This window comes from Ramlibacter rhizophilus (genome assembly GCF_004681965.1).
GTDB classification, from domain to species: Bacteria; Pseudomonadota; Gammaproteobacteria; order Burkholderiales; family Burkholderiaceae_C; genus Ramlibacter; species Ramlibacter rhizophilus.
The window spans coordinates 113,095-166,578 of record NZ_SMLL01000001.1 but is presented as its reverse complement, the minus strand read 5'-3'; the positions used below and the strand labels follow the sequence as shown (position 1 = coordinate 166,578).

At 71.0% G+C, this 53,484-nt stretch carries 60 protein-coding genes (2 of these 60 cut by a window edge); 25 read left to right on the top strand and 35 right to left on the bottom strand.

What is annotated here, in order from left to right:
* The 5 genes from EZ242_RS00805 to EZ242_RS00785 all read left to right on the top strand — a co-directional run.
* Positions 1-613, top strand: partial view of a TIGR04290 family methyltransferase gene (locus EZ242_RS00805; RefSeq protein ID WP_135283215.1) — the 3' portion only. Its footprint begins 173 nt before the window's first position; 613 of the gene's 786 nt are visible here — the last part of the coding sequence; the start codon falls outside the window, past its left edge; the stop codon is at positions 611-613.
* Complete coding sequence (locus tag EZ242_RS00800) at positions 610-1,599, top strand: NUDIX domain-containing protein (RefSeq protein ID WP_135283214.1); 990 nt, start codon at positions 610-612, stop codon at positions 1,597-1,599. The genes EZ242_RS00805 and EZ242_RS00800 overlap by 4 nt, the downstream gene beginning before the upstream one ends.
* 418 nt (positions 1,600-2,017) lie before the next feature.
* Entirely contained in the window at positions 2,018-3,493 is a 1,476-nt protein-coding gene (locus tag EZ242_RS22190) for a WD40/YVTN/BNR-like repeat-containing protein (protein ID WP_135283213.1), read from the top strand.
* Between the two features lie 69 nt (positions 3,494-3,562).
* Positions 3,563-4,804, top strand: coding sequence for an MFS transporter (locus tag EZ242_RS00790; protein ID WP_135283212.1), 1,242 nt, complete (start codon positions 3,563-3,565; stop codon positions 4,802-4,804).
* Positions 4,805-4,847: 43 nt separating this feature from the next.
* Positions 4,848-5,846 (top strand): glycerophosphodiester phosphodiesterase, encoded by a 999-nt coding sequence (locus EZ242_RS00785; protein ID WP_135283211.1) that lies wholly within the window; start codon positions 4,848-4,850, stop codon positions 5,844-5,846.
* 8 nt (positions 5,847-5,854) lie between these two features.
* Here the strand turns inward: EZ242_RS00785 and EZ242_RS00780 are convergent, their stop codons facing one another.
* Positions 5,855-6,418: a DedA family protein gene (locus EZ242_RS00780; RefSeq protein WP_167784594.1), complete on the bottom strand. Its 564-nt coding sequence runs from the start codon at positions 6,416-6,418 to the stop codon at positions 5,855-5,857.
* On the bottom strand, positions 6,415-6,918 hold the full coding sequence (locus EZ242_RS21865; protein ID WP_167784593.1) for a hypothetical protein: 504 nt from the start codon (positions 6,916-6,918) through the stop codon (positions 6,415-6,417). The genes EZ242_RS00780 and EZ242_RS21865 overlap by 4 nt, the downstream gene beginning before the upstream one ends.
* A 208-nt stretch (positions 6,919-7,126) precedes the next feature.
* Here EZ242_RS21865 and EZ242_RS00775 point away from each other — a divergent pair, with 208 nt between their 5' ends.
* From EZ242_RS00775 to EZ242_RS00760, 4 genes are read left to right on the top strand one after another with little or no spacing between them, the layout of a single operon-like run.
* Entirely contained in the window at positions 7,127-7,675 is a 549-nt protein-coding gene (locus EZ242_RS00775) for a BON domain-containing protein (RefSeq protein ID WP_135283209.1), read from the top strand.
* Positions 7,676-7,700: 25 nt separating this feature from the next.
* Complete coding sequence (locus EZ242_RS00770) at positions 7,701-8,963, top strand: phospholipase D-like domain-containing protein (RefSeq protein WP_167784592.1); 1,263 nt, start codon at positions 7,701-7,703, stop codon at positions 8,961-8,963.
* 26 nt (positions 8,964-8,989) lie between these two features.
* Entirely contained in the window at positions 8,990-9,670 is a 681-nt protein-coding gene (locus EZ242_RS00765) for a dienelactone hydrolase family protein (RefSeq protein ID WP_135283207.1), read from the top strand.
* Between the two features lie 22 nt (positions 9,671-9,692).
* On the top strand, positions 9,693-10,067 hold the full coding sequence (locus EZ242_RS00760) for a hypothetical protein (protein ID WP_135283206.1): 375 nt from the start codon (positions 9,693-9,695) through the stop codon (positions 10,065-10,067).
* Here the strand turns inward: EZ242_RS00760 and EZ242_RS00755 are convergent, their stop codons facing one another.
* Positions 10,068-10,829 carry an HPP family protein gene (locus EZ242_RS00755; RefSeq protein ID WP_135283205.1) on the bottom strand — a complete coding sequence of 254 codons (762 nt, stop codon included), beginning with the start codon at positions 10,827-10,829 and terminating at the stop codon, positions 10,068-10,070.
* 284 nt (positions 10,830-11,113) lie between these two features.
* Here EZ242_RS00755 and EZ242_RS00750 point away from each other — a divergent pair, with 284 nt between their 5' ends.
* Positions 11,114-12,304, top strand: coding sequence for a hypothetical protein (locus tag EZ242_RS00750; protein WP_135283204.1), 1,191 nt, complete (start codon positions 11,114-11,116; stop codon positions 12,302-12,304).
* Positions 12,305-12,348: 44 nt separating this feature from the next.
* On the opposite strand, the gene EZ242_RS00745 is transcribed toward EZ242_RS00750, so the two are convergent.
* Genes EZ242_RS00745 through EZ242_RS00725 form a run of 5 tightly spaced genes read right to left on the bottom strand, consistent with a single transcriptional unit; the run spans position 12,349 to position 17,017 of the window.
* Positions 12,349-13,350 carry a 2Fe-2S iron-sulfur cluster-binding protein gene (locus EZ242_RS00745; RefSeq protein WP_135283203.1) on the bottom strand — a complete coding sequence of 334 codons (1,002 nt, stop codon included), beginning with the start codon at positions 13,348-13,350 and terminating at the stop codon, positions 12,349-12,351.
* A gap of 22 nt (positions 13,351-13,372) precedes the next feature.
* On the bottom strand, positions 13,373-14,326 hold the full coding sequence (locus EZ242_RS00740) for a PdxA family dehydrogenase (protein ID WP_135283202.1): 954 nt from the start codon (positions 14,324-14,326) through the stop codon (positions 13,373-13,375).
* Positions 14,326-14,790 (bottom strand): aromatic-ring-hydroxylating dioxygenase subunit beta, encoded by a 465-nt coding sequence (locus tag EZ242_RS00735; RefSeq protein WP_135283201.1) that lies wholly within the window; start codon positions 14,788-14,790, stop codon positions 14,326-14,328. The genes EZ242_RS00740 and EZ242_RS00735 overlap by 1 nt, the downstream gene beginning before the upstream one ends.
* Positions 14,787-16,019, bottom strand: a complete 1,233-nt coding sequence (locus tag EZ242_RS00730; RefSeq protein WP_135283942.1) for an aromatic ring-hydroxylating dioxygenase subunit alpha — start codon at positions 16,017-16,019, stop codon at positions 14,787-14,789. The genes EZ242_RS00735 and EZ242_RS00730 overlap by 4 nt, the downstream gene beginning before the upstream one ends.
* An 8-nt stretch (positions 16,020-16,027) precedes the next feature.
* Positions 16,028-17,017 carry a Bug family tripartite tricarboxylate transporter substrate binding protein gene (locus tag EZ242_RS00725; RefSeq protein WP_135283200.1) on the bottom strand — a complete coding sequence of 330 codons (990 nt, stop codon included), beginning with the start codon at positions 17,015-17,017 and terminating at the stop codon, positions 16,028-16,030.
* A gap of 172 nt (positions 17,018-17,189) precedes the next feature.
* On the opposite strand from EZ242_RS00725, the gene EZ242_RS00720 reads away from it, so the two are divergent.
* The 3 genes from EZ242_RS00720 (at position 17,190) to EZ242_RS00710 (ending at position 19,242) form a co-directional block, all read left to right on the top strand.
* Entirely contained in the window at positions 17,190-18,452 is a 1,263-nt protein-coding gene (locus tag EZ242_RS00720) for a multidrug effflux MFS transporter (RefSeq protein ID WP_135283198.1), read from the top strand.
* 83 nt (positions 18,453-18,535) lie between these two features.
* On the top strand, positions 18,536-18,850 hold the full coding sequence (locus tag EZ242_RS00715; RefSeq protein ID WP_135283197.1) for a type II toxin-antitoxin system HigB family toxin: 315 nt from the start codon (positions 18,536-18,538) through the stop codon (positions 18,848-18,850).
* A gap of 5 nt (positions 18,851-18,855) precedes the next feature.
* A complete protein-coding gene (locus EZ242_RS00710; RefSeq protein ID WP_135283196.1) occupies positions 18,856-19,242 on the top strand; it encodes a helix-turn-helix domain-containing protein in 387 nt (128 codons plus the stop codon).
* A gap of 175 nt (positions 19,243-19,417) precedes the next feature.
* On the opposite strand, the gene EZ242_RS00705 is transcribed toward EZ242_RS00710, so the two are convergent.
* The 9 genes from EZ242_RS00705 to orn form a co-directional block, all read right to left on the bottom strand.
* Positions 19,418-20,392, bottom strand: a complete 975-nt coding sequence (locus tag EZ242_RS00705; protein ID WP_135283195.1) for a hydroxymethylglutaryl-CoA lyase — start codon at positions 20,390-20,392, stop codon at positions 19,418-19,420.
* Positions 20,389-21,597, bottom strand: a complete 1,209-nt coding sequence (locus EZ242_RS00700) for a CaiB/BaiF CoA transferase family protein (RefSeq protein ID WP_135283194.1) — start codon at positions 21,595-21,597, stop codon at positions 20,389-20,391. Before EZ242_RS00700 ends, EZ242_RS00705 begins: the two co-directional genes overlap by 4 nt.
* Positions 21,598-21,608: 11 nt before the next feature.
* A complete protein-coding gene (locus tag EZ242_RS00695; protein ID WP_135283193.1) occupies positions 21,609-22,580 on the bottom strand; it encodes a Bug family tripartite tricarboxylate transporter substrate binding protein in 972 nt (323 codons plus the stop codon).
* A 36-nt stretch (positions 22,581-22,616) separates the two neighbouring features.
* On the bottom strand, positions 22,617-23,255 hold the full coding sequence (gene leuD, locus EZ242_RS00690; RefSeq protein ID WP_135283192.1) for a 3-isopropylmalate dehydratase small subunit: 639 nt from the start codon (positions 23,253-23,255) through the stop codon (positions 22,617-22,619).
* A complete protein-coding gene (leuC, locus tag EZ242_RS00685; RefSeq protein ID WP_135283191.1) occupies positions 23,255-24,685 on the bottom strand; it encodes a 3-isopropylmalate dehydratase large subunit in 1,431 nt (476 codons plus the stop codon). The genes leuD and leuC overlap by 1 nt, the downstream gene beginning before the upstream one ends.
* Positions 24,686-24,825: 140 nt before the next feature.
* Entirely contained in the window at positions 24,826-25,752 is a 927-nt protein-coding gene (locus tag EZ242_RS00680; protein WP_135283190.1) for a LysR family transcriptional regulator, read from the bottom strand.
* 7 nt (positions 25,753-25,759) lie between these two features.
* Positions 25,760-27,436, bottom strand: coding sequence for a sensor histidine kinase (locus tag EZ242_RS00675; protein ID WP_135283189.1), 1,677 nt, complete (start codon positions 27,434-27,436; stop codon positions 25,760-25,762).
* A gap of 113 nt (positions 27,437-27,549) precedes the next feature.
* Positions 27,550-29,235 carry a DEAD/DEAH box helicase gene (locus EZ242_RS00670; RefSeq protein ID WP_135283188.1) on the bottom strand — a complete coding sequence of 562 codons (1,686 nt, stop codon included), beginning with the start codon at positions 29,233-29,235 and terminating at the stop codon, positions 27,550-27,552.
* 198 nt (positions 29,236-29,433) lie between these two features.
* Positions 29,434-30,054, bottom strand: a complete 621-nt coding sequence (orn, locus tag EZ242_RS00665; protein ID WP_135283187.1) for an oligoribonuclease — start codon at positions 30,052-30,054, stop codon at positions 29,434-29,436.
* Between the two features lie 34 nt (positions 30,055-30,088).
* Here orn and EZ242_RS00660 point away from each other — a divergent pair, with 34 nt between their 5' ends.
* Genes EZ242_RS00660 through rsgA form a run of 3 tightly spaced genes read left to right on the top strand, consistent with a single transcriptional unit; the run spans position 30,089 to position 32,622 of the window.
* Positions 30,089-31,357, top strand: a complete 1,269-nt coding sequence (locus EZ242_RS00660; protein ID WP_135283186.1) for a M48 family metallopeptidase — start codon at positions 30,089-30,091, stop codon at positions 31,355-31,357.
* Positions 31,354-31,695, top strand: a complete 342-nt coding sequence (locus EZ242_RS00655) for a 4a-hydroxytetrahydrobiopterin dehydratase (protein ID WP_135283185.1) — start codon at positions 31,354-31,356, stop codon at positions 31,693-31,695. Before EZ242_RS00660 ends, EZ242_RS00655 begins: the two co-directional genes overlap by 4 nt.
* 9 nt (positions 31,696-31,704) lie before the next feature.
* Positions 31,705-32,622, top strand: a complete 918-nt coding sequence (gene rsgA / locus EZ242_RS00650; protein WP_135283184.1) for a ribosome small subunit-dependent GTPase A — start codon at positions 31,705-31,707, stop codon at positions 32,620-32,622.
* Between the two features lie 150 nt (positions 32,623-32,772).
* Here rsgA and EZ242_RS00645 read toward each other — a convergent pair whose 3' ends face one another.
* The 6 genes from EZ242_RS00645 to rpsP form a co-directional block, all read right to left on the bottom strand.
* A complete protein-coding gene (locus EZ242_RS00645) occupies positions 32,773-33,771 on the bottom strand; it encodes a CobD/CbiB family protein (protein ID WP_135283183.1) in 999 nt (332 codons plus the stop codon).
* Between the two features lie 301 nt (positions 33,772-34,072).
* A complete protein-coding gene (locus EZ242_RS00640; RefSeq protein ID WP_135283182.1) occupies positions 34,073-34,795 on the bottom strand; it encodes a CoA pyrophosphatase in 723 nt (240 codons plus the stop codon).
* Positions 34,796-34,889: 94 nt separating this feature from the next.
* On the bottom strand, positions 34,890-35,267 hold the full coding sequence (gene rplS / locus EZ242_RS00635) for a 50S ribosomal protein L19 (RefSeq protein WP_135283181.1): 378 nt from the start codon (positions 35,265-35,267) through the stop codon (positions 34,890-34,892).
* 112 nt (positions 35,268-35,379) lie between these two features.
* Complete coding sequence (gene trmD, locus EZ242_RS00630; protein ID WP_135283180.1) at positions 35,380-36,123, bottom strand: tRNA (guanosine(37)-N1)-methyltransferase TrmD; 744 nt, start codon at positions 36,121-36,123, stop codon at positions 35,380-35,382.
* Positions 36,124-36,138: 15 nt separating this feature from the next.
* Positions 36,139-36,702, bottom strand: coding sequence for a ribosome maturation factor RimM (gene rimM, locus EZ242_RS00625; RefSeq protein ID WP_135283179.1), 564 nt, complete (start codon positions 36,700-36,702; stop codon positions 36,139-36,141).
* A gap of 25 nt (positions 36,703-36,727) precedes the next feature.
* Positions 36,728-36,997 (bottom strand): 30S ribosomal protein S16, encoded by a 270-nt coding sequence (rpsP, locus tag EZ242_RS00620; RefSeq protein WP_135283178.1) that lies wholly within the window; start codon positions 36,995-36,997, stop codon positions 36,728-36,730.
* Positions 36,998-37,132: 135 nt separating this feature from the next.
* On the opposite strand from rpsP, the gene EZ242_RS00615 reads away from it, so the two are divergent.
* Positions 37,133-37,663: a GNAT family N-acetyltransferase gene (locus EZ242_RS00615; protein ID WP_135283177.1), complete on the top strand. Its 531-nt coding sequence runs from the start codon at positions 37,133-37,135 to the stop codon at positions 37,661-37,663.
* Complete coding sequence (locus EZ242_RS00610; RefSeq protein WP_135283176.1) at positions 37,660-38,115, top strand: TM2 domain-containing protein; 456 nt, start codon at positions 37,660-37,662, stop codon at positions 38,113-38,115. The genes EZ242_RS00615 and EZ242_RS00610 overlap by 4 nt, the downstream gene beginning before the upstream one ends.
* Before the next feature lie 40 nt (positions 38,116-38,155).
* Here the strand turns inward: EZ242_RS00610 and EZ242_RS00605 are convergent, their stop codons facing one another.
* Positions 38,156-38,803: a DUF47 domain-containing protein gene (locus EZ242_RS00605; RefSeq protein ID WP_135283175.1), complete on the bottom strand. Its 648-nt coding sequence runs from the start codon at positions 38,801-38,803 to the stop codon at positions 38,156-38,158.
* Positions 38,804-38,897: 94 nt separating this feature from the next.
* Here EZ242_RS00605 and EZ242_RS00600 point away from each other — a divergent pair, with 94 nt between their 5' ends.
* From EZ242_RS00600 to EZ242_RS00590, 3 genes are read left to right on the top strand one after another with little or no spacing between them, the layout of a single operon-like run.
* Positions 38,898-39,578, top strand: a complete 681-nt coding sequence (locus EZ242_RS00600; protein ID WP_420821217.1) for an RluA family pseudouridine synthase — start codon at positions 38,898-38,900, stop codon at positions 39,576-39,578.
* Positions 39,575-40,189: a dioxygenase family protein gene (locus tag EZ242_RS00595; RefSeq protein ID WP_135283173.1), complete on the top strand. Its 615-nt coding sequence runs from the start codon at positions 39,575-39,577 to the stop codon at positions 40,187-40,189. Before EZ242_RS00600 ends, EZ242_RS00595 begins: the two co-directional genes overlap by 4 nt.
* 12 nt (positions 40,190-40,201) lie before the next feature.
* The gene (locus EZ242_RS00590) at positions 40,202-40,960 is read left to right on the top strand and encodes an SDR family NAD(P)-dependent oxidoreductase (protein ID WP_135283172.1); all 759 of its coding nucleotides are present in this window, start codon (positions 40,202-40,204) and stop codon (positions 40,958-40,960) included.
* Between the two features lie 117 nt (positions 40,961-41,077).
* Here the strand turns inward: EZ242_RS00590 and EZ242_RS00585 are convergent, their stop codons facing one another.
* The 9 genes from EZ242_RS00585 to EZ242_RS00545 form a co-directional block, all read right to left on the bottom strand.
* Positions 41,078-41,809 (bottom strand): 2OG-Fe dioxygenase family protein, encoded by a 732-nt coding sequence (locus EZ242_RS00585; RefSeq protein ID WP_135283171.1) that lies wholly within the window; start codon positions 41,807-41,809, stop codon positions 41,078-41,080.
* A gap of 23 nt (positions 41,810-41,832) precedes the next feature.
* Positions 41,833-42,111 carry a DUF427 domain-containing protein gene (locus EZ242_RS00580; protein WP_135283170.1) on the bottom strand — a complete coding sequence of 93 codons (279 nt, stop codon included), beginning with the start codon at positions 42,109-42,111 and terminating at the stop codon, positions 41,833-41,835.
* Positions 42,112-42,144: 33 nt separating this feature from the next.
* Entirely contained in the window at positions 42,145-43,098 is a 954-nt protein-coding gene (gene egtD, locus EZ242_RS00575) for an L-histidine N(alpha)-methyltransferase (RefSeq protein WP_205960587.1), read from the bottom strand.
* A gap of 56 nt (positions 43,099-43,154) precedes the next feature.
* On the bottom strand, positions 43,155-44,411 hold the full coding sequence (egtB, locus tag EZ242_RS00570) for an ergothioneine biosynthesis protein EgtB (protein ID WP_135283168.1): 1,257 nt from the start codon (positions 44,409-44,411) through the stop codon (positions 43,155-43,157).
* 257 nt (positions 44,412-44,668) lie between these two features.
* Entirely contained in the window at positions 44,669-45,394 is a 726-nt protein-coding gene (locus tag EZ242_RS00565) for a ferritin-like domain-containing protein (RefSeq protein ID WP_135283167.1), read from the bottom strand.
* Positions 45,395-45,425: 31 nt separating this feature from the next.
* Positions 45,426-46,613, bottom strand: coding sequence for a hypothetical protein (locus EZ242_RS00560; RefSeq protein WP_135283166.1), 1,188 nt, complete (start codon positions 46,611-46,613; stop codon positions 45,426-45,428).
* Positions 46,614-46,690: 77 nt separating this feature from the next.
* On the bottom strand, positions 46,691-47,608 hold the full coding sequence (locus tag EZ242_RS00555; protein WP_135283165.1) for an NAD(P)/FAD-dependent oxidoreductase: 918 nt from the start codon (positions 47,606-47,608) through the stop codon (positions 46,691-46,693).
* Complete coding sequence (locus EZ242_RS00550; RefSeq protein ID WP_135283164.1) at positions 47,608-48,090, bottom strand: DUF2269 family protein; 483 nt, start codon at positions 48,088-48,090, stop codon at positions 47,608-47,610. Before EZ242_RS00550 ends, EZ242_RS00555 begins: the two co-directional genes overlap by 1 nt.
* On the bottom strand, positions 48,087-49,391 hold the full coding sequence (locus tag EZ242_RS00545; RefSeq protein ID WP_135283163.1) for an SDR family oxidoreductase: 1,305 nt from the start codon (positions 49,389-49,391) through the stop codon (positions 48,087-48,089). Before EZ242_RS00545 ends, EZ242_RS00550 begins: the two co-directional genes overlap by 4 nt.
* Positions 49,392-49,504: 113 nt before the next feature.
* On the opposite strand from EZ242_RS00545, the gene EZ242_RS00540 reads away from it, so the two are divergent.
* Together EZ242_RS00540 and EZ242_RS00535 are read left to right on the top strand one after the other, a co-directional pair.
* Complete coding sequence (locus tag EZ242_RS00540; protein WP_135283162.1) at positions 49,505-49,993, top strand: hypothetical protein; 489 nt, start codon at positions 49,505-49,507, stop codon at positions 49,991-49,993.
* Complete coding sequence (locus tag EZ242_RS00535) at positions 49,990-50,373, top strand: hypothetical protein (protein ID WP_135283161.1); 384 nt, start codon at positions 49,990-49,992, stop codon at positions 50,371-50,373. The genes EZ242_RS00540 and EZ242_RS00535 overlap by 4 nt, the downstream gene beginning before the upstream one ends.
* A 170-nt stretch (positions 50,374-50,543) precedes the next feature.
* On the opposite strand, the gene msrA is transcribed toward EZ242_RS00535, so the two are convergent.
* Together msrA and msrB are read right to left on the bottom strand one after the other, a co-directional pair.
* The gene (msrA, locus tag EZ242_RS00530) at positions 50,544-51,167 is read right to left on the bottom strand and encodes a peptide-methionine (S)-S-oxide reductase MsrA (protein ID WP_167784591.1); all 624 of its coding nucleotides are present in this window, start codon (positions 51,165-51,167) and stop codon (positions 50,544-50,546) included.
* Positions 51,164-51,661 carry a peptide-methionine (R)-S-oxide reductase MsrB gene (msrB, locus tag EZ242_RS00525; RefSeq protein ID WP_205960570.1) on the bottom strand — a complete coding sequence of 166 codons (498 nt, stop codon included), beginning with the start codon at positions 51,659-51,661 and terminating at the stop codon, positions 51,164-51,166. The genes msrA and msrB overlap by 4 nt, the downstream gene beginning before the upstream one ends.
* A gap of 183 nt (positions 51,662-51,844) precedes the next feature.
* Here msrB and EZ242_RS00520 point away from each other — a divergent pair, with 183 nt between their 5' ends.
* The gene (locus tag EZ242_RS00520; RefSeq protein ID WP_135283160.1) at positions 51,845-53,221 is read left to right on the top strand and encodes an alkaline phosphatase PhoX; all 1,377 of its coding nucleotides are present in this window, start codon (positions 51,845-51,847) and stop codon (positions 53,219-53,221) included.
* A gap of 239 nt (positions 53,222-53,460) precedes the next feature.
* Positions 53,461-53,484, top strand: the 5' portion of a protein-coding gene (locus EZ242_RS00515; protein WP_167784590.1) for a TlpA family protein disulfide reductase. The gene runs 432 nt beyond the window's last position; the window shows 24 of its 456 coding nt (coding positions 1-24); it begins with the start codon at positions 53,461-53,463; its stop codon lies beyond the right edge, outside the window.

The following is a 53,484-nucleotide window of genomic DNA, read 5'->3' as shown; positions in this document are numbered from 1 at the left end:
ACCGCGCGACCTCAGCGGCTGGCGCGTGCTGGACGTGGGCTGCAACGCCGGCTTCTACAGCTTCGAGCTGGCGCGGCGCGGTGCGCAGGTGCTCGCCATCGACCATGACGAGCACTACCTCGCGCAGGCGCGCTGGGCGGCCGGGCAGTTCGGGCTGGCCGACCGCATCGAGTTCCGCCAGCAGGGGGTGTACGACCTCGCCCGGTCCACCGAGTCCTACGACCTGGTCTGGTTCATGGGCGTCTTCTACCACCTGCGCTACCCGCTGCTGGCGCTGGACCTGCTCGCGCGGCGCACGCGCCGCCTGCTCATGTTCCAGACCCTCACCCTGCCCGGCGAGGAGGTTCATGCGGACACGCAGGACCACCCCATCACCGAGCGCGAGCCGCTGCTGGCGCCGGGCTGGCCCAAGATGGCATTCGTCGAGCACAGGTTCGCCGGCGACCCGACCAACTGGTGGGTGGCCAACCACGCCGCCTGCGAAGCCATGCTGCGCTCGGCGGGCCTGAGGGTGCTGGCACGGCCGGCCGGCGAGATCTACCTGTGCGAGCCGCAGGCGCCCGACCCGGTGGCGCGCGAGCAGCTCGATGCCGTGCTGAGAGCCCTGGGGTGAGCTTGCTGGCTGCCTGCATCGGCGCCTTCCAGCCGCCACGCGAGCCGGAACTGGCGCGCATCCGCGAGGGCCTGCGGCTCGCCCCCCGCTGCCTGGTGTTCCTGGACGGCGCGCACCGGCCACGCTCACCACGCTACCCCTTCACCTGGGAGGAGCGGGCCGGAATGATCCGCGCCGCGCTCCCACCCGGGGAGGGCGAGCGCATCGACTGCCATCCCCTGCGCGAGGGCTGGGGGCCGCAGCAACGGATCGCCGAGCTGCAGGCCGCGGCCCCGAAAGAGAACGTGCTGCTGCTATCACCCGCGGATGCGGACGCGGGCCCGCTGCCGCGCGGCTGGCGGATCGAACCGACCGCCGCCGATCCGGACCCCCACGGCGAGCGCCTGCGCGAGCGCCTCTACACGGCGGGCGATCTTCCCCGGGCCCTCGACGAATCCCCCGAGCTGCCCGCCGCCGTGGCCGAAGCGCTGCGCGGCTGGGCCACGCGCCCCGAATGGCAGGTGCTGCGCGAGGAACACGCGCAGATCGCGCGCGAGCAGGCTGCCTGGTCGGTCGTGCCCTACCCCGTCGTGCTGGTGACGGTGGATGCCGTGGTGCGCGCGGGCGGCCACGTCCTCCTCATCCGCCGTGGCCGCTCGCCCGGCAAGGGCCTGCGCGCCCTGCCCGGCGGCTTCGTCGATCCCCGCGAGCCGCTGCTGGAGGCCGCCCTGCGCGAGCTGCTGGAGGAAACACGCATCGAGCTGTCCCCGGCAGCGCTGCGCGCGTCCCTGCGGGCGGTGCAGGTCTTCGACGACCCGCGCCGCAGCCAGCGCGGCCGCGTCATCACGCACGCCCACTTCTTCGACCTGGGCGAGTCCAGCCCCCCGGCCGTGCAGGGCGGCGACGATGCGGCCTCTGCAGCATGGGTGCCGCTGGCCGAGCTGCCGGCCCTGGAGGCGCAGTTCCTGGACGACCATTTCATGGTGCTCCGGCGGTTTCTTGGCTAGCCCGCGGACGGGCTGACCTTCGCTTGCGTGCCCTTCGACAAGGCTCCAATCATTCGGGCGAGCCTTTACTTACCGCGGCCGAGGCCGCGTTGAAAGACATCCCTGGTCAAACACATCCGTTCGCCCTGAGCTTGTCGAAGGGCTCGCGTGGTGGGTCTCGCGCCATGGGCTTCGACAGGCTCAGCCCGAACGGTCGGGACCCGAACGGTTGGGGCCCGACGGGATCCGTGGATTCGCTATTTGTTGAGACCCTGTCGAACCCACAGCGACCCGATCCATGCCCACGAGCACCGGCTCAGCGGTGACAAATTGTCGAGGCGGTGTTCTCCTACGCGCGGGCGCTCCTCTTTCCACGTTCCAAGGCTCAGGCACACCGGCAACATCCCGCCACGTCTGTCACGCAAAGAGGAAAGCATCGATGTCCCAGGGAGAAAATAAGTCGCGGCTGCACACGGTCGCCGCATTGGCCGCACTGGTCCTCAGTGCCTGCGGTGGCGGTGGCAGCGGCGAGGACATCGCCGTCGGTCCGCCGGCACCGGCACCGGCCCCCGCGCCGGCGCCCGGTCCGGCTCCGGCTCCGACGCCCGCACCGCCGCCCGCGCCCAGTGTCGTCGCCGTCACGGCCGACACCCAGGCCCAGCCCAACCAGCGCTACGAGGTCCGTGCCGCCAGCAGCACGACGCCCATCGCCATCACCCTGCCGACGCAGCTCACGGCCGGCGACACCGTCGCCGTCACCGGGGTGAGCGACACGCCCTGGGAGCTGCGCCTGAACCCCGGGCAGGTCGTGCAGACCGCCGGCCTTCCCGGCAACGTGGCGCCCGGCGTCACCTGGTCCTCGCACCTGGGCGCGCAGCCCTGGTGGTGGGTGCGCTCCAGCGCGACGGGGCAGGTGCTCACGGCCGGCGAGATCATCGGCAGCCTGTTCGTCTCCACCGACGGCGGCGCCACCTGGAACGAGCGCCTGTCCGATGCCGACCGCATCTGGATCAGCGCCGACATGACCCCTGACGGCCGCAAGATCGTGGCCATCGCCTACGACGGCGGGCCCTTCATCTCCAACGACAGCGGCCAGACCTGGACCGCCGTGAGCTGGCCGGCATTCACGCCCGGCATCGAATGGGAATCGGTCGCCATCTCGGACGACGGCAACCGCATCCTGGTCAGCGCGCTGGGCATGCCCCTGCAGCTGTCGGTGGACGGCGGCGCCACCTGGTCGCCCGTGGCCCAGGCCGGCAGCTGGCGCGGCGTGGCCATGTCCGGCGACGGCCAGCGCCTGGTGGCCGTGGACCAGGGCGGCTCCATCCACACCTCCACCGACGGGGGCCTCACCTGGACCTCGCGCACCGGCACGGGCGACTGGTACCGCGTGAGCTCCTCGGACGACGGGCAGCTGCTCGCGGTGGCCGAACGCTGCCGCGGCACCCTGCAGGTCTCGCGCGACGCGGGCCTGACCTGGACCACGGTCAACCAGAACGGCAGCCCCCTGATTGCCAACTGGACCACCACCTCGGTGGCCGGCGACGGCAGCAGCGTCGCGGCCACGGCCACCAGCATTCCCTGCACGGGACAGCCGGCCACCTCCTTCGACGGCGTCCTGCTGTCACGCGACGGCGGCATCGGCTTCGAGCGCCTGGCCACCACGCCGGGCAGCGACAGCAACTGGCGCAGCATCTCGCTCTCGCGCGACGGCAACGCCATGGTGGCGGCCACCGGCGGCACCGTGGGGCAGCGCGTGGAAGGGCAGCTCTACACCTCGCTGGGCAACCGCACGTCCTTCGGCCCGCTCGGCGCCATCGCCGCAGGCCAGAACCAGTCCATCACCCTGGAGTACCTGGGCACGGGCCGCTTCGGCGTGCAGTCGGCCAGCGGCGCAGACTTCACGACCCGCTGAACGGGGCCGGCAGGGCGCACGCCTGCGCCCTGCCGCGCTACACTCGCGCCCCGACTTCGCGGGCTTGCCTTGAAGATCTTCCACGGCTGGCGCATCGTGGCCGCCGGCGCCACCTTCCAGTTCCTCCACGCGGGCCTGCTGCTGCAGGCCTTCGGCGCGTATGTCGCCGCGCTCTCCGACGAGCGCGGCTGGAGCAAGACCGCGCTGGCCGGCGGTGCGGCCCTGCAATCCATTGAAGGCGCGCTGCTCGGACCGGCCCTGGGCTGGATCATGGACCGCTTCGGCGCACGGGCCATGGTCCAGACCGGCGTGCTCGCCTTCGGCCTGGGCTTCATCGCGCTCAGCCAGATCGACAGCATGGGCGGCTTCTACGCGGCCCTGCTGGTCATCGCCATCGGCACCAGCCTGGCCGGCTACTTCCCGCTCACCGTCACCGTGGTCCACTGGTTCAGGCGCAAGCGGGCCCGGGCGCTGTCCATCATGAGCACCGGCCTGGCCCTGGGCGGGCTCGCGGTACCGGCGGTGGCCTGGACCCTGCAGACCTGGGGCTGGCGCACCACGGCCTTCGCCTCGGGCGTGCTGATCATGGCCGTCGGCCTGCCGCTCGCGCGGCTGCTGCACCGCCGGCCCTCGGACATCGGCGAGTTCGAGGACGGCATCCCGCCCACGGCCGCCCCGCCCGACGCCGCCACCGCACCGACCCCGCCCGAGCCGCCGCCGCCGCAGTACTCGGCCGCCCAGGCCCTGCGCACCCCCGCCTTCTGGCTGCTCGCCCTCGGCCATGGCAGCGCGCTGCTGGTGGTGGCTTCGGTCAACGTGCACGCCATCTCGCACATGAAGGAAGGCCTGGGCTACACGGTGGCCGAGGCGTCCTGGGTCATCACGCTCATGACGCTGTGCCAACTCCTGGGCGTGCTCACCGGCGCAGCGGTGGGTGACCGCTTCGACAAGCGGCTCATCGCGGCCGGCTGCATGCTGGCGCACATGGCCGGCCTGCTCATGCTCACCTACGCCGGGAGCCCCGCCTGGCTGGTCGCCTTCGCGGTGCTGCACGGCACGGCCTGGGGCCTGCGCGGTCCGATGATGCAGGCCATCCGCGCCGACTATTTCGGGCTGCAGGCCATCGGCATGATCATGGGCCTGTCGGCCGTCATCATCGCCGGCGGCCAGGTGGCCGGCCCCATGCTGGCGGGCGTGCTGGCCGACCTCACGGGCAACTACCGCGCCGGCTTCACGGTGCTGGCGCTGCTGGCCGGGGCAGGCTCGCTGCTGTTCTTCCTGGCGCGCAGGCCGCAGCCTGCTTCGCAATAGCCGCCGGCCGAACCCTGACCTGAACGAACGGAGTCCTCGACCCATGCCCACCCGCCGCAGCGCCCTCGCCCTGCTGGGCGCCTCCACGCTGGCCGCCTGCGCGGGTACCGCCGGATCCGTGCCGCGCCGCATCGAGCTGCAGGGCCACCGCGGCGCCCGGGGCCTGTGGCCGGAGAACACCCTGGCCGGCTTCGCCGCGGCCCTGGCCCTGGGCGTGGACACGCTGGAGCTCGATGTCGGCGTGACCAAGGACGGTGTGCCCGTGGTGTCGCACGACGCGCGGCTGAACCCCGACATCACGCGCGGCCCCGACGGGCAGTTCCTCTCCGGCCGCGGGCCGGCCATCGCCGAACTCACGCTGGCCGAGCTGTCGGCCTACGACGTCGGGCGCCTGCGGCCGGGCTCGGCCTATGCGCGCCAGTTCCCCGAGCAGACGCCCGTGGATGGCGCGCGCATCCCGCGGCTGTCCGAGGTGATCGCGCTGCTGCTGCGCTCGGGCGCGCACGGCGTGCAGCTCGCGGTGGAAACCAAGGTCAACCCGCTCAAGCCCGAAGACACCCTGCCGGTGGCGGACTTCACCCGCGCGGCGATCGACACGCTGCGCGCGGGCGGCGTGGCCCGGCGCACGACCCTCCAGTCCTTCGACTGGCGCACGCTGCGGCAGGTGGCCCGCGAAGCGCCCGGGATGGAGACCGCGCACCTCACCCTGCGCCGGCCCAGCCTGGACAACGTGGCCCCGGGCTCGCCCTGGACGGCGGGCTTCGACCTGCGGGACCATGGCTCGGTGCCGCGCCTGGTCAAGGCCGCCGGCGGACGCACCTGGTCCAGCTTTCATGGCGACCTGGACGCCGCCGCCATCGCCGAGGCGCAGGCCCTGGGCCTGAAGGTGCTGGCCTGGACCGTGAACGAGCCCGCGCGCATGGCGCAGCTCATGGACATGGGCGTGGACGGGATCATCACCGACCGCCCCGACCTGCTGCGCACGCTGATGGCGCAGCGAAGCATGCCGCTGCCGCCCCCTCGCCCCGTGCGGCCGGCCTGAGCAGGCCGCTACCGCCCGCGCAGCCTGCGCCGCCGCCGCGCCATCCACCACGCCGACAGCCCCGCCAGCACCAGCAGCGCCAGCAATCCCAGCTGCACGCCCTGGGCGTACTGCAGCACCTGCTGCAGTGCCTGCGCGAACACCCAGCCGAGGGTGCAGAGAATGCCGGCCCACAGCGCGGCGGCCAGGGCGCTGAGCAGGGCGAACTGCCAGGCTGGCAGCCCGCTCGCGCCGATCAGCATGGGGCCGGCGGTGCGCAGGCCATAGGCGAAGCGCACGCCGATCACGCTGGCGTGCGGATGGCGCAGCACCAGCCGCCGGGCCCGCACGGCCGCACGCGCCAGGCGCCGCCAGCGCGCCAGCAGGGCCACGCCCTTCCAGCGGCCCAGCCAGTACAGGCTCTGGTCCAGCAGCCACGCCACGGCGAAGGCCATGCCGAACACCAGCGGCAATTGCAGCCAGCCGCGGTGCGCGGCCAGGGTGGCCAGCAGCACGGCCGTCTCACCCTCCACCACCAGGCCCAGGGCCAGCAGGAGGTAGCCGTTGTCGAGCGCGAGCTCGGTCAGGTTCACACCGGCCGCGCGTCGTTCACTTCGCAGCGCGGGTCGGCGCCATAGGCGGCCGCGCCGGTGCGTCCGCCGGTGATGTCGATCTGCCACCACTGGCAGAAAGGCGAATCGAAGCGGTACGACCACACCTGGTCGGCCTGGCGGCCGCCACCGCGCACGTGAGTCGGCGGACCGAGCCGGCGCCGCAGCTCATCGACTGGAAGGCCGGGGGGAATGGCATTGAACTGCGCCTCGGTCAGCACCTGCTGCCAGCCGGCCACGCGGCCCTGCGGATCCAGGTCGACCATGAAGGTGTGCAGCCCCGCCGGGCCGCGCGCGTACTCCAGCCGCGTGGCGCCACCGGGCAGCCCATGGCGCGCGGTCGGCGGGCCCATGCTTTCGAGGACCTGGGCCGCGCTCATGCCGGGCTGCAGCTCGCGCGGCGAGTAGCCGGCGCAGGCCGACAGCACCAGCGCCGAGAACAGCACGGACAGGGACAAAGGCGAGAACAGACGGGTTCGCATGGCGGCATCTCCAGACAGCCGGCGCTTGTTCGGACGCGTGCGCCAGCGCTGCCGATTCTTACGCGTGGTTCCGACTTCCGGTGACGCATGCCGCCGGGAAGCCGCATAAATTGAATGGGATCGAGCCGGCGGCGCGACCGGTGGCTGCCGCGTGTCCCTTGCGGACCGATGAACTGCCGACGAGTTCCCCTGCACCGAAGGAGGTCGCATGAACAAGCTCATCTCCGCCGCCACCGCCTTTGCCGCGGGCCTGGTGGCGATGTACCTGCTCGATGCGCAGAGCGGACGGCGCCGCCGCGCCGTGCTGCGCGACAAGACCGTCTCCAGCGCCCGCATGGCGCTGCACCGGGGCCAGCAGCAGGCCCAGCACCTGGCCAACCAGGCGCGCGGATTCGCCGCCACGCGGCGGCTCGACCGCGTGAGCCACCGTCCGCCGCAGAGCGACCAGCAGCTGCACGAGCGCATCCGCGCCACCCTGGGACGGCACGTGAGCCATCCGCATGCCGTGCATGTGGAGGTGGAGCATGGCGAGGTGACGCTCACCGGCGACGTGCTGCGGCACGAAATCGTTCCCCTGCTCGATGCGCTCAGCGGCATGGCGGGCATCGCGCGCCTGGACAACCGGCTGCAGGAGCATGCCGAAGCCGGCCGCATCCCGTCGCTGCAAGGTGGCGGCCGACGCGGCGAGCCGGAACGCGACACGTCTTCGCAGGCCAACACGGCGGCCCAGGCGCCGCAGCCCACCGCATGGCACTGAAGGACTCGCCACGGGGCGAACGGCGATGAGCTGGCCGCTGCGCATCGGCGTCGCGCTCGGCGCGGCCGTCGTTCCGGCCGTGATGCTGTGGTCGGCGCGGCGGCACCGCTCGCCCGTGCTCGACCTGCCGCACGACGCGCCCATCGGGCAGCTGCTGCCATCCCTGGCCGGGATCGGCCTGGGCACGCCGATCGTGGGCAACGATGCCGAGGTGCTGGAGAACGGCGCGTTCTTCGACGCGCTGCTGGAACGCATCGGCCGCGCACGGCGCAGCGTCCACCTGGAGACCTTCCTGTGGGAGCACGGCGAGCTGTCCGACCGCGTGACCGAGGCCCTGTGCGAGCGTGCCCGCGCGGGCGTGGAAGTGCGCGTTCTGCTGGACTCCGCCGGTGCGCGCTGGCTCGGCCACATCGTGCCGCGCCGGCTGCGCGAATCGCGCTGCGAGCTCGCCTACTTCCACCGCGCGGCCATCCGCAACCTGGGCGTGCTGAGCGACCGCGACCACCGCAAGATCGTCGTCGTCGATGGCGAGGAAGCGTTCGTGGGCGGACACTGCATCACCGACCGCTGGCTGGGCGACGCCGAGGACGGCCGCCACTACGCCGACGTGTCGCTGCGCCTGCGCGGGCCCATCGTGCACAACGTGCAGGCGGCTTTCTGCGAGAACTGGTGCGCCAGCACGCGGACCATCCTGGTGGGCGAGCACATCTTTCCGCACCTGGCGCCGGCCGGGCCGCTGCGCATGCACGCCATGTACGCCAAACCCTCGGGCTCGGCGCCGGCGGTCAAGGTCGTGCACCACGCTGCGCTGTGCCTGGCGCGCGAGCGCATCTGGATCCAGAACCCCTACTTCATTCCCAAGGCCGAGGCCATCGACGCCCTGGCGCGGGCGGTGGCGCGCGGGGTGGACGTGCGCGTGCTCATGCCCTCCAGTGGCAGCACCGACAAGGAATTCGTGCAGCATGCGGCGCACCGCAACTTCCAGCAGCTGCTGTCCATCGGCGTGCGCCTCTTCGAGTACCCGCACACGCTGCTGCACCAGAAGATCATGACCATCGACCGGCAGTGGTTCGCCATCGGGTCGAGCAACTTCGACGACCGCTCCTTCGACACCAACGACGAGATCATGATCGGCGTGATGGACGCGGCGCTCACCGCCCGCATGGACGGCATCTTCGAGAAGTACGCCGCTCGCGCCCGCGAGATCCGCCTCGGCGCCTGGGAGCGCCGGGGCCTCCTGCACAAGCTGCAGGACCGCGCCGTCTACCAGTTCAACGAGGTGCTCTGACCTCACGCCGCGACACGGAGCCCACCATGCACACCGCGCACGAGCCGGCCTTCCGCGTGGAGGCGGTCCTGGTCCCCAGCGGCGAGGTCCAGCTCGCGGGCGACCTGATCCGCGCCGGCGAAGACGCGCCCCTCGTGCTGTTCGCGCACGGCAGCGGCAGCAGCCGCACGAGTCCGCGCAACCGGCAGGTGGCCCGGCGCCTGAACGAGGCCGGCTTCAGCACGCTGCTGCTGGACCTGCTCACCGCGCAGGAAGAGGCCATCGACCAGCGCACCCGCCAGCACCGCTTCGACACCGAGCTGCTGGCCCGGCGCATGGTGCATGCGGCCCAGTGGGCGGCCACGCACGGGAACCTCGGCCCGGTGCCCCTGGGCTTCTTCGGCGCCAGCACGGGCAGCGCCGCGGCCCTGATCGCCGCCGCGCGCCTGGGCGGGCGGGTCCAGGCGGTGGTCTCGCGCGGCGGGCGCCCGGACCTGGCCGGTGGCGCCCTGACGCTCGTCACCGCGGCCACCCTGCTGATCGTGGGAGGACACGACCACGGCGTCATCGAGCTGAACCAGGAGGCGCTGCGCCACCTGCACGGGCCCCGTGAGCTGGTGCTGGTGCCCGGCGCCACGCACCTGTTCGAGGAACCCGGCGCGCTGGAGCAGGTGGCCGGGCTGGCGGTGGCGTGGTTCGAGCGCTACCTCGTTCGGCCGGGGCGCTGATCACGCTCGCCTACGATCGGGCATGCCCCACGCCCTCCCCCTCGCCTTCCTCGACTTCGACTACACGGAGGACGAGGACGGCAACGGCAGCTTCGACGCCCTGGCCTCGGCCGCACCCGCGCAGCTTTCCGCGCTGCAGGCCGAGGTGCTGCGGGTGCTGGCCTGGGCGGGCCGGGAGTTCGCGGGCGCGCAGGGACCGCTGGAGGCCGGCGGCGAATGGGACTTCGCGCTGCAGGGCGTGAGCGAGGTCGCGACGCCGCTGGACGTGGCGGTGGACGACGGCACCCTGCGCCTGGACCCGGGCACGCCCGGCGCACCGCGCGTCACCCTCAGCCTCACCCTGAGCGGCACGCCGGCCTTCTGCGCCGCGTTCCGCGAAGCCTTCGGCCTCGGGTAGTCAGCGCAGCCCGGCCTGCCTTCTGCGGGCGTTCAGCTCCGCCCGGCGCAGCACCTCCTCCAGGTCGCGCGGGTCGATGTCCAGCGGCTCGCCGAAGGAGGCCAGCGCCGCCTCGATGTCCGATGACAGCAGACCCAGCGGCTGGCGGCGCAGGCCGCCCCGCCGGGCGGTCGCGCGCGGCGCATGCCCGCGGCGCAGGAGGCGGTTGAACGCCAGACCCAGCGCCACCATCACGACCGACCCCACCAGCACCGGCCAGACCACGCCGAGCCAGTCGGGTGCCGGCACGCCGGTGCCTTCGAGGGCGGAGATGACCGCGATGGCGATCCCCGGCGGATGCAGGCAGCGCAGCGCGAACATGGCCACCGCCGCCAGTACCCCCGCCAGCACGCCGACTTCCGCCGTGGCCGGCAGGGCCTGGTGCATGCCCAGGCCCACCAGCGCCGACACCAGATGCCCGCCGATCACCGCCCAGGGCCGCACCAGCGGGCTGGCCGGCACGAAGAACAGCAGCAGCGCCGTGGTGCCCATGGGCCCGATCCACCACAGCGTGGGATCACCCGTGGCCAGGCGCGTGATCCACACGGTCACCAGCAGGCCGAAGGCCATGCCGGTGGTGCCCAGCACGATGTCGCGCAGCAGCACGGGCATGTGCGCCAGCGGACGCAGGGAGCGCCCGCGCGAGACGCGGCGCAGGGCGCGAAGGCGGCCCGCGAACTTCCTGACCGGCTTGCGGAGGCTGCGCTGGATGAAGGCTGGCATCAGGAGGCTGCGGTGACAGCGACCATCGCGGCTATCCGCAGGCAAGGCATCTCTGTCGGGGCTTGATGGATCGGGGCAGGAGCCATGACTGTACGCCACCCAGGCGCGACCGCCCGCGTACGGGGCGCCCGCGCCGGGGCACCTCGGCCGGCCAGTCCTGATCAAGACCCACCCGGCCGCGGATACAGGCAGCACCACCGTGGATGCACCTTCCGGCAGGGACCGTGCAACCCCGAAGCGAAGGCGGTTACCGATGAGCTTCCTCCACTCACCAGGACCATGCCATGGCCACCAGCATCACGCTCCCCCGCCAACCGCGCTCCCTTCGAGAGATCAGCGACGGCCTGAAGATTGATGGAAGTACCCAGCCCAAGCGCGCACCTGTGCCAGATACGGCCGAACTTCGAGCAGACGGAAAGAGCCTGAAAGTCAAGACGGGCTGGACATGGATCACGAAGGAAGCTGCGCGCACCGAGCACCGCACGGGAGCACGCAAGGTCGTTCTCGACGGCCTGCGCCAGAGCCTCAGGGACAGCTATCCGCGCGTCAAACAAAACCAGTTGGACAATGTCATCTCACTGGCAGTCGCTCATTTGCAACCGCCCGCTGACGGTAAGGCGATCACGGTTGCCGACTTCAAAAAGCTTCGCGATTACGCCGATCAGATCAGCAGACTCGCGTCGGCATGCGGGCTGCCGCTGGGCACGGCTCAGGATGTCGTTCACCACTTTCAGACCCAACTGCGCGGCGGACAACCCCCCGATGGCTATTCGGACGCGATCATGATTCTGGTCGGACACCACTTAAAAGAGAACGACGGAATGAGCGTGGACAAAGCGTACCGGGCCGTGACGCAGCCGCCGACGTCGGCGCAGGCATCGGCGCCATCAAACCGCAAGGCCCGGACACCGGAGCGGCAACAGCCCAGAGTGCAGCCGACCACGAGGGCACCCGTCGAGTCGGAACTGGAACCGGGAGCGGCGGCTTCTGCTACGCAGCCGCAGCCGAGGGAGCAAGACAGCAAGGCCCGGACACCGGAGCCGCAGCAGGCCACAGTGCAGCCGCCTCCGCATCCTGCCGTCGAATCGGACTCGGAGTCGGAGCCCGAACCGGGTTCGGCGCAATTCCATGAGCAGACACTTGCCAGCGCGTACATGCCGGCCGAGGACCTGCAATTGCTATCGCCGCAGAAGCGCTGGCAACTTCTGAGCGTGGCAAGCCAAGAGGTCGAGGACTGCTTCGCAGACGCGGGGCGCTTCCAGGCCGTCATCGTGAAAGCGGCCAAGGCCATGAAAACAAACCCGTTGCTCGAAGCTCATATAGCGCTGGCGCGATACGCCCCCGCAACACTAATGCAACGCATCGAAGCCTTCGACTTGAGCAAGATCGGCCCGGCTCCGAAAGCCGCCCCGGTGCCTTCGCAGCAAGAGGCCGCATTCCTCAAAGCCATGGAGAGGGCCACGCCGGACCGGTGATTCAGTCGTTCGCCGGCTGAGCCGGCGACCCGGGCCGCCCCACCTCAGGCCGCCGGCCCCGGCACAAAGGAATCGCTGAAGAAATGCTCGTGCGCCAGCCCCAGCTGCTCGCTGGCCTGGCGCACCGCGTTCACCATGCCCGGAGAGCCGCAGCAGTACACCTCGTGGCCGGTCAATGATCCGAATTCGGACTGCAAGGCCTGGTCCACCCGCCCGTGGAATCCCCCCAGCGCCTGCGCGTCCGCGGCATCCTCCAGCGCGGCGACGAAGCGGAAGCGGGGCAACAGCTTCTGCCAGCGCTCCACCGCGCTCATGAGGTACAGGCCCGAGCGGTTGCGGCCGCCCCAGATCAGGGTGACGGGCCGGTCGATCTTCTTCTTGACCATGTCGTCCAGCAGGGACTTGACCGGCGCGAAGCCCGTGCCTCCGGCCACGCAGACCATGGGCGCCTGCGCCTCCTCGCGCAGCTCGAAGTGGCCGTAGGGCAGCTCCACCTCCAGCACGTCACCCGCCTTGAGCGTGGGCACGATCTGCGTGAACTGCCCGCCCGCGACGTGGCGGATGTGCAGTTGCAGCGAGTCGCTCTCGTGCGGCGGGTTGGCCATGGAGTAGGAGCGGCGGCTGCCGTCGGGCAGTTGCACCTGCAGGTACTGGCCGGCGTTGAACTTCGCGCGCTGGCCGGCGGGCAGGCGCAGCTGCAGGATGTTCACGTCCTCGGCGGCCTGGGTGTTGCGGAACACCTTGGCCGCAAAGCGCTTGCGCGCGCCCGGCTCGATGCGCTTCCAGGCGGCGGGGAGGATCTCCAGGTCGCCCAGCGGCGCGCACTGGCAGTACAGCACCTCGCCCGGCGGCGTGGCCTCGGCCGAGGCCTGGGGCGAGCACTGCACCTCGCCCGCGCTCACCTTGCCGGCGCAGTTGCCGCACACGCCCTTGCGGCACGAGTAGGGCATCTCGATGTTGGCCTTGAGCGCGGCGTCCAGGATGTTCTGGCCGTCCTCGCAGGCGAAGCTCAGCTCGGTTCCGGCAATGCGGATCTGGTGGGCCATGGCGGTGGGAAAAGAAAAAGGTTCAGGAAATGCCGGCCAGCAGGCGGAGGCTCCGCAGCAGCGCGTCGGGGCGGGCCTGGCCGGTGCCGGCGATGTCCATCGCGCTGCCGTGGCCGGTGCTGGCCAGAAGCACCTCGCCGCCGATTGAGACGGCGCTGGCGCCCTGGGGCGCGAGCAGCTTGATGGGGATGTGGCCCTGGTCGTGGAGCATGGCCACGTACAGGTCGTGCGGGCGGCGGGCGTGGTCGGCCAGGAGCACGTCGGCGCCCTGCGGGTCGGCCACGTCCAGGCCCTGCTCGCGCAGGCGCCGCGCCGCGGGCACGGTGCAGCGCGCGTCCTCCGGCCCGAAGAGCGTGCCTTCGGACGCGTGCGGGTTGATGCCGAAGAGCGCGACGCGGGGGCGCTCGACGCCCAGCGCCCGGCAGGCGCGCACGCCGGCTTCGGTAGCGGCCACCACCAGCTCGGGCGTGAGGCGGCCCAGGGCCGTGGCCACGCTCTCGTGCAGCGTGGCGTGGACGATGCGCAGTCCCCCTCCCACCAGCATCAGGAAGACCCGGTCTTCCGGCTGGCCGCACAGGCGCGCCAGCAGCGAGGCATAGCCGTTGAAGCGGATGCCGGCCTGCGCGATGGCGGTTTCGTGGTGCGGCCCGGCCACCACGGCGTCGAACTCGCCGCGCCGGCAGGCCTCGATGGCGGCGGTGGCGCTGGCCACGGCGCTTTCGCCGGCGGCGGCGTTCACTTCGCCGAAGCGCGCCGAGCTGGCCGGGAGATCGGGCGTGGGTCGCAGCTCGGCGCGCGCCAGCACCTCGCCCAGGCCGGTGACCTCGGCGGCGCGGGCCAGCACCTCGCGCGGACCGAACACCGCCACGTGCAAGCCCGGCTCGCCCTCCAACGCCTGCAGCGCCTTGAGCACGATCTCCGGGCCGATGCCATTGGGGTCGCCCACGCTCAGGGCGATGCGACGCGCGCCGGTCATCACAGGGGCAGCGCCATCAGCGTGTCGGTGACGGTGCTGTCGCACACCGCCACGCGCTCGGCCAGGCGCAGCTCGCCGCCTTCCTTGACGAAGCGGTCGCGGTACACGCCGGTGGCAAAGAGCAGCGTCTCGCCGTTGGCCATGACGCGCGCGACCATGAAGGGCGTGCGGGCCGTGGCGCCGTGCGCGTCGGCGCGCTCCACCACCGGAATGCCCAGCAGGTGGCGATAGCGCTGGCGCTCGTAGATGTTGGCCTCGCGCAGCGCCGCGACGCGGTCCTCCAGCATGGCGCGCGAGTCGGCCCAGACCACGCCGGCCGGCAGGCCCTCGCGCTCGTTCTCCACATGGGTGATGCGGTAGTGGCAGCTCTGCGCGAAAAAGAGGGGCCAGCGCTCCAGGTGGTCGTCGTCGATGGCTTCGGCGTAGGCCGCGTTGAAGGCGAGCAAGGCTTGCAGGTCGATCATGCGCCCACCCCCATGTGCTGGCGGTAGGCCTTCCAGAAGCCGCGCACGGACGTTTCCGTGGCGCGGCCGTCGCTGGAGGCCACCGAGTCGCCGCCCATCTCGACCACCGCCTCCATGTCCTGCGCCCCGGCGATGCCGCGCTGCACGAAGCCGCCCACGGCGCCGTCCTCCATGGAGATGAAGCCGGCCGGGCCGACCAGGTTGGCCTGCTTCAGGCGCACCTTGCGCTGCTCGGGCGTGTCGTCCGCGAAGCCCAGGTAGGTCCAGTTCAGCTCGGAGCGCTGCGCGCCCCTGGGCAGCACCTGCCGCACGGCCAGGCAGTTCTGGATCTGCTGCAGCACGAAGCCGGGGAAGACCGAGAGGATCTGCAGCGTGATGCCGTCGTCCCACTCGTGGAAGCCCTCCAGCACGGAAGGGTCCTTGAGGCGGTAGCGATCGTGGTCCGAGCGCAGGCCCTGCTCGCGGTAGGAGCTGTCCTTGGCGCTGGTGTCGATCATGGAGTAGCTCACGTGGTTGCCGCCCGACTCGTCCACGATCACCCCGCCCTTTTGCGACAGGCGGTTGAGCTCGAAGGTGGTGAAGAACAGGTGCAGCAGGCTCGCGTGGTAGGTGTCGCGCACGTTCTCCACGTAGAGCTTCCAGTCGTTGGGCAGGGCCTGCGTGAAGCGGCCGATGACCTGCACGGGCTTGTGCAGCACGCGCTCGATGCGCGCGCAGATCTCCTCGCCCAGGTACTCCTCGATGGGCGGCACCTCGTCGCTGAAGCTTGCGAACACCAGACCGCAGTACACCGCCACGCGCAGCTTGCGCGGGCCATGTTCCTCCTTGGAGAAGCTCGCGGGCATGCCGCCCTGGCCCTTGACGCCCTTCTCGAAAGCCACGCCGGTGAGGTCGCCCTGCAGGTTGTAGCTCCAGGCGTGGTAGACGCACTGGAAGTTGTCGGCGCGGCCGGATTTCTCCAGTGCGATCAGCGCGCCGCGATGGGCGCAGCGGTTCTCGAAGGCGTAGACCTCGCCGTCCGTGTCCTTGACGGCCACGACCGGCGTCTCACCCACGAAGGTGGTGCGGTAGCTGCCCGCCTCGGGCAGTTCCGCCTCCAGGCACAGGTAGTTCCAGGTGGCGCCGCGGAAGACGCGCTCCTGCTCCTGCTGCCGGGTCTGCGGGTCGGTATAGACCGCATAGGGCACGCGCGTGAGCGTGTCCTTCCAGTGAATCGTCTGCTCCTGCATGGCGGTCTTCAATCGACGGTGACGTTGGCGCTCTTGATCACCTTGTTCCACTTCTCGGACTCGGCCTTGACGAACTGGCCGGTCTGCTGGGGCGACCAGCCGCGCGGCTCGGCGCCCTGGGCGGCGAACTTCTGCTTCACGTCCGGCTGCGAGATGGCGCCGCTGAAGGCCTTGTAGGCCTTGTCCACGGCGGCCTGCGGGGTGCCGGGGGGCGCGACCACGGTGAAGAAGGTCACGGCCTGCATGTTGGGCAGCTTCTGCTCGGCGAAGGTGGGCACCTGGGGCAGCACGCTGGAGCGCTTCTCGTCGGCCACGGCCAGGATCTTGATGCGACCGCCCTGGTGGAACTGCGCCGAGGAGGCGATGTTGTCGAAGAACACGTCCACCTGTCCGCCCACCAGGTCGTTCAGCGCCGGCGCGGTGCCGCGGTAGGGGATGTGCGTCATCTCGGTGCCGGTCAGCTGCATGAACAGGTTGGCCGTGAGGTGCGAGGTCGATCCGTTGCCCTGCGAGGCATAGCTCACCTTGCCCGGGTTGGCCTTGAGGTAGGCGATGAATTCGTCCACCGTCTTGACCGGCAGCTTGTTGCTCACGGCCAGCACGTTGGGCACGGTGGCCATGACGGTGATGGGCACCCACTTGGTGGGGTCGAAGGGCAGCGACTTGTACAGGTGCTGGTTGATCGCGATCGGCCCGGGGGGCGAGGCCAGCAGCGTGCTGCCGTCGGCGTCCGAGCGGGCCACGGACTCGGCGCCGATGTTGCCGCCCGCGCCGGTCTTGTTCTCCACGACCACGCCGGCCGGATAAGCGTCGCGCATCTTGTCGGCCAGAAGGCGCGGCAGCACGTCGGCGGTGCCGCCCGCCGGGAAGGGCACGACGATGCGAAGCGGCTTGTCCGCCGGCTGCGCCAGCGCGCTCGAAGGCGCGACCGCCATCAGGGACGCGGCGGCCAGCAGCGCGGCCAGGGGACGGACGGCAATCTTGAAGGAGGGGTTCATGGGCTTGTCTCCAGTGAGGAATCCAGGTCGCGGCCGAGGTGGTTCCAAGGCCGGGCGTCGCGGTGAGGCCAGTCTAGCGACTTTGATGTCGATCAACCGATTACGAACTATTTGTCCGGATATCGAACATTCTGCGTGTTGCGAGCCAGGCAGGTAAGCTCCTCGCCCTCCGATGAATCCCGACGCCCACCACCTCTGGACCGCCCCGCGCTGGGCGCTTGCCCTCCTCCTGGCCGTGCTGGGCATGCTGGGCCCCTTCGCGGTGGACACCTACATCCCGGCCTTTTCGGGCATGGCCCGCTCGCTGGGCGCGACGCCGGTGGAGATGCAGCAAACCCTGTCGGCCTACCTGTTCGGCTTCGCCTTCATGAACCTGTTCCATGGCGCGCTGTCGGACAGTTTCGGTCGCCGGCCCGTCGTGCTCTGGGGCATCGCGGTGTTCACGCTGGCCTCGGCCGGGTGCGCGCTGTCGCAGACCGTCGGCCAGCTCGTGTTCTTCCGCGCGCTGCAGGGCCTGGCGACCGGCGCGGGCATCGTGGTCTCGCGCGCGGTGATCCGCGACATGTTCCCGCCGGCCGAGGCGCAGAAGGTCATGAGCCAGGTGACCATCTACTTCGGCGTGGCGCCGGCGGTGGCGCCCATCATCGGCGGCTGGCTGTTCGTGCATGCCGGCTGGCATGCGATCTTCTGGTTCCTCACCGCCGTGGGCGCGGTGCTGTGGATCGCCAACCAGCGGCTGCTGCCCGAGACGCTGCACGCCGACGATCGCCAACCCTTCGAGCTGGCCAGCCTCATGCAGGGCTACCGCACGCTGGTGGCCGATCCCCGCTTCGTGCTGTTGGCCCTTGCAAGCGGGATTCCGTTCAACGGCATGTTCCTCTACGTGCTCTCGGCGCCGGAGTTCCTGGGCACGCACCTGCAGCTTGCCCCCACGCAGTTCTTCTGGTTCTTCGTGCTGAGCATTGCCGGCATCATGGGCGGCGCCTGGGCCAGTGGCCGGCTGGCCGGCCGCATCGCACCCAAGCGCCAGATCCGCTGGGGCTTCGCGGTCATGCTGGCGGTCTCCGTGCTGAACGTGGCGGCCAACCTGCTGTGGGTGGCACGCGCGGAATGGGCGCTGATCCCGATCGCGGTGTTCGGCTTCGGCTGGTCGCTCACGGTGCCGGTGGTCACGCTGCTGGTGCTGGACCTGCACCCCACCCGCCGCGGCCTCGCATCCTCCCTGCAGGCCGTGGTGGGCTCCACCGCCAACGGCATCGTCGCCGGCGCGATCGCGCCGCTGGTGATGCACAGCACGCGGGCGCTGGCAACGGCATCCCTGCTGATGATGAGCGTGGGATTGGTGGCCTGGCTCTACCTGCGCTCACGCTGGCCGGAGATCGGCCAGCGGCCGGTGCATCCGGCGGAGACGGTGGGGTTCCCGGTGAAGGGGTGAACCCCCCGCCGGAGGAAACGGGTCAGGCAAGCGGCGAGGCTGCGCGACGGCGCCAAAGTCCCAATTTGGGACTAGAATCCGGCATGCACATCGTCTCCCGAGCCCTGCTGGTGAGCTTCTACAGCCGTCCGCAGTGCAGCGATGCCAAGGGGCCCCTGGAGGCGTGGTACGACGTCGCTCGCGTTGCGAACTGGGCGTCACCAGCGGATGTGAAGGCGCAGTTCCGTAACGCGAGCTTCGTCGGCAACAACCGTGTCGTGTTCAACATCAAGGGCAACGACTACCGACTCATCGTGGCCTTCGCCTACCGCATGCAGCGCGGGTACATCAAGTTCGTGGGCACTCACGCCGAGTACGACCGCGTGAATGCCGCCACCGTAGACCAGTCCAAGGAGTAGATGCCATGCACGTCAGAGCCATCCGGAGCGAGGCCGACTACCGCGCCATGCTGGCGCAGGTGTCCGATCTGGTCGATCTGGATCCAGCACCGGAAACACCCGAAGGCGAGCGCCTCGAAGTGCTCTCCACGCTGGTGGAGGCCTGGGAAGCTGAGCACTACCCCATCGAGGTGCCGGAGCCCGTGGACGCCCTCAAGCTGCACATGGACCGCACCGGCATGACCGTAGCCGACCTGGTCCCCTATATCGGGCCGCGCCACCGCGTCTATGAGGTCCTGGCGGGCTCCAGGCCGCTGACTATGCCCATGATCCGGCGCCTGCTGAACCTGGGAATTCCGGCTTCGTCGCTCGTCGGCAAGCCGCAACCCGTCGCGGAACCCGCAGCCGACTGAAGAAGCTGTGAACGAATCCGCCACGCCCGCCTCAGCCTCCAGAAAGCGCCCCCTCGGCGTTGCAAATGCTCGCCATAGCCCGAGCTATGGCTGCGCTTTGCGCCTTGATGGGCCACTGTCTGGCGGCCGCTTCGGACGCGCCGAATTCATTCACAGCTTCTGACCGCGCCGACGCTCAGCGCCCCAGCGCGCGCGCGCGGATCTCCTCGAAATCCCCCGGCCGCGGATGCAGGTCCAGCCGCCGGCCAGCCTTGACGATCTGGCTGGGGATGTCGTGCCCGATCAGCCCCGGCAGGCGCGCCGCCGCCGCGATGAGGCGCGGCAGGTCGATGCCGGTGTCGTAGCCCATGAGGTCCAGCGCGTGCGCGATCTCCTCGGTGCAGGCGTTGCCCGAGGCGCCCGGCGCGTAGGGGCAGCCGCCGATGCCGCCGAAGGACGCGTCGAAGCGGTCGGCGCCGGCGTCGATCGAGGCCAGCACGTTGGACAGGGCCATGCCGCGCGTGTTGTGGAAATGCAGGGTCAGCTCGGTGCCGGGCCAGCGGTCGCGGAACGCGCGCGTGAGCCCCGCGACATGGGTGGGGAAGGCCATGCCGGTGGTGTCGCACAGCGTGACGCCTTCGGCCCCCAGTTCCTCCACGTAGCGGCCGCACCAGTCCAGCACGGTGGACAGGGGCACCTCGCCTTCCATCGGGCAGCCGAAGCTGCAGGACAGCGAGATGTTCACCCGCACGCCCGCGCCCCGCGCCGCGCGGGCCACTTCGGCCAGGCCCGCGAAGGACTGCTCGCGCGTCATGCGCAGGTTGGACAGGTTGTGGCTTTCGCTGGCCGACATGACCAGGTTCAGTTCGTCGGCGCGCGACTCGATGGCGCGCTCGGCGCCGCGCACATTGGGCACCAGCGCGCTGTAGATCACGCCCGGGGCGCGGCGGATCTCGCGCAGCACCTGCTCGGCGTCGCGCAGCGCCGGGATGGCCTTGGGCGAGACGAAGGCCGTGACCTCGATCTTGGCCAGGCCCGCTTCCGACAAGGCATCGACCAGCGCGATCTTGTCCTCGGTGGGAACGAACACGTCCTCGGCCTGCAGCCCATCGCGGGTGCCGACCTCCTGCAGGTGGATGCGCCTTCCGGCGCCGTTCCAGACGGAGTTCATGCAACCACCTTTCTCGCGCGCAGCGCGGCGATGTCCTGCTCGGAGTAGCCCGCCTCGCCGAGAACGGCGTCGGTATCGTCGCCCAGGCGCGGCGCGCTGCTGCGGATGCTGCCGGGCGTGCCGAGGAGCTTGGGCACGATGCCCGGCACTTCCAGTTCGTGGCCATCGCGCGTGCGCTGCGACAGGATCATGTCGCGGGCGCGGTAGTGCGGGTCTTCCACGATGTCCTTGGCGGTGTAGACGCGGCCGGCCGGCACGCGCGCTTCGCCCAGCACGCGCAGGACCTCGTCCACCGGACGCGACACGGTCCAGGCCTCGATGGCGGCGTCCAGCTCCTGCACGCGCGCCACGCGGCCCGCGTTGTCCGCGAGCGCCGCATCCTGCCCCAGGTCCTCGCGGCCGATGGCCTGCATCAGGCGCTTGAAGATGCTGTCGCCATTGCCCGCGATCAGCACCACGCCGTCGCTGCAGCGGTAGGCGTTGGACGGCGCGATGCCCGGCAAGGCCGAGCCCGCAGGCTCACGCACCGCACCGAAGGCGCTGTACTCGGGCACCAGGCTTTCCATGACGTTGAACACCGCCTCGGTGAGGGCCACGTCGATGACCTGCCCCTTGCCGCCATTGACCTCGCGGTGATAGAGCGCCGTGAGCACGCCGATGGTGCCGTGCAGCGCCGCCAGCGTGTCGCCGATGGAGATGCCGCAGCGCACCGGCACGCGGCCGGGCTCGCCGGTCAGGTGCCGCAGGCCACCCATGGCCTCGCCGATGGCGCCGAAGCCCGGCAGGTCCCGGTAGGGCCCCGTCTGCCCGTAGCCGGAGATGCGCAGCATGATGAGGCCGGGGTTGTCCTTGGCGAGCGTCTCGTAGTCCATGCCCCAGCCTTCGAGCGTTCCGGGACGGAAGTTCTCGATCAGCACGTCGGCCTGCGCGATGAGCTGGCGCGCGATGGACTGCCCCTCGGACTGGCGCAGGTCGAGCGCGATGGAGCGCTTGTTGCGCGACTGCACCTGCCACCACACGGAAGTGCCGTCCTGGATGAGGCGCCAGTTGCGCAGCGGATCGCCCGCGCCGGGCGGCTCGATCTTGATCACGTCGGCGCCGAAGTCGCCCAGCGTCTTGCCGGCGAAGGGGCCGGCGATCAGCTGGCCCATCTCGACGACGCGCAGGCCCGCCAGCGCGCCCGGGGAAAGCGTGGGGAGGTTCATCGCAGCGTCCTTCAGTCGATGGTCGCGCCCGACTCCTTGACGATCTTCGCCCAGCGCGGCAGGTCCTCGCGCACCAGCGTGCCGAACTGCTCGGGCGTGGACTTGAAGGGCTCGGTGCCGACGCCCGCCAGCTTCTCCTGCACGTCCTTGGCGTCCAGCGCCTTGGCGATCTCGGCATTGAGCTGCGCGACGATGGCCGGGGGCGTGCCCGCGGGCGCGAAGACGCCGTACCAGGGCGTGGCGCCGAAGCCCTTGACCGTCTCGCCGATGGTGGGCGCGTCCGGCAGCGCCGGCACGCGCTTGGGGTTGACCACGCCCAGCACCTTGACCTTGCCGCTGCGGATGAAGGCGATGGACGAGGGCAGGCTCTGCACCGACACCTGCACCTGGCCGGCGACCAGGTCGGTCACCGCCGCGGAGGCGCCCTTGTAGGGCACGTGCGTGAGCTCGATGCCGGTCTGCTTGGACAGCATCTCGCCGATCAAGTGGTTGAGCGTTCCGTTGCCGGCCGAGCCGATGTTGATCTTGCGCGGCTGCTGCTTGGCCAGCGCGATGAACTCGCTCACGTTGCTGGCGGGGAAGGAAGTGTTGGCGACCAGGGCATAGCCGGCCGTGGCCACGGGGCTCACGGGCACGAAGTCCTTGAGCGGATCGAAGCCGGTGTTCTTGTACAGCGAGGGGTTGATCACCATGGAGCTGTCGGCGGTGAGCATCAGCGTGTAGCCGTCCGGCTTGGCCTTGGCCGCCAGCACGGTGCCCACGTTGCCGCCCGCGCCCGGCTTGTTGTCCACGATGAAGGACTGCCCGGTCTGCTCGGTGAGCTTCTGGGCGATGACGCGCGCGATGGCGTCGTTCGCACCGCCGGCCGCCTGCGGCACGATGAGCGTCACCGGCCGGGACGGGTACTTGTCCTGTGCGGCGAGGGGACCGCAGACGGCGGCGGCGAGCCCGAGGGCGATGAGGTGGCGGCGGTGCAGGGTCATGGATGTCTCCTTCGTTGAACGTGGGGGGGGTGAGGGTCAGTTGAAGAGCCAGGGCTCGGCCTGGCGGCGTTGCGCCTCGAAGGCGCGGATGCGGTCGGCGCGCTGCAGGGTCAGGCCGATGTCGTCCAGTCCCTCGAGCAGCCGGTGCTTGCGGGGCGGGTCCACCTCGAAATGCAGCGGCTCGCCCTGCGAGGGCGTGAGGGTCTGGGCCGCGAGGTCCACCGCCATCGCATAGCCGGGGTTCGCGGCGACGTCGGCGAACAGGCGCTCGACGGTGGCCGCGTCCAGCACGATGGGCAGCAGGCCGTTCTTGAAGCAGTTGCCGAAGAAGATGTCGGCGAAGCGGGGGGCGATGAGCACGCGGATGCCGAAGTCGCGCAGCGCCCAGACGGCATGCTCGCGGCTGGAGCCGCAGCCGAAGTTCTCGCGCGCCAGCAGGATGCGCGCGCCCGCGTAGCGCGGCTGGTTGAGCGCAAAGTCCGGGTTGCGCGGGCGCTGCGACACGTCCTGCCCCGGCTCGCCGCGGTCCAGGTAGCGCCACTCGTCGAAGAGGTTGTCGCCGAAACCGGTGCGGCGGATCGACTTCATGAACTGCTTGGGGATCAGGGCGTCGGTGTCCACGTTGGCCCGGTCGATGGGGACGACGGGCGAGCGCAGGTTCTCGAAGGCTTGCATCACACGGTCTCCCCGGCGTCGAGTTCTTCCACGCTGGCCAGGTGGCCGGCGATGGCGGCGGCGGCGGCGAGCGCCGGGCTCAGCAGGTGGCTGCGTCCGCCCGGCCCCTGCCGGCCCTCGAAGTTGCGGTTGGAGGTGGAGGCGCAGCGCTCACCGGGCGAGAGGCGGTCGGCGTTCATGCCCAGGCACATCGAGCAGCCGGGCTCGCGCCATTCCAGGCCGGCGTCGATGAAGACCCGGTCCAGCCCCTCGGCCTCGGCCTGCGCCTTCACGAGGCCCGAGCCGGGAACGACCAGCGCCTGCTTCACGTTGCCGGCGACGCGGCGCCCGCGCACCACGTCGGCCGCGGCGCGCAGGTCCTCGATGCGGGCGTTGGTGCAGGAGCCGATGAAGACCTTGTCGATGGCGATGTCGCGCATGGCGGTGCCGGGCGACAGGCCCATGTAGGCCAGTGCGGCCTGCATGCCGGCGCGCCGCACGGGGTCGTCCGCCGCCGCGGGGTCGGGCACCCGGCCGTCCAGCGGCACGACCATCTCCGGCGAAGTACCCCAGGTGACCATGGGCCGCACCGCCGACGCGTCCACCGTCACCACGCGGTCGAAGCGCGCGCCGGGGTCGCTGTGCAGCGTGCGCCAGTGGGCGACGGCGGCGTCCCACTGCGCGCCGCGCGGGGCCATCGGGCGGCCGCGCAGGTAGTCGATGGTGGTCTCGTCCACCGCCACCAGGCCCACGCGGGCGCCGGCCTCGATGGCCATGTTGCACACCGTCATGCGGCCTTCCATGGACAGCGCGCGGATGGCGCTGCCGGCGAATTCGATCGCGAATCCCGTGCCGCCGGCGGTGCCCAGCACGCCGATCAGGTGCAGCACCAGGTCCTTGGCGGTGACGCCGGGGGCGAGCCGCCCCTCCACGTCGATGCGCATGCGCTGCATGGGCCGCATGGCCAGGCACTGCGTGGCCAGGACGTGCTCCACGTCGGACGTGCCCACGCCGAAGGCCAGGGCGCCGAAGGCGCCATGCGTGCTGGTGTGCGAGTCGCCGGCCACCACCGTGGTGCCGGGCAGCGTGGCGCCCTGCTCGGGGCCGACCACGTGGATGATCCCCTGGCGCTGCTCGCCCAGGCCGTAGAAGGTGATGCCGAACTCGCGGCAGTTCTCGCCCAGCTGGCCGACCTGCGCCCGCGACAGGGGGTCGGCGATGCGGTCCAGCCCCGCACGCTCGGCGGCCGTGGTCGGCACGTTGTGGTCGGCGCAGGCCAGCACCGTCTCGGCGCGCCAGGGACGACGGCCGGCCAGGCGCAGGCCCTCGAAGGCCTGCGGGCTGGTGACCTCGTAGACCAGGTGGCGGTCGATGTACAGCAGGGCTTCGCCGTCCTCGTTGACGTCCACGAGGTGGCTCTGCCAGAGCTTGTCGAACAGGGTCAGGGGCATGGCGGCTGCGCGGAGGGCGGGAGATGGCCTGCCAGTCTAGGAAAGACGCGCGCCGCGCGACAGGGCGTCGTCGTCAAGCGAGCCTTCGCCAAACGCGAAACCGGGTCCGGGTTTCCCCGCAGCCTGCGGACGGTGGTGCGTCAGGCAGCCCGGCGGCGCGGCGCCTGCGCCTGGCGGCGGGACTCCAGGTGGTCCAGCAGGCTGCGTGCCGGCCGCGGCAGCGCGCCGAGATCGCGCGCACCGAGGATCAGCTGGCGGTTCACCCAGGGCTCGGCCAGCTCGAGCTTGCGCAAGCCCAGGGCCTTGACCAGCGGCTGCACCGCCGCGGCCGGCAGCACGGCGATGCCCAGGCCGGCCGCGACCATCTGGCACATGGCGTCGAAGCTGCGCACGTGGATGCGGATGCGCAGCGCCTGCCCGGCCTGGCGCGCCTCCAGCGAGAGGCGCTGCGCCAGCGAGGTGCCCTGGCTGAGGCTCACGAACTCGTAGCCCGCCGCGTCCGCGAAGCTCACGCGGCGGCGCGCGGCCAGGGCATGGCCCGGCGGGACCACCAGCACGAGCCGGTCCTCGCGGTACACCAGCGTCTGCAGCCCGAGCGCCGGCGTGCGCTCGGCGAAGATGCCCAGCTCGGCCCGGCCGTCCAGCACGGCCAGAACGATCTCGCGGCTGTCGGCCTCGTTCAGCTCGATGCGGATGCCCGGCTGCAGTGCGGCGAAGGCCGCCAGGTCGGCGGGCAGGAACTGCGTGACCGCGGAGGTGTTGGCCCACAGGCGCACCACGCCGGTCACGCCGCGGGCATGGTCCGACAGGTCGGCGGCGAGCTGGTCCACGTCATTCAGGATCTTCTGCGCATGCCGGTGCAGGGCCTCGCCCGCGGGCGTGAGCTTCACGCCGCGCGAGTGCCGCTCCAGGAGCGGCGCGCCGACGGCGGCCTCCAGGTCCGAGATGCGCTTGCTGGCCGCCCCGAGGGCCAGGTGCGCCAGTTCCGCGCCCCGGCTGATGCTGCCGGTGCGCGCCACCAGGTTGAACAGCGACAGCGAGACCAGGTCGAGGCGGTGGAGGTTCATGGCGACCTCATGCGTCGCGCTTGAGCGGCACCCGCAGCTCGAAGGTGGCGCCCTGCCCCACCCCGGCGCTGCTGGCGCTGACGCGCCCGCCATGCATCTCCACCAGGCGCCGGGCCAGCGACAAGCCCAGGCCGAGGCCGCCGCGGCTTTCCTGCGCGCTGCCCTGCACGAAGGCCTGGAACAGGCGTGGCAGCAGTTCCGCAGCGATGCCCTCCCCGCGGTCGATGACCCTCACCACCGCCTCGCCTTGCGCGTCGTCGCGCCAGGCCTGCACGGTGACTTCGCTGCCCGGCGCGAACTTGACCGCGTTGTGCAGGTAGTTGCCCACCGCCTGCGCGAGCCGCACCGCGTCGCCGTGCACCGGCAGGGGCGCGGGCGCGTCCAGGCGCAGCGTGGTGCCGACCGCCGCCAGGCTGTGCTCGTAGTCGTGCGCTACCTGGCGCACGATGCCCGCCAGGTCGCAGTCCGTGGGCTGCATCTCGAAGGTGCCGCGCTCGATGCGGCTGACGTCCAGCAGGTCGTCCACCAGCCGGCTCATGTGCGCGACCTGCCGCTCGATGATGGCGACCATGCGGGCGGAACGGCCATCGCCACGCGAGCTGGCCTGTTCGAGCACGGCGGCCGCCGTGCGCAGGGGCGCGAGCGGGTTGCGCAGCTCGTGCGCCAGCACCGCCAGGAACTCCGTCTTGCGCTGGTCGGCTTCGCGGGCCGCCGCCAACGCAGCGGCACGCTCGGCTTCCAGCGCGCGCTCGGCGCTGATGTCTTCCAGGACCACGCCCAGGAGCGGCTGCGCGCTGGCGTCCGCGCGAATGGGGAAGATGCTGCACTTCACGTCGCGCGGCACGTCGCGGGCCTGGATGGTCACTTCGAGCCCGGTGCAGGGCTCGCCGGTGTCGCGGACCCGCCGGGCGGCGTGCACGAGGACGGGCGGAGTGTTGCGCAGTTCCTCCACCGATGCGGCGGACAGGTACTCGCTGGCGGGGCGGCCGCTGTGCGCGGACAGCCGGGCGTTCACGCGCGTGACCCGCAGCCGCGCGTCGAGCAAGGCCAGGCCGAGCGGCGCCTGCTCGAAGAAGCTGTCCAGCACCGCGGCCGACTGGCGCGCCTCGACGCTCACCTCGCGCAGGACGCGCTCCAGGTCCTGCTGGGCCCGCACCAGCTCCGCTTCCGCCTGGCGTCGGCGCAGCACCTCCTCCTGCAGGGCCTGGTTGGCCTGCTGGAGCTGGCGCGCCGAAGGCAGGGCCAGCGCGATGGGCGTGAGCCGGTAGATGAGCCAGGCCGTGGCCAGCGAGATGGCCGCCGTGAACGCCTTGGCCACGCCGGCGTACCAGTACACGGGGTAATAGAGCGTCCACATGCCCATCATGTGGGTCACGCCGCAGGCCACGATGAAGGCCCCGAAGACCCAGGCGATCCAGCCAAAAGGAACGTCCGCGCGGCGGCGGACGAAACGGAGCATGGCCCAGGGAATCAGCAGGTAGGCCAGCGCGATGAGCCCGTCGCTCACCAGGTGCAGCTTCAGCAGCGGCTGGCTCGCGCTGATGCAGAAGGCGTGCGGCAGGAGCTGCTCACCCAGTCGGCTCTGGGTCCACAGCGCCACGCCGAGCAGGGGCAGCGCGGTGAGCAGGGTGGCCCAGGCCAGCTGGCGCGAGCTGGGGGAGGCAGTCAGGAGGGGCGAAGGCATGCGGCTACCTCGTCGGTGAGGTCCGCATTGTGTCCAAGGAAGTCAGCTTCGGGGGAAGGACGTGAACACGGCAAAGGCGGGGGGCGGCGCAGGCGCCGCCCCCCCCGGAAGGGTCAGCGCGCCGGCTTGTAGGCGCGCTTCTTGGCGTCGCGCGGCACGAAGACCTTGCCGCCGGTGCCCGGGCGGGCGAAGTCGCCGCGCGGCGCCGGCTTGCCGAAGCCGGCGGGCGCCGGGCGCTTCTCCCAGGGCGTGGCACCGCCTTCGCGGCGCTCGTCGCGCTGGCCGTCACGTCCGCCGAAGTCGCCGAAGCCCGCCTTGCGACCGTAGTCGCCCCGCTGGCCGGCACCCTGGCGCGGCTTGCCGCCGAAGCCACCGCCACGGCCCGGCTTGCCGCCGAAGCCGCCGCCCGGCTGCGGCGCGCGGGGCGCACGCTGGGCGGGCTCCAGGCCGGGGATGACTTCCGCGTTGAACGGCTGCTTGGTGTAGCCCTCGATGTCGAAGATCTTGAAGCGGTCGCGGAACTCGGCGAAGGTCACGGCCAGGCCGTCCCGCCCGGCGCGGCCGGTGCGGCCGATGCGGTGGGTGTAGTCCTCGCTCTTCATCGGCAGGCCGAAGTTGAAGACGTGGGTGATGGTGGGCACGTCGATGCCGCGCGCCGCCACGTCGGTGGCCACCAGGATCTGCACCTGTCCGTTGCGCAGCGCCATGAGGCGGCGGTTGCGCAGGCCCTGGCTCAGGGCGCCGTGCAGGGCCACGGCCGAGAAGCCTTCCTGCTGCAGGTCGTTGGCGAGGCCATCGCACTCGATCTGCGTGCTGGCGAAGACGATGGCCTGGTCGATGCTGGTGTCGCGCAGCCAGTGGTCCAGCATCTTGCGCTTGTGCTGGGCGTTGTCGGCCCAGAACAGCACCTGCTTGATGTTGGCGTGGCGCTCCTGGGGCGAGTCGATCTGCACGCGCTGCGGCTGCCGCATGACACGCGCGGCCAGTTGCTGGATGCGCGCCGCGAAGGTGGCGCTGAACATCATGGTCTGGTGCCGCTCGATGGTGAGCTGGTTGATCTCGGCCAGGTCGTCGGCGAAGCCCAGGTCGAGCATGCGGTCGGCCTCGTCCACGACGAGGAAGCGCACCTGGTCCAGCTTGAGCTGCTGCGAGCGCTGCAGGTCCAGCAGGCGCCCCGGGGTGGCGACCACCAGGTCGGCGTTCTGCAGGCGCGCGATCTGCAGCTGGTAGGGCATGCCGCCCACCACGCTGGCGATGCGCAGGCCCTTGCAGTGGCGCACCAGGTCGATGGCGTCGTGCGCCACCTGCTGGGCCAGCTCGCGCGTGGGGCACAGCACCAGCGCGCCGGGCGTGGCGGCCTTGAAGTTGCGCGGATCGGTGGGGTTGCGGCGCTTGCGACGCTGGGGCGCTTCGCCGCGCGCGGCGGCTTCGTCAGCCAGTCGCTGCTGCTCGGCCTCTTCCTGGGCGGCGCGCTCGGCCTGCTGCGCGATGAGCGTGTGCAGCACCGGCAGCAGGAAGGCGGCGGTCTTGCCGCTGCCCGTCTGGCTGGAGACCATGAGGTCGATGAAGCGGGCGGCTTCGCCGCCTTCGGCGCCGTCCATGGCCAGGGGAATGGCCTGCTCCTGCACCGGCGTGGGCTGGGTGAAGCCCAGGTCCTCGACGGCCTGGATCAGTTCCGGGGCCAGGCCCAGGCGGGTGAAACCATTGGGCAGCGGGGGGGACACGGACGTGTCCGGGGTGTTGTCGAACGTGGTGTCGGCAGGCGCGAAGTCGCCCCGCTCTTCGAAGGAATCGGTCATGAGTGTGCTAAGGCGCACCCGTGGGGTGCGCGTGTCGTCAATGGTTAAGGGACACCAACCATCAAACGACTCACGGATCGCGGGATCCGTCGGCTCATTCGGCGAGCCTGTGCATGAAGGTGATGCGGCAAGGGATGCTGCCCGAAAGCAGCGCAGCCCGCCATTATGCCTGGGCCGAGAGCCCGTGCGGGCGCCGGGTCATTCGAGCCGCAGGAAATGCTCGCGGTAATGCGACAGTTCGTCGATGGATTCGTGCGCGTCGGCCAGGGCCGTGTGCGCCTGCTGCTTCTTGAAGCCCTCGCAGGCCGCCGGCTTCCAGCGCCGCGCGAGCTCCTTGAGCGTGCTCACGTCGAGGTTGCGGTAATGGAAGAAGGCTTCCAGCTTCGGCATGTAGCGCACCAGGAAGCGCCGGTCCTGGCCGATGCTGTTGCCGCACATGGGGCTGGTGCCCTTGGGCACGAAGCGCTCCAGGAAGGCGATGATCTCCGCCTCGGCCTGCGCCTCCGAGACGGTGGACGCCTTGACCCGGTCGATGAGGCCGCTCTTGCCGTGGGTGCCCTTGTTCCAGGCGTCCATCCCGTCCAGCTGTGCGTCGGTCTGGTGGATCGCGAACACCGGCCCCTCGATGCGCGGTTCCAGGTGCGGTCCGGTCACGATGACGGCGATCTCGATGATGCGGTCCACCTCGGGGTCCAGGCCGGTCATCTCGCAGTCGAGCCAGACCAGGTTCTGCTCATGGCGCGCGAGCGTGCCCGCATCGGTCGCGGGGGCCTCGGCGCCGGCCCCTTCTGCGGGGGTGTTGACGGTGTTGTCGGTCATGGCGGCATTGTGGCCCAGGGCTACACTCGCCCGGATGCAAGCCTCCCTGCTCCTGACCTTCGCCTTCGCCGCGGCCTTGCTCGGCGGATTGCTGGTGCGGTTCTGGCTGTCGCTGCGGCAGGCGCGCCACGTCGCGGCCCATCGCGCCCAGGTGCCGCCCGCCTTCAGCGCCTCGGTGTCCCTGGCTGCGCACCAGAAGGCAGCCGACTACACGCTCGCCAAGTCGCGCCTGGGCCTGCTGGAGACGGCCTTCGGCGCCGCCGTGCTGCTCGGATGGACGCTGCTGGGCGGGCTGGATGCGCTCAACGGCGCGCTGCTCGGCGCGCTGGGTCCGGGGCTGGTGCAGCAGCTCGCCCTGCTGGCGGCCTTCGCCCTCATCGGCGGCCTGCTGGACCTGCCGTTTTCGCTGTACCAGACCTTCGTGCTGGAGGAGCGCTTCGGCTTCAACCGCATGACGCCGCGCCTGTGGGTGAGCGACATGCTCAAGGGCCTGGTGGTGGGTGCCGCCATCGGCCTGCCCATCGCCGCGCTGATCCTCTGGCTCATGGGCGCCGCCGGCTCGCTCTGGTGGCTGTGGGCCTGGGGCGCCTGGGTGGCGTTCAACCTGCTGCTGCTGGTGATCTACCCGAGCTTCATCGCGCCCCTGTTCAACCGCTTCAAGCCGCTGGAAGACGAGACCTTGCGCGAGCGGGTGGGTGCGCTCATGCAGCGCTGCGGCTTCGCGGCCAAGGGCCTGTTCGTGATGGACGGAAGCCGGCGCAGCGCGCACGGCAATGCCTATTTCACCGGCTTCGGCGCCTCCAAGCGGGTGGTGTTCTTCGACACCCTGCTGGCCAAGCTGAGCCCTGGCGAGGTGGAGGCGGTGCTGGCCCACGAGCTGGGCCACTTCAAGCTGCGCCACATCACCCGCCGCATGCTGGGCCTGTTCGCCATGAGCCTGGCGGGCTTCGCGCTCCTGGGGTGGGTGTCGGCACAGCCCTGGTTCTACTTCGGCCTGGGCGTGCGCCCCAACGTGCCCGGTCCCAACGACGCGCTGGCCCTGCTGCTGTTCGTGATGGTGGTGCCGGTGTTCGGCTTCTTCGTCTCGCCGCTGTTCGCGCGCATCTCGCGCCGGCACGAGTTCGAGGCCGACGCCTTCGCCGCCGCGCACGCCAATGGCCGCGAGCTGGGAACGGCGCTGCTCAAGCTGCACGAGGACAACGCGTCCACCCTCACCCCGGACCCGGTCTTCGTGTCTTTCTACTACTCCCACCCGCCGGCCGCCCAGCGCCTGGCACGACTCGGATTCGAGGGAACCGCATGAACGCACCATCCATGCTCAGCAAGAAGGACTGGTCCCAGGTGAAGCGCCGCGCGCTCACGCCCACGGAAGTGGTGACGCGGCTGTCCGCCGCGCCCGGCTGGCAGCTCACGGGCGACGGTCCGCAGGTGGCGATCGAGAAGAGCTTCCACTTCGCCAACTACTACGAGACCGTCTCCTTCGTGAACGCGGTGGCCTTCATCGCCAACGCGCAGGACCACCACCCGGACCTGTCGGTGCACTACAGCCGCTGCGTGGTGCGCTTCAACACCCACGACGTGGGCGGCATCTCCGAGACCGACTTCGAATGCGCCGCCCGCATCGACGCGCTGCTGTCATGAAGGCCGCGCGTGGCTGAACGCGCCGCGCTGGACCGCGGCCTGGTGGTCGCGAGCCACGGCCGCCACGTGCTGGTCGAGACGCCCGAAGGCAAGCGCCTGATCTGCCACCCGCGCGGCAAGAAGAACCAGGCCGTGGTGGGCGACCGGGTGCTCTGGCAGGGCAGCCACGACGAGGGCACCATCGAGAAGGTCGAGCCCAGGCGCAACCTCTTCTACCGCCAGGACGAGATCCGCACCAAATCCTTCGCGGCCAACCTGGACCAGGTGCTGCTCCTGCTGGCCGCCGAGCCGGAGTTCTCGGAGTCGCAGCTCACGCGCGCGCTGATCGCGGCCGAGGCCGAAGGCATCACGCCGCTGATCGCCCTCAACAAGAGCGATCTCGTCGAGCCCTTCGAGCGGGCCTGGGCGCGGCTGCTGCCCTACCAGAAGATGCACTACGGCGTGCTGCCCCTGTCCCTGCGCCTGTCGGGCGAGGTGGACCGCGAGCACCTGCTGCGCCACCTGCAAGGCAAGACCACCCTGGTGCTCGGCCCCTCGGGCGCCGGCAAGAGCACCCTCATCAACCTGCTGGTGCCCGGCGCACTGGCCGAGACGGGCGAGATCTCGCGCGCGCTCAACTCGGGCAAGCACACCACGACCAGCACCACCTGGTACTGGGTGGACGCGCAGCGGACCACGGCGCTGATCGACTCGCCGGGCTTCCAGGAGTTCGGCCTGCACCACATCGAGCCCGCGAAGCTGGCGAGCCTCATGCCCGACCTGCGGCCCCACCTGGGGCACTGCCGCTTCTACAACTGCACCCACCTGCACGAGCCGGGCTGCGCCGTGCTCGCCGCGCTGGACGCCCGGGAGGGTGACGCGGTCAGCCCGCGCCGGCACCGCATCTACGAGGACCTGTTCGCGGAGCTGTCGCAGCCGAGGTGGTGAAGGGGCGGGAGTGACACCCTCCCCCTCTGGGGGAGGGCAGGGGTGGGGGCGACGCGCGCCGACCCCGCTGCTTCACTCGCGGCCCCCATCCCGGCCTTCTCCCAGTGGAAGAAGGTGACTCCGCCGACCCGGGAATTTCTTTTCGCGCTTCTAGCCGATGAGCCGCGCCATGGTGAGCAGCGCCAGCAGCACCAGCCACAGCACCACCGAGCGCCACACCAGCCCGACCACGCTGCGCAGGTGGCCGACCTCGGCTTCGCGGCCCGGCGTGCTTTCGCTGTCGGCCACGGTGGCCGAGGGCGGCGCGGGCGCTTGCAGGGCCTGTGCCGCGGACGTGGCGTAGGCCGAGCGCAGGGCTTCGCCGCCGAGGCGCACGTTGATGGCGCCGGAGGTGGCCGCGAGCACCACGCCGTCGTTGTCGTTGGGAAAGCGCTGGGCGTGATGGCGCCAGCAGTCGATCGCCTCCTCGAAGCTGCCCACCACCGCGAAGGCCACGGCCGTCAGGCGGGCCGGCAGCCAGTCGATGGCATGCCAGGCGCGGCGCGATGCCGACTGCAGCGCTTCGCTGACCGGCTGCGTCTCGCGCAGGCTGCGGTGCGGCCAGTAGCGGGTGACGAATTCGCTCATGCGATAGAGCACCGCGCCCGCCGGCCCCAGGCCCAGCGCGGCCAGGACCGAGAACCAGGCCAGCACGCCGAAGACATGGCGGTGCGCGGCCAGCACCGAATACTCGATGACGTGGCGCACCAGTTCGCTGCGCGGCACGTCGCTCGCCTCCACCTGCTGCCAGCGCGCCAGCAGGCTGCGGGCCTGGTCTTCGTCGGCCGTCTCCAGCGCGTCGCGGATGGCCGTGAAGTGATGGCTGAACTGGCGGAAGCCCAGCGTGACGTAGAGCACCGCCACGCTCCAGAGCATGGCGATGGGAAGACCGAGGAAGTACCACAGCAGCACATGGATGCCGAAGGCCGCGGCCGCCGGCCCGAGGACTGCCAGGGCCCAGGCCACCCAGCCATGGTGGGGCCGGCCGGCGTCGAAGTTGCTGCTGACCCATCCGGCCCAGCCGCGCAGCGCACCATGCACCGGGTTGCGGGCCCCCAATGGCCGCACCTGCTCGATGAGCAGCGCGAACAGGATGGCGAAGAAACTCATCGCCGGATGATAGCGGCCGAGCTGATCCGCCCTCAGGGCCTGTTCACACTGTTTTCGCGAGTGCGAACGCGGCTGAAACAGCGCCAATCTAGGCGCAGGGCGACGCCCAGGCTGGCCGCCTGGGCTAGGCCTGCAACGACGAGTGGCGCTGTTTCAGCCACGTTCCCTTCGGGTTGCGGTCAAAAAGGCCATGCGCCGCGTTGCGAGCCCTTGCCGGGGGCCGACCCCGGCGGCGGACTCGCGCCTTGCGCATGACCTTTTTGCTCCGCAACGCATCTCGCGAAAACAGTGTGAACAGGCCCTAGGCCGCGAGGAAGCGGTAGAGGTTGCGCAGCATGCCGGCCGTGGCGCCCCAGATGAAGCGTTCGGTCCTGCCCTGCATGTAGGGCATGGAGAAGAACTCGCGCGCCTGCCCGCCGACCTCGATGGCGTGGCGGTGGTGGTGGGCCGGGTTCATGAGGAAGGCCAGCGGCACCTCGAAGGCGTCGGCCACCTCGTGCGGATTGAGCGTGAGCTCGTGCCCGGGATCGACGAGCGCGATCACGGGCGTGACCACGAAGCGCGTGCCGGTGGTGTAGGTGGGCAGGTGGCCGATGACCTCGACGTGCCGGTCGGCCAGGCCGATCTCCTCATGCGCTTCACGCAGGGCGGTGTGCGCGGCGTCGGTGTCGGTGTCGTCACGCCGGCCGCCTGGAAACGCGATCTGGCCCGAGTGGGTGGACAGGTGGGTGGTCCGCTCGGTGAGGATGACCGTGGGCGTGGGCCCGCGCATCACCACCGGCACCAGCACCGAGGCCTGCGCGACCTCCCGGTCGGTGAAACGCGGCTCCGCGCGCAGCTCGGGTGTCCAGGACGGCGGCGCGCGGAAGCGCTCGCGCAGGCGCTCGGGCGCCAGCCGCTCCGGCGCGACGGCCGGCAGGTGCGAGTCGATGCCGATCACCGGCACGGCGCGGGGGTCGAAGTGCGGCAGCTTGGTCAGCGGCACGAAATCGGGAGGCGGGGCGGGAGCGGGATCGATGGGCATGCGGGGCTCAAACGACAAACCGCCGCAGGCCAGAGGCGTGCGGCGGCTTTGCGCGGTGGGAAGCTGTGAATCCCTTCACACCTTCCGGGGCCGCTTAGACGGCGGCGGCAGCCACCTTGCTGGGGAGCTTTTCCTTGATGCGGGCCGACTTGCCGCTGCGCTCGCGCAGGAAGTACAGCTTGGCGCGGCGCACGTCGCCGCGGCGCTTGACCTCGATGCCGGCGATGAGCGGGCTGTAGGTCTGGAAAGTGCGCTCGACACCTTCGCCGCTGGAGATCTTGCGCACGGTGAAGGCGCTGTTGAGGCCGCGGTTGCGCTTGGCAATGACCACGCCTTCGTAGGCCTGCACGCGCTTGCGGGTGCCTTCGACCACGTTGACGCTGACGATCACGGTGTCGCCGGGGGCGAACACGGGGATCTTCTTGCCCAGGCGGTCGATTTCCTGCTGCTCCAGGCTCTGGATGATGTTCATGAAAGTTTCCTTGTGGGATCGTGTCCGCGCTGCGCTAGGGGCCCTGGCGACGCATCGAGCGGTTGTTCGAGCGGCTATGGGCGGCCGGACAGAGGATCGGGAAAGCCCGCGATTATAGCTGGCCGAGAAACTGCTCGTCCTGGCGGGTGAGGCGCCCGGCCGCGCGCGCTGCCTCGATCAGCTCGGGCCGCAGCCGGGCGGTGATGGCGAGGCGCTGCTCGCGGCGCCAGCGCTCGATCTGGGCGTGGTGCCCCGACAGCAGCGGCGCCGGGACGCCCTGCCCCTGCCAGTTCTCCGGCCGGGTGTAGTGCGGGCAGTCGAGCAGGCCGTCCAGGGCCGGGTTGAAGCTGTCTTCCTGGTGGCTGCCGGCGTCGTTGAGCACGCCCGGCTGCAGGCGGGCGACCGCGTCGAGCAGGGCCATGGCGGCGACCTCGCCGCCGGAAAGCACGAAATCGCCCAGGCTGATCTGCGCATCGACGAAGGTGTCGATGAAGCGCTGGTCGATGCCTTCGTAGCGGCCGCACAGCAGGATGGCGCCGGGCCCGCGCGCCTCCTGCTCGACGCGGGCATGCGCGAGGCGCTCGCCCAGCGGGGAGAACAGCAGCAGCGGCGCGGTATCGGCACGCTCGGCCCGGATGGCGCCGACGCAGCGCGCCAGCGGCTCGGCCAACATGACCATGCCCGGCCCGCCGCCGAAGGGCCGGTCGTCCACGCGGCGGTAGGCGCCCTCGGCGAAGTCGCGCGGGTTCCACAGGCGCACGTCCACCTGCCTCGACTCGAAGGCCCGGCGCGTGACGCCGCTTTCGAGGAAAGGCCCGAACAGCTCGGGAAACAGGGTGATGAGGTCGAAGCGCATGGGCCGGCCGCCCGTTCAGTAATCGCGCTGCCAGTCGACCGTGATGCGACGGCCGGGCAGGTCCACCGCATCGACGTAGGCCGACACGAAGGGGATCATGCGCTCGCGCGCCTGCCCCGCCTCCTCGTAGGCCAGCACCAGCACCGTCTGCGGGCCGGTCGCCAGCAGGTCCTGCACGCGGCCGAGGGCCTCGCCTTCGCGGTTGAACACGTCCAGGCCGATCAGGTCGACCCAGTAGTACTCGTCGTCGGCGGCGGTGGGAAAGCTGGTGCGGGGCACGAAGATCCGCGCGCCCTTCAAGGCTTCGCTGGCGCCGCGGTCGTCGATGTCATGGGCACTGGCGACGATGCCGCCGGAGTGCTCGCGCGCTTCGCGGATGCGAAGCAGCACGGTGCCGCTGAAGGCCTGCGGGCCGCGATCCGCCGGCTGCAGCCACCAGCGCCGGGAAGAAAAAAGCGCTTCCGGGGAAGCGCTGTGGGGCAGGACCTTGAACCAGCCCTTGATGCCCCATGCGTCCAGGATGCGTCCGACTTCGACGGCGTCCGCGGGCAGTTCCGCGGCTTCGAGGGAGAGGGTCATCCTGGCTGGCGCGGCACCTGCGGGCTCAAGCGGCGGGGGCAGCGGCCGGCGTGGCCTTGACGGCCTGCTTGATCAGGCGCTCGACCGTGGGGGAAGCCTGCGCGCCCACGCCCTGCCAGTAGCTGAGGCGATCCTGCGCGACGCGCAGGCCCTCTTCGCCTTCCTTGGCGGTGGGGTTGTAGAACCCGATGCGCTCGATGAAGCGCCCGTCGCGGCGAACGCGCTTGTCCGCCACGACGATGTTGAAGAACGGACGGTGCTTGGCGCCGCCGCGGGAGAGTCGGATCACGACCATGATTTATCCTTGGGGTGGATGGGCTGCCGCGCCTGGCTGCAAGCCCGCCATAGTTCTTCCAGCGTTGAGACACGCGACATGGCCACCCGGCCAGCGACACGCTGAAAAGCCCGCGATTATAGCTTTCCGAGTTCCATGAGCACGATCCGTCCCAGCCGCGAGGAAGACCTGACGGCCATCACGGCCATTTACGCCCACCACGTGCTGCACGGCACGGGCACCTTCGAGACCACGCCCCCCACCGAGGCCGAGATGGCCGCGCGCCGCCAGGACGTGCTGGGCAAGTCCCTGCCCTACCTGGTGGTAGAGGACGAGGGCCAGGTGCTCGGCTTCGCCTACTGCCAGTGGTTCAAGCCGCGCCCGGCCTATCGCTATTCGGCCGAGGACTCCATCTACATGCACCCCGACGCGCGCGGTCGGGGCCTGGGCCGCCAGCTGCTCGCGCAGCTGGTGGCGCACGCCGAGGACGCGGGCCTGCGCAAGCTGATCGCCGTGATCGGCGACTCCGGCAACGCGGGCTCCATCGGCGTGCACCGCGCACTGGGCTTCAGCGACGTGGGCACCGTGCGCGCCTGCGGCTGGAAGTTCGGGCGCTGGCTGGACATCGTGATGATGGAGCGGTCCCTGGGCGAGGCGGACGGCACGCCGCCGGCGCAAGCGGCATGAGGCGCACGCGCAGCAAGACGCTGGCCGCCTGGCTGGCGTTCATCGGCGGTCCGCTCGGACTGCACCGCTTCTACCTGCGCGGCCTGGGCGACATGCTCGGCTGGCTGCTGCCGGTGCCCACGGCGCTGGGGCTCTACGGCATCGAGCGCGTGCAGCAGTTCGGGCAGGACGACGTCCTGAGCTGGCTGCTGATCCCGCTGCTGGGCTTCACCATCGCCGGCTGCGCGCTCACGGCCATCGTCTATGGCCTCATGCCGCGCGAACGCTGGAACGCCCGCTTCAATCCGCAGTCGGACCCCGAGGCACCGGCCGGCGGCACGAGCTGGCTCACCATCGGCGCGGTGGTGGCGTCGCTCATGATCGGCACCGCGGTGCTGATGGCGAGCATCGCCTTCAGCTTCCAGCGCTACTTCGAGTACCAGATCGAGGAAGGGCGGAAGATCTCGCAGTGAGCCGGATCGGGGCCGCCCGGCACGGCTCCCGCGCACCCTCTCACGCGTGGCGCAGGACGATGCCTTCGATCAGGTTGGCCACGTCCTCGCACTTGTCGGTGACGGACTCCAGCAGCTCGTACACCGCCTTGAGCTTGAGGACCTCGCGCACGTCGGGCTCCTCGCGGAACAGGCGGCTCATGGCACTGCGCATCACGCGGTCGGCGTCGGACTCGAGCTGGTCGATCTCCTCGCAGGTCTTGAGCGCGGCCTCGGCCGTGGGCCCGTCGGAGAGCCTGCCGATCAGCGCCACCGCGTCCTTCAGGCGCTCGCAGCACTTGACGCTCAGGTCCGTGAGGCGGCGGATCTCGTCGTTCACCGCGCGCAGGTCGTACAAGGCCATGGTCTCGGCCGAGTCCTGGAGCAGGTCGGCCACGTCGTCCATGGTGTTGATCAGCTTGTGGATCTGGTCGCGCTCCAGCGGCGGGTTCGCGCCGCGATGGATCATGCGGTTGACCTCGTGCGTCAGGCGGTCGGCCGCGTGCTCGGCGTTGTCCACGGCGCGCGTGTACTGATCGCGCAGCTTGGGGTCGCTATAGTTGTCCACCAGCTGCTGGAAAGCCCGGGCCGCCTCGACGATGCGCTCCGCGTGCTGGTTGAACAACTCGAAGAACTTGCCTTCACGCGGCAGCAGCTTGCCAAGAAGCATGGACAGTATCTTTCGCGCGTCAGACGATGACGGTTCTGTGACGACGCCCAGTGTAGCGCGCCACCCTGGTGCATTCCCGGGCGGCCCGACCCTGGTGCACGCCGACGATCACCTGCTGGTCTTCGACAAGCCCGCCGGCCTGCTGAGCGTGCCGGGGCGCGGCGCGCACCTGCAGGACTGCCTGTCCGCGCGGGCGCAGGCGCGCTGGCCGGACGCCCTCGTGGTGCACCGCCTGGACATGGCCACCTCGGGCCTGCTGCTGATGGCGCGCGGCGAGGCCATGCAGGTCGCGCTGTCCAAGGCCTTCGCGGCGGGCGCCATCGGCAAGACCTACGAAGCGGTCGTGCAAGGTCGGCTGGCGCCCGACCCCGATGCACCGTGGCGCGAGATCGCCCTGCCCCTGGCGGCCGACTGGCCGAACCGTCCGCGGCAGAAGGTCGATGTCGCGAACGGCAAGCCCAGCCGCACCCGCTGGCGCGTGCTGGGGCTCGGCAGGGACTGGACGCACCTGGCGCTGCAGCCGCTGACCGGCCGCACGCACCAGCTGCGCGTGCACCTGCAGGCCCTGGGCCATCCCATCCTGGGCGATGCGCTCTACGGCTGCGAGCGCTCGCAGGCTCGCGCCCCGCGACTGCTGCTGCACGCGAGCCGGCTGTCCTTCACCCATCCGGTGCTCGGCACGACCTTGTGCCTGCGATCGGCGCCGAGCTTTCCGGCCCCGGAACCCGGGGACGGCGGCGCCGGTCTCACCCATTTCCCCGGAGCCCTGCCATGAACCCCTCGCCCCTGCGCCGCAGCCTCGTCGCCGCCTTCGTCGCCTCGCCCGCGCTCCTGCTGCCGGCACGCGCCCAGGGACTGCCGCTCACCCCGCGCCAGACCGAAGGCCCCTTCTACCCCGTCGAGCTGCCCGCGGACCGGGACCACGACCTGCTGCACACCGGGCCGCGCCGCTACGCGCAGGGCCAGCCGGCCTGGCTGGAGGGGCAGGTGCTCGACACCGGCGGGCGGCCCGTGGCGGGCGCCCAGGTCGAGATCTGGCAGTGCGACCAGGACGGCCACTACCACCACCCGGGCGACCGCGGCCGGGCCGACCCCGCCTTCCAGGGCTTCGGGCAGGTGCAGGTCGGCGACGACGGGCGCTACCGCTTCCGCACCATCAAGCCCGCGCCCTACAGCGGCCGCACGCCGCACATCCACGTGAAGGTGCGGCGCGGCGAGCGCGAGCTGCTCACCACCCAGCTCTACGTCGAGGGCGAGCCGCGCAACGCGCGCGACTTCCTCTGGACCCGCCTGTCACCGGCCGAGCGGGCGCGCATCACCGTGCCTTTCACACCGGGCAGCGACGGCCTGCAGGCGCGCTTTCCCATCGTCGTCCAGGCCACCTGAATGAACCCACCCATGAGCACCCGCCCCCTCACTCTCATCACCGGCGCCTCGCGCGGCATGGGCCTGGCCATGGCCCGGCAACTGATCGCGCAGGGGCACGCGCTGGTCTGCATCGCGCGCCACCCCAACCCGCAGCTCCAGGAGGCCGCCCGCGCGGCCGGCACCGCTTGCGAGCAGTGGCCCGACGACCTGGCGCGGCCCGAGACCGCGGCGTCGCGGATGGAAGGCTGGCTGCAGCAGCGCGGCGATGCCGGCCTCGCGTCCGTCACCTTGATCAACAACGCCGGCCTCATCCCGCGCATCGCGCCGCTGGCGGAGATCCCCGCGCGCGAGCTGTCCGATGCGCTGCGCGTGGACCTGGAGGCGCCCCTGCTGCTGACCAGCGCCTTCCTGCGCGCCACGGCCAACTGGAAGATCCCGCGCAAGGTGCTGAACATCTCCTCGGGCCTGGGCCGCCGCGCCATGGCCTCGCAGGCCGCCTACTGCGCGGCCAAGGCGGGCATGGACCACTTCACCCGCTGCGTGGCGCTGGACGAGGCGCGCAGCGGCAACGGCGCGCGGGTCTGCTCGCTCGCGCCCGGCGTGATCGATACCGACATGCAGGCGCAGCTGCGAGGCGCCGACGCCGCGCGCTTTCCAGACCGCGAAGGCTTCGTCGGCCTGAAACAGAAGGGGGCGCTGGACTCGCCCGAGACAGCGGCGGCCAAGGTGCTGGCCTACCTGGAAAGAGCCGACTTCGGCAGCGAGCCGGTGGCCGACGTGCGGGGATAGCGTCCTCTCCTTCCCCCCTTGGGGGAAGGCAGGGATGGGGGCCCGCGTGAAGTGGCGTGTCCGGCGCGCGTGGCCCCCACCCCAGCCCTCCCCCAAAGGGGGAGGGGGTGTGCTTGCTCAGGCGGGCCCCTGGAAACCACCCGCCCGCAGGGTGACCACCAGCGTGTCGCGCCAGCCCACATCGCCCGCGGGCTGGATGGGCGTGGTCTCGTGGATGACCCGCGCGTCGTCCAGCAGCAGCAGGCTCCAGGGTTCGCTCAGCGTGAAGCGCATGCCGGCCGGGCCCTCGGCCTGGAACACGCGGGTCTCGCCGCCCTTGATCGCTTCGCGCGCGACGAGGAACACCGCCACCAGGTCGACGCCGTCGCGGTGCGCGCCCTCGGGCGTCGGCCTGCCGATGCCGCCGGCCGTGTCGATGCGGAACTGGTGCGCCTCGGCGAACCAGCGCCTCTGTCCCTTGAGCGCGGAGGCCACCCGACCCAGGGCGGCGATCAGCCGCTGCCAGGCCGGCGTCTCGGTCACTTCCGCGCCCATGGGTTCGAACCAGCGCTCCATGCCGCCATGCAGCGCGTTGTATTCGACCGGCTGCCAGTGCGCCCGGTGCGGCGCCGGTTCGATGCGTTCGCCGTCGATCACCAGGTTGGCGTGGCGACGGCGCCGGTAGCGGCCGCCGTCCTTGAGGTACTCGTCCGGCGGCAGGGTGTTCCAGCTCGGGCCCCAGGCGCGCAGTTCCTCGATGCCCACGCCGGCCAGCCGGCACACGGCCGTCGCATCCAGCACCGCAAAACCGTGCTGGCGCAACTGCGCATCGAGTTCTTCAACGGGCGTGAGAGGCGCGGCGAGGCTCATCCCGCCGAGCATACCCGCCGCAACTACTCGACCTTCACGCCCTTCCAGAAGGCGACCCGTCCGCGGACCATGTCGGCCTCGGGCTTGGGATCGGGGTAGTACCAGGCGGCGTCAGGGTTGAGTTCGCCATTGACCAGCAGCGAGTAGTAGGAGGCCTCACCCTTCCAGGCGCAGGTGCTGCGGTGGTTGCTGAAGGTGACGTAGCGGCGGTCCAGCGCCGACTCGGGGAAGTAGTGGTTGCCCTCGACCAGCACCGTGTCGTCGCTCTCGGCGACCACCACGCCGTTCCAGCTTGCCTTCATGGCCTGTCCCTCACGCGAAAAAGAGGCAGCCTATCAGAGCGCCGCGGCCGGGGCCGCGAGCCACTGCACGCAGAACCAGCGCTCCTCGTCCAGCCAGGCCGGCCCGGGCCGGAAGCCCGCCTGCAGGGCCAGCGCGCCCAGCCCGTCGAGGGTGTACTTGTGCGAGCTCTCAGTATGCAGGGTCTCGCCCTCCTCGATCTCGACGGCCGTGCCGCCCAGGCGCACGTCCTGGCGGCACCGGCTCACCAGGTGCATCTCGATGCGCTGCAGGCGCGGCTCGTAGAAGGCGTAGTGGTCGAAGGCGGACAGGTCGAAGCGTGTGCCCAGCTCGCGGTTGGCGCGCGCGAGCAGGTTGAGGTTGAAGGCGGCCGTGACGCCCTGTCTGTCGTTGTAGGCGGCGTGCAGCCGCTGCGGGTCCTTGACCAGGTCCACCCCCAGCAGCAGGCCACCCCCGCGCAGCAGCTCGGCGGCGCCGCGCAGGAAGGCGAGCGCCTCCTCGGGCGTGAAGTTGCCGATGGTGGAGCCGGGGAAGAAGCCCACCCGGCGCACGCCGGGCTCGGGGGCGGGAAGCAAGAGGCGCTGGGTGTAGTCGGCCGCGAGCGGTTGCACGTCCAGGCCCGGGTAGTCGCGGCGCAGGCCGGCCGCGGCGGCCTGCAGGTGCGCGGCGGAGATGTCCACCGGGCGGAAGCAGCGCGGCTCGCGCAGCTCGTCCAGGATCAGCCGCACCTTGTCGCAGGAGCCCGCACCGAATTCGACAAGCTCCGCGCCCGGCCCGATCACGTCGGCCATCTCGCGCGCATGCGCCTGAAGGATGGCGCGCTCGGTGCGCGTGGGGTAGTACTCCGGCAGCTCGCAGATGCGGTCGAACAGGCGCGAGCCTTCGGCGTCGTAGAACCACTTGGGCGAGATGCTGCGCGGGCGGCGGGTGAAGGCGGCGAGCAGGTCGCGGGCGAAGGGCTCGTCGGCCGGCCAGGGGCGCGCGGCCACGGTGTCGAACGAGGCGGCGGGTCGGCCCGCCTCGTGGGCGAGGCGCGGGGAGCTGGTCAGCAAGAAACCTCCTTGGCCAGTCGCAGGCCGGTGAACTGCCAGCGCGCCGCCGGCGGAAAGAAGTTGCGGTACGTCGGCCGGGCATGGCCTTCGGGCGTGGCGTGGCTGCCGCCGCGCAGCACGATCTGGCCGACCATGAACTTGCCGTTGTACTCGCCCACGGCGCCGGCCAGCGGCTGGAAGCCCGGGTACGGGTCGTACGAGGAGCGCGTCCATTGCCAGGCATGGCCGCTCATCTGCTCCAGGCCGGGATGCCCGCAGGCCGCCTCCCACTCGAACTCGGTGGGCAGGCGCGCACCGGCCCACTGCGCATACGCGGCCGCTTCGTAGAAGCTCAGGTGCATCACGGGCGCCTGCGGGTCCAGCGGCGCGAGCCCGTGCAGGCCGAACACCTGCCACTGGGGCGACGGCGCGCGCGCATCGCCCGGCTCGATCCAGTAGCCCGGCGCGCGCCAGCCTTGCGCCTGCACCTGCGCCCAGCCGTCGGACAGCCAGAGCGAAGGATCCCTATAGCCGCCCTCCTCCATGAACTGCAGCCACTCGCCGCAGTTCACGAGCCGGTCGGCCAACGCGTAGGGACGCAGCAGCACGTCGTGGCGCGGCTGCTCGTTGTCGAAGGCGAAGCCCGCACCCCCGTGGCCCACCGCGGCCTTGCCACCCTCGAACGCCACCCAGTGCAGCGGCCGGGGCGGGGTGGCCAGGCGCAAGCCACGCGCCGCCGGCTGGCAGGCCGGCAGCAGCGGGTTGCAGGAGAAGGCATGCAGGATGTCGGTGAGGATCAGCTCCTGGTGCTGCTGCTCGTGCTGGCAACCGAGTTCCACCAGGTCCGCGACCTCGCGCCAGCGGTCCTCGTCGCAGTCGGCCAGGAAGCGTGCCACCGCCTCGTCCACATGGGCGCGGTAGGCGAGGACCTCGTCCAGCGAGGGCCGGCTCAGGAGCCCGCGCTGCGGCCGCGGGTGCCGCGAACCGAGGGACTCGTAGTAGGAGTTGAACAGGTGCAGCAGCTTCGGATCGAAGAGGCGGTAGCCCGGTGCGTGCGCCTGCAGCACCACCACCTCGAAGAACCAGCTGGTGTGCGCGAGGTGCCACTTGGTGGGGCTCGCGTCGGGCATGGACTGGATGCACTGGTCTTCCGCGGTGAGCGGCGCGGCCAGCGCCAGGCTGTGGGCCCGCACCCGCGTCAGCCGGCCGGCGGCGGCCTGCCGTTGCGGCGCGCTGGCGGGGAATGAACCGGAGGGGCTGCTGGCGGGCATCGAACAAGTCTCCTGGAAGGCTGCGGGCCGGCGGCGGCCTGTCCAGCCGAACGCGATCCGCCGCGCAGGTTAACCCGGACAGCCGCAGCCGGCGTGTCAGTGATGCCCGATGTAACGCCGAGGAAGAGTGCAACGGATCAGCGGCTTTGCTCCTTCCCCCTCTGGGGGAAGGCTGGGATGGGGGCCGCGCGGAAAGATGCGTTGTTCGGCGCGCGGGACCCCCACCCCTACCCTCCCCCAGAGGGGGAGGGAGAACTTCAAGTCGCCTCGTCCAGCACGGCCTCGCGCAGCCATCTGCGCACCGACTCCATGTGCTGGCGCTCGGTCTCCAGCGCCACCGTGAAGGCCTGCGCCATGTCGGCGTGGCCGGCATCCTCGGCCAGCTCGACCAGCAGGTCCCAGCCGGCGTTGTCGCCCATCTCCACCATGAGCAGCGAGTTCAGCGCCTGGGCCAGCGTCGTGCGCGGGTCGCTGATCACCTGCAGGTGGCCGCTGCCGGCCACGCCCGCGATGTCGGCACAGGGCGTCATGGCGGTGGGATCGGCCCCCAGGCCTTCGAGGTACTTGCCGACCATGTGGAAGTGCGATTCCTCGTCGTCGCGGAAACGCTGCAGGGTCGGGATGTCCAGCATGGGCCCGCCGCTGGCCGCCGAGGCCTTCACCAGCAGGGCTTCGTAGAGGCGCACGCCGGTGCGCTCGTAGGCCAGGCGTTCGCCCAGCTTGTCGATCAGCACCGAAGGCTTGTTGCCCTTCATGGTGGCCTTGAGCGTGGTGGCCACGCCCTTGATCTTCCCGGGCACGGGGACGGAGCCGACGCGGTCGGCCTCCAGGGCGTAGCTGCGACGCAGTTCACTGAGCTGGTCGCTGTTGCCCGCTGGGACGAGCGCGGTTTCGCTGCGGGCGAACTTGATCATGTCGTCACGGCTCATCGGGGCCATGTCCAGGCCGGTGCGGTTCAGGCCGGTTGCGACTTCGTTTTCCATGGGGTTGCTCCTTGTATTGCTGCCAACCGGATCAGACCACCGGCGCGTTCGCTGCCGGAACCATGTCGCGCCGCAGCTCGGTGCCGGGCGTCCAGCGCCAGCCGGCCGAGACGTCCTGCGAGGGCGAGCCCTGCGAATTGAGCTGGTTGCGATGCGAGATCGAAGCGACCGATTCAGCGTCTTCATCGACGAACTCGGTGCCGTCCTTGCGCAGCGTGACCTCGTCCGCCAGGACCTTGCGCACGAACTCGCGCTGGCTCTTGTACTCGATGCCCGGCGGCAGCGAGCCGTCGCCGAGCAGCTCGGCGGGGTCGCGCCGCTCGATGTCCTTGAACAGGCGCATGGCCACCTGCAGGTGCCCCAGCTCGTAGTCCAGGAAGCGCTCCCAGAGCGCGCGCAGCTGCGGGTTGCTCTCCTGCCGCGCGCAGGCCTCGTAGTTCCACACCTCCGCGGCCTCGTGCAGCACGAGCTTCTCCAGGGGCGACTCGTCGGGGTTCAGCATGGAGCCGTAGTGCGTGATGTGCTGGCTCTCCACCGAAGCGATCTCGGCGTACAGCAGGCGGGCCGCCGGGTCGGCGAAGGTGGGGCCCACGACCATGTAGTAGTCGTGCGTCTGGTACTCGCCGCCGACCAGGGTGATCGCGTTGAGCTTGGTGCCCAGGCGCGAGTCGCGCGCATAAGGCTGCATCAGGTCGTCCTGCGGCGCGCGGTGGTGGACCAGGGTCGGGCGGCCGGGCACGACGTCCGTGTAACCCTGCAGGATGGTGTTGGAGTCCTTGCCCTCCAGGCGGTCCATCAGCGCGGAGTAGCGATAGAGGTGGTCGAAGTCCTCCAGCAGCCCGAAGCGGTAGCCCTGCGCCATGAGCGGGTCCTGCTCGATCTTCGCCACCGACGCGGTGACCTCGATGGCCACCTGCTCGTAGGCGATGGTGGTCTCCAGCGGCGAGTGGTCCGCCGACATCATCCAGTTGATGGCGGTGGCCTGGTGCTGCTCGGTGCGCATCAGCTGCGCGATGGGAACGCGGGCGTCACGGTTCATCCGCAACAGCACCTGCTTCAGGCGCAGCGCATCGAGCTCGACGCCGTTCATGAGGATGACGCGGATGCGACTGTAGGCATCGTCGTCCAGCTTGCTCAATGGCTTGCGCACCAGCTCGCGCCAGGTGAATCGCTGCTGGTCCAGCGGCGTGCCGCGGTCGTTCAAGAGGTTGATGGCCATGGTGTCTTTCCTGCTCCGACTAGAAGGGGTTGGTGCCGATGGAAACCGGCAATCGGCGTGCCTGGGAAACCGTCCACCTAGGGCTGCCCCAGGAAGTTGTGGACCGAGGTCGCCGCGATGGCCGCCTGGCCGGCGGCCACGTTGATCTGGTTCAGCCCCTGGGCCACGTCGCCGGCGGCCCAGAGGCCCGGCACGGCGGTGCGCTGGTGCGCATCGACCTCGAGCTGCCCGTCCTCGCCGGCACGGGCGCCCAGGGCCGTGGCGAGGGCCGAGGCGTGGCGCTGGCCCAGCGCGGGATAGAGCACGTCGAAGTTCAGGCTGGCGCCATCTTCCATGTGGACGGCGATGCCCTCGCCCGGACTGCAGGCGATGCGCCGGGGCTGGCCATTGGCCACGCGCACGCCGCAGGCGGCGAGCCGCTCGCCTGCCGCACTGTCCACGTCCTGCCGCGTTCCCATGGACAGCCAGGTGACTTCGTTGTCGAAGCCGGCCACGAAGAGCGCCTCGCGCAGGCCGTGTTCCTCGCGCCCGAGCACGGCCACGCGCTGGTGCTGGGTCTCGAAACCGTCGCACACGGGGCAGTAGCGCACGTTGCCGCAGCGAAGGCCGGCGTCCAGCCCCTCGATGTCCGGTGGGATGTCGGTGGCGCCGGTGCACAGGATCACCGTGCGCGCCCGCACGATGGCCCCGGAGCCCTCCATGGCGGCCTCGAAGATGCCCTCGTCATCGCGCGCCAGCGAAGCCACCCGCGCGGCCCAGGGCTCGATGCCATAGCAGGCCGCGTGCTCGCGCATGCGCGCCAGCAGCGCGGTGCCCCCGATGCCGTCCGGAAATCCCAGCACGTTGCGCGTGCGCGGGATCCACTGCACCCGGCTCTCGCCCGCATCCACCAGGCGCAGCCGGCGCCGGAAGCGCGCGAGGTACACCGCGCTGGTGAGGCCGGCGGGGCCGGCGCCCACGACGAGGCAGTCGAGCAGGTCGGCAGATTGCGACATCAGGATACCCAGGGCAGCCGCTTGGCCACCATCAGCCAGAAGATCGCGAGGAAGGCGAAGAAGGCCACGAAGCCCAGCCCCACCCACCACCCGAACCAGCGCCAGTAGGCACGCGGCAGCGTGGTGCCCTCGCGGTCGGCCGCGGCGGCCAGGTCACGCAGCCGCATCTGGATCCACACCACCGGCAACCAGCAGGCGATCGCGAGCGCATACAGGCCCACCGACAGAGCCAGCCAGGGCGTGGACCAGGGCAGGCCCAGCCGCGACACCATCCAGGCCCCCGTGAGGGGCTGAAGCACCGCCGTGGTGGCGGTGAAGAGCCAGTCGGCCAGCACGACCTGGCGGCTCACCGCGGCGACCACCCGCACGTCGCGCCGCAGCGTGGACACCAGCAGGTAGTAGGCGGACCCCACGCCGGTGCCGAACAGCACCGTGGCGGAGATCACATGCAGCCAGTTGACGAGAAAGTAGCCTTCGCTCACCCGCGCAGTCTGGGCGGCGGCTCCAGGGTCCACAGCAGGCCGATCGCCGCGAGCAGGGGTAGGTTCTTGCTGATCGGCCCGTAGGGATGCAGCCACCACTGCGGCAGAAAGAGCGTGATCAGGAGCGTGTAGCCGCCGATGAGGACGATCTGCGACAGCCACATCGCGCGCCGCCAGCGCGGCGGACAGGCCAGCGTGAGCACCCCCAGGGCCAGGTCCAGCGTCGCCGCACCGTACAGGGCCAAAGTCGCCAGGGCCCCCGTGAGGCCCACCTGCGCCAGCAGTTCGTAGCTGCCCTGCACCGGGTAGAGCCCGAAGGACACGAGGGCGGTCCAGATCCACATCAGGGCCAAGGCCACGCGCAGCACCGGCAACCACACGCCCAGCACCGCCGAGGTGCGAAGCGCCTCGCGCGCGGCGGGCGGCACGAAGTCCTCGACTTCGCGCGGCAGGCGACCCAGCAAGGCCCGCAGCCCATCGACCGGGCCGGCGTTGCCCCGCAGCAGCATGCCGGCGGTCTCGGCATCCAGGATGCTTCCCGGAAGCCGGCCGGCCACGTGCGCCGCGCCGAGGAAGAGCCACTGGGGCAAGGGCAGCACCGGCAGCGGCCCGGCAATGCCGAGCGCGTCGCGCAGGCGCCGCAGGTAGTCCGCCATGGTGAGCTTGCGCGGGCCCACGAAGGGCAGCGTGATCAGCTCGGGCGGCGGAGACTCCAGCAGCGCCACCAGGCCTTCGACCACGTCGTCGATGTGCACCGGCTGCAGGGCCATGCGCCCGGCCTGCGGCAGCGCGAGCAGGGGTGCGGCGGCCATGCGGTTGAAGAGCGCCGCGCTCGCGCCCTCCGCGCCATAGACCACCGAGGGCTGCACGATCGCCCCCTTCAGCGGCAGGCTGCGCAGCGCGTCGTCGGCCGCCTTCTTGCTGCGGTGGTAGCGGCTGCGCGCCTGGCCGTCGGCGCCCAGGGCCGAGACCTGAACCACGGTCGGCACCCCCGTGTCCACGCAGGCGCGGAACAACTCGGCAGGCGCGCGTGCATGCAGCGCCTTGAAGCCCTGCCCCGGCGTCTCGCGGATGATGCCCACCGCGTTCACCACGGCGTCCACGCCCGCGAGGTGCTCGCGCCAGGCGCTGCGCGGCGGCACCTGGGCCAGGTCCATGGGCACCGCGCGCCAGTGGCCGGGCCCGAGCTCGAGCCGCTCGGGGCTGCGCACCGCGCAGACCAGTTCGTGGCCGCGGGCCAGCAGCGCCAACGCAAGCCGGCGCCCGATGAATCCTGTCGCTCCGGTGATCAGCACGCGCACGCCTTGCTCCTTGCCTCTTCGTTGGGACTGTCCGGCCCGAGTGTAGGCAGGCCCGCGGTTACGGCTTGCAATCACGGGGCATGCGAGACCGTGCGCATGCCTAGACTGGCCGCATGAACCTGTCCTGGAACGATGCCCTGCGCGAGGGTGTGGTCGCCGGTGTCGCGGGTGGCGCGCTGTCCGCGGCCGCCCTGGCGGCGCTGGGGCATCGCGAGACCGGCCGGCCCCTGGCCCCCATCAACGCCGTGAGCCACTGGCTGTACGAGCCCGAGGCCCTGCATGCCGACGAGGCCTCGATGCGGCACACCGGCGTGGGCCTGGTGACGCACCATGCGGCCTCGGTGCTCTGGGCCACGGTCTATGCGGTCGGCCGCCAGGCCCTGCGGCCCGGCAGCGCGCCCAGCCTGGCCGGTACCACGGCCACCGCGGCGCTCGCCGCCCTGGTGGACTTCACGATCACGCCCAAGCGCTTCACGCCGGGCTTCGAGCACCGGTTGTCGCGCGGGGCCCTCGTCGGGGTCTATGCGGCGATGGCCGTCGGCATGCTGCTGGGCGCCGCGGCCAACGCGGATTCGCCGCATGAAAGGAGATACCTGCCATGACGACATCGATCCGACTCGCCACGACCGCGGCCCTGGCCGCCGCGGTGCTGTCGCCCGCCTGGGCAGGCGGCATGCCCGCCGCCGAAGGCCCGGCGCCGCGCGCGCTCGCCAATGCGCGCGCCCTGGAGCAGGCCGACGAAGCCTTCATCCGCGCCCGCGCGCTGTGCCTGAAGCATCCGGCCGACGTGCGGGCCGCCTGCCTGGCCGACGCGCGGCAGGCGCATGCGCAGGCCATCGTCGGCGCGGCGGGCGAGCGCCTGCCTGCGGTTCAGACGCAATCGTCCTCGGTGGACAGGACGGGCGCCGCGCCCGTCGCGGTGGACGAGCGCACGCCGGGCGTGCCAGCGCGGCCCGCAGGAGTGCCCGAAACGCGCCGCTAGACGGAGGCCGCTTCCCTATGCAAACACATCCGTTCGCCCTGAGCCCTGGGCTCGCGTGGTGAGTCTCGCGCGATGGGCTTCGACAGGCCTGTCCTGAGCATCGTCGAAGGGCCCAGCCCGAACGGTCCGCGGGAGTTCGGTGCCTGTCGAAAAGTCCGTCAGACAAGCGCCTACTTCGCCTTGCCCCAGAGCTCCTCCAGCCGCGCGTCGCGGCCGCAGCGCCAGCGGTAGTAGTTGTAGCGGACGGGATTCTTCAGGTAGTAATCCTGGTGGTAGTCCTCGGCCGGGTAGAAGGCCCCCGCGCGTTCGATCTCCGTCACGATGGGCGCGTCGAAGGGCTTGCTCTTCTCCAGCGCCCGCAGCGACTCGCGCGCGGCGCGCAGCTGCTCCTCGCCATGGGCGAAGATGGCCGTGCGGTAGGGGCTGCCCACGTCGCAGAACTGGCGGTCCCGCGTGGTCGGATCGATGCTGCGCCAGAAGACCTGCAGCAGCTGCTCGTAGCTCACCTTGCCCGGGTCGTAGGTGATCTGCACGACCTCGGCATGGCCGGTCCCCTTGCCGGAGACCTGCTCGTAGCTGGGGTTGGGCACGGTGCCGCCGGTGTAGCCCGAGACGGTCTCCAGCACGCCCGGCACCTTGTCGAAGTCGGCCTCCACGCACCAGAAGCAGCCGCCCGCGAAGGTGGCGCGGGCCGTCGCGGGACTGCCCTGCGCCGCCAGCATGCCGCTGGCGAATGCGAGCGAAGCGGCCGCCAGCAGCCGGCCGAGGACGCGGCGCGACACCAGCGTCTTCATGCCTGCGACGGCGCGAAGCGCAGCGCCACTCCGTTGTTGCACCACCGCTTGCCGGTGGGCGGCGGTCCGTCGTCGAACACATGGCCCTGGTGGCCCTGGCAACGCACGCAGTGGTACTCCGTGCGCGGCCAGATCATCTTGAAGTCCAGCTGCGTGGCCACGGCGCCGGGAAGCGCGGTGTGGAAGCTCGGCCAGCCGGTGCCGCTGTCGTACTTGGCCTCGGAGGAAAAGAGCGGCAGGTCGCAGCCCGCGCAGTGGTACACCCCGGGCCGCTGCTCCTTGTCCAGGGGGCTGGAGCCCGCGGGCTCGGTGCCGTGCTTGCGCAGCACGCGGTAGGCCTCGGGGCTCAGGCGCTTCTTCCATTCGGCATCGGACAGCTCCAGCGGGGCCACGGCGGCGGGACCCGCCGCGTTCGCGAGCACGGGCGCGGAAGACCCCATCAGGAACAGCAGCTTCATGGTGGTGCGACGGTTGATCGAGGACTCGGTGCTCATGGCTGAAAGAGCCGCCGCCGGCGCGCGAAGTTCCACCGTGCGGGTACACCTTGTTTCGGCGTGTCATGGCTTTGTCACGGCGAACTCATGGGGATGACACAGGCTCTTCCTAAGGTCGCGTCTGCCTCGCCGGCACGCGACGAGCGAGGCATCCGAACCTTGCAACAACACGGAAAAAAGCCGATGACTTCCTCTCGACGCCATTTCATGAAGTTCCTGGGCGCCGGCGCGATGATCGCGCCGCTCGCCGCGCTCCATGCCCGCCCTGCCGGTGCGGCCCCCGCCTTCGGCCCCGGCTTCGGCCCGCTGAGCCCCAGCCTGCCCTTGAACAGCAGCGAACTGGTCGGCGCCTTCGGCGACCTGCGCGGCCTGCCCCTCGTCACCCTGCCGCCCGGGTTCCGCTACTGGGCCATCTCCCTGACCGGGCAGACCATGAGCGACGGCACGCTGGTGCCGGGCGACCACGACGGCATGGCCAGCTTCCGCGGACCGAACGGCACCACCGTGCTGGTGCGCAACCACGAGCTGAGCAACCGTGAGTCCAAGTTCGGCAATGCGCTGGGCGTGGACGTTGCGGCCGGCTACAAGTTCGACACGTATGCCAACGGCGGCACCACCACCCTGGTGCTGGACGAGAGCGGCAAGCTGCTGCGCGACCACGCGTCGCTTGGCGGCACCAACAACAACTGCGCGGGCGGCCCTACCCCATGGGGCACCTGGCTCACCTGCGAGGAGAACACCTCGCTGCCCAACGCCACGCTCAGCACCTACCAGCAGCGCCACGGCTACGTCTTCGAAGTGCCGGCGCTGGCAACACAGGCGGTGCAGGCCATGCCCATCCTCGGCATGGGCCGCTTCAGCCACGAAGCCACCGCGACCGACCCGCGCACGGGCATCGTGTACGAGACCGAGGACACCGGCGACAGCCTGTTCTACCGCTACGTGCCGCACCGCCCCGGCCACCTGCTGGAGGGGGGTCGCCTGCAGGCGCTGCGCCTGAAGGGCTCCACCGCCGCGGTCAACACCGGCAAGGGATTCCTTGGCCGCCTGAACCAGCCTCTGGCGGTGGACTGGGTGGAGATCGAGGACCCGGACCCCATCGACAACGCGCCCGAGCGCAGCACGCGCCGCCAGGGCCAGGTCCAGGGGGCCGCCACCTTCGTGCGCGGCGAGGGCGCCTGGTACGCCGACGGACTGATCTACTTCTGCTGCACCAGTGGTGGCGATCTCGGCGCGGGGCAGGTCTGGGCCTATGACCCGCAGCGCGAGACGCTCACGCTGGTGGTGGAGTCCACGGACGTGAACGTCCTGCACGCGCCGGACAACATCACCATCGGCCCGGACGGGCGCCTCTACATGTACGAGGACGGCAGCAACGGCAACAACATCGTCGGCCTGGATAGCGACGGCCAGTTGTTCCGCGTCGCCGAGAACGCGCTCAACGGCAGCGAGTTCTGCGGCGGCTGCTTCTCGCACAACGGCCGCTTCATGTTCGTCAACATCCAGAGCCCCGGCATCACGCTGGTGATCGAAGGGCCCTGGCGCAAGGGCCAGCGCTGAGGCGGCGGGACGACTCCGGTCATCTGGACGCAGCCTGATCCCTCCGCCGGTGGGGAACCGGCGGCGCGTGCCGCAGCGCCGCCGTCCCCGCCCGGCGCAGGAACTCTCCGACACGCCAACGTGTGCATGTCGGACCTTCGCGAAGAGAACCAAGCCGGGTCGGGTCACCCCAACCAGACATGAAAACGATCCAGCTCACTCTTCCCGTCGTGCTTGCCGCAGCCGCCGCAAGCACTGCATTGGCCCAGACCCCCGTCCCCTCC

Coding starts and splice junctions, on each gene's coding strand:
- EZ242_RS22190 (WP_135283213.1), top strand. CDS start 2,018: ATGTCCCAGGGAGAAAATAAGTCGCGGCTGCACACGGTCGCCGCATTG.
- EZ242_RS00610 (WP_135283176.1), top strand. CDS start 37,660: ATGAGGCGCACGCGCAGCAAGACGCTGGCCGCCTGGCTGGCGTTCATC.
- orn (WP_135283187.1), bottom strand. CDS start 30,054: ATGACCGACAACACCGTCAACACCCCCGCAGAAGGGGCCGGCGCCGAG.
- EZ242_RS00615 (WP_135283177.1), top strand. CDS start 37,133: ATGAGCACGATCCGTCCCAGCCGCGAGGAAGACCTGACGGCCATCACG.
- EZ242_RS00705 (WP_135283195.1), bottom strand. CDS start 20,392: ATGAACTCCGTCTGGAACGGCGCCGGAAGGCGCATCCACCTGCAGGAG.
- egtB (WP_135283168.1), bottom strand. CDS start 44,411: ATGCCCGCCAGCAGCCCCTCCGGTTCATTCCCCGCCAGCGCGCCGCAA.
- EZ242_RS00595 (WP_135283173.1), top strand. CDS start 39,575: ATGAACCCCTCGCCCCTGCGCCGCAGCCTCGTCGCCGCCTTCGTCGCC.
- EZ242_RS00700 (WP_135283194.1), bottom strand. CDS start 21,597: ATGAACCTCCCCACGCTTTCCCCGGGCGCGCTGGCGGGCCTGCGCGTC.
- EZ242_RS00675 (WP_135283189.1), bottom strand. CDS start 27,436: ATGCCTTCGCCCCTCCTGACTGCCTCCCCCAGCTCGCGCCAGCTGGCC.
- EZ242_RS00565 (WP_135283167.1), bottom strand. CDS start 45,394: ATGGAAAACGAAGTCGCAACCGGCCTGAACCGCACCGGCCTGGACATG.
- EZ242_RS00670 (WP_135283188.1), bottom strand. CDS start 29,235: ATGACCGATTCCTTCGAAGAGCGGGGCGACTTCGCGCCTGCCGACACC.
- rplS (WP_135283181.1), bottom strand. CDS start 35,267: ATGAACATCATCCAGAGCCTGGAGCAGCAGGAAATCGACCGCCTGGGC.
- EZ242_RS00760 (WP_135283206.1), top strand. CDS start 9,693: ATGCCCCACGCCCTCCCCCTCGCCTTCCTCGACTTCGACTACACGGAG.
- rpsP (WP_135283178.1), bottom strand. CDS start 36,997: ATGGTCGTGATCCGACTCTCCCGCGGCGGCGCCAAGCACCGTCCGTTC.
- EZ242_RS00730 (WP_135283942.1), bottom strand. CDS start 16,019: ATGCAGGAGCAGACGATTCACTGGAAGGACACGCTCACGCGCGTGCCC.
- EZ242_RS00735 (WP_135283201.1), bottom strand. CDS start 14,790: ATGATCGACCTGCAAGCCTTGCTCGCCTTCAACGCGGCCTACGCCGAA.
- EZ242_RS00540 (WP_135283162.1), top strand. CDS start 49,505: ATGAACCTGTCCTGGAACGATGCCCTGCGCGAGGGTGTGGTCGCCGGT.
- EZ242_RS21865 (WP_167784593.1), bottom strand. CDS start 6,918: ATGCGAACCCGTCTGTTCTCGCCTTTGTCCCTGTCCGTGCTGTTCTCG.
- EZ242_RS00765 (WP_135283207.1), top strand. CDS start 8,990: ATGCACACCGCGCACGAGCCGGCCTTCCGCGTGGAGGCGGTCCTGGTC.
- EZ242_RS00710 (WP_135283196.1), top strand. CDS start 18,856: ATGCACGTCAGAGCCATCCGGAGCGAGGCCGACTACCGCGCCATGCTG.
- EZ242_RS00555 (WP_135283165.1), bottom strand. CDS start 47,608: ATGTCGCAATCTGCCGACCTGCTCGACTGCCTCGTCGTGGGCGCCGGC.
- leuD (WP_135283192.1), bottom strand. CDS start 23,255: ATGCAAGCCTTCGAGAACCTGCGCTCGCCCGTCGTCCCCATCGACCGG.
- EZ242_RS00755 (WP_135283205.1), bottom strand. CDS start 10,829: ATGCCAGCCTTCATCCAGCGCAGCCTCCGCAAGCCGGTCAGGAAGTTC.
- msrB (WP_205960570.1), bottom strand. CDS start 51,661: ATGAGCACCGAGTCCTCGATCAACCGTCGCACCACCATGAAGCTGCTG.
- EZ242_RS00770 (WP_167784592.1), top strand. CDS start 7,701: ATGAGCTGGCCGCTGCGCATCGGCGTCGCGCTCGGCGCGGCCGTCGTT.
- EZ242_RS00720 (WP_135283198.1), top strand. CDS start 17,190: ATGAATCCCGACGCCCACCACCTCTGGACCGCCCCGCGCTGGGCGCTT.
- EZ242_RS00745 (WP_135283203.1), bottom strand. CDS start 13,350: ATGGCCCACCAGATCCGCATTGCCGGAACCGAGCTGAGCTTCGCCTGC.
- EZ242_RS00750 (WP_135283204.1), top strand. CDS start 11,114: ATGGCCACCAGCATCACGCTCCCCCGCCAACCGCGCTCCCTTCGAGAG.
- EZ242_RS00640 (WP_135283182.1), bottom strand. CDS start 34,795: ATGCCCATCGATCCCGCTCCCGCCCCGCCTCCCGATTTCGTGCCGCTG.
- EZ242_RS00680 (WP_135283190.1), bottom strand. CDS start 25,752: ATGAACCTCCACCGCCTCGACCTGGTCTCGCTGTCGCTGTTCAACCTG.
- leuC (WP_135283191.1), bottom strand. CDS start 24,685: ATGCCCCTGACCCTGTTCGACAAGCTCTGGCAGAGCCACCTCGTGGAC.
- rimM (WP_135283179.1), bottom strand. CDS start 36,702: ATGACCCTCTCCCTCGAAGCCGCGGAACTGCCCGCGGACGCCGTCGAA.
- EZ242_RS00725 (WP_135283200.1), bottom strand. CDS start 17,017: ATGAACCCCTCCTTCAAGATTGCCGTCCGTCCCCTGGCCGCGCTGCTG.
- EZ242_RS00605 (WP_135283175.1), bottom strand. CDS start 38,803: ATGCTTCTTGGCAAGCTGCTGCCGCGTGAAGGCAAGTTCTTCGAGTTG.
- EZ242_RS00715 (WP_135283197.1), top strand. CDS start 18,536: ATGCACATCGTCTCCCGAGCCCTGCTGGTGAGCTTCTACAGCCGTCCG.
- EZ242_RS00660 (WP_135283186.1), top strand. CDS start 30,089: ATGCAAGCCTCCCTGCTCCTGACCTTCGCCTTCGCCGCGGCCTTGCTC.
- EZ242_RS00520 (WP_135283160.1), top strand. CDS start 51,845: ATGACTTCCTCTCGACGCCATTTCATGAAGTTCCTGGGCGCCGGCGCG.
- EZ242_RS00695 (WP_135283193.1), bottom strand. CDS start 22,580: ATGACCCTGCACCGCCGCCACCTCATCGCCCTCGGGCTCGCCGCCGCC.
- EZ242_RS00645 (WP_135283183.1), bottom strand. CDS start 33,771: ATGAGTTTCTTCGCCATCCTGTTCGCGCTGCTCATCGAGCAGGTGCGG.
- EZ242_RS00585 (WP_135283171.1), bottom strand. CDS start 41,809: ATGAGCCTCGCCGCGCCTCTCACGCCCGTTGAAGAACTCGATGCGCAG.
- EZ242_RS00655 (WP_135283185.1), top strand. CDS start 31,354: ATGAACGCACCATCCATGCTCAGCAAGAAGGACTGGTCCCAGGTGAAG.
- trmD (WP_135283180.1), bottom strand. CDS start 36,123: ATGCGCTTCGACCTCATCACCCTGTTTCCCGAGCTGTTCGGGCCTTTC.
- EZ242_RS00580 (WP_135283170.1), bottom strand. CDS start 42,111: ATGAAGGCAAGCTGGAACGGCGTGGTGGTCGCCGAGAGCGACGACACG.
- EZ242_RS00740 (WP_135283202.1), bottom strand. CDS start 14,326: ATGACCGGCGCGCGTCGCATCGCCCTGAGCGTGGGCGACCCCAATGGC.
- EZ242_RS00775 (WP_135283209.1), top strand. CDS start 7,127: ATGAACAAGCTCATCTCCGCCGCCACCGCCTTTGCCGCGGGCCTGGTG.
- EZ242_RS00535 (WP_135283161.1), top strand. CDS start 49,990: ATGACGACATCGATCCGACTCGCCACGACCGCGGCCCTGGCCGCCGCG.
- EZ242_RS00785 (WP_135283211.1), top strand. CDS start 4,848: ATGCCCACCCGCCGCAGCGCCCTCGCCCTGCTGGGCGCCTCCACGCTG.
- EZ242_RS00560 (WP_135283166.1), bottom strand. CDS start 46,613: ATGGCCATCAACCTCTTGAACGACCGCGGCACGCCGCTGGACCAGCAG.
- msrA (WP_167784591.1), bottom strand. CDS start 51,167: ATGAAGACGCTGGTGTCGCGCCGCGTCCTCGGCCGGCTGCTGGCGGCC.
- EZ242_RS00590 (WP_135283172.1), top strand. CDS start 40,202: ATGAGCACCCGCCCCCTCACTCTCATCACCGGCGCCTCGCGCGGCATG.